At 65.1% G+C, this 41,824-nt stretch carries 40 protein-coding genes and 1 pseudogene; 22 read left to right on the forward strand and 19 right to left on the reverse strand.

What is annotated here, in order from left to right; translation table 11 throughout:
• Window positions 1–883: urocanate hydratase (hutU, locus tag M3I53_RS34515; RefSeq protein WP_254320266.1), on the forward strand; the 883-nt coding region annotated here is incomplete at its 5' end.
• Window positions 884–916: 33 nt separating this feature from the next.
• Here hutU and M3I53_RS38745 read toward each other — a convergent pair.
• Window positions 917–1,135, reverse strand: a complete 219-nt coding sequence (locus M3I53_RS38745; RefSeq protein ID WP_375542623.1) for a hypothetical protein — start codon at window positions 1,133–1,135, stop codon at window positions 917–919.
• A 165-nt stretch (window positions 1,136–1,300) separates the two neighbouring features.
• On the opposite strand from M3I53_RS38745, the gene M3I53_RS34525 reads away from it, so the two are divergent.
• Window positions 1,301–2,533: an FAD-binding oxidoreductase gene (locus M3I53_RS34525; protein ID WP_254320267.1), complete on the forward strand. Its 1,233-nt coding sequence runs from the start codon at window positions 1,301–1,303 to the stop codon at window positions 2,531–2,533.
• A 24-nt stretch (window positions 2,534–2,557) separates the two neighbouring features.
• On the opposite strand, the gene M3I53_RS34530 is transcribed toward M3I53_RS34525, so the two are convergent.
• The 5 genes from M3I53_RS34530 to M3I53_RS34550 form a co-directional block, all read right to left on the reverse strand.
• Window positions 2,558–3,331: a MipA/OmpV family protein gene (locus tag M3I53_RS34530; RefSeq protein WP_254320300.1), complete on the reverse strand. Its 774-nt coding sequence runs from the start codon at window positions 3,329–3,331 to the stop codon at window positions 2,558–2,560.
• A gap of 14 nt (window positions 3,332–3,345) precedes the next feature.
• Window positions 3,346–4,251, reverse strand: a complete 906-nt coding sequence (locus tag M3I53_RS34535; RefSeq protein ID WP_254320301.1) for a carboxylesterase — start codon at window positions 4,249–4,251, stop codon at window positions 3,346–3,348.
• A gap of 16 nt (window positions 4,252–4,267) precedes the next feature.
• Window positions 4,268–5,044, reverse strand: coding sequence for a DUF4118 domain-containing protein (locus tag M3I53_RS34540; protein WP_254320268.1), 777 nt, complete (start codon window positions 5,042–5,044; stop codon window positions 4,268–4,270).
• Window positions 5,045–5,283: 239 nt separating this feature from the next.
• On the reverse strand, window positions 5,284–6,588 hold the full coding sequence (locus M3I53_RS34545; protein ID WP_375542624.1) for an AAA-associated domain-containing protein: 1,305 nt from the start codon (window positions 6,586–6,588) through the stop codon (window positions 5,284–5,286).
• Window positions 6,589–6,788: 200 nt separating this feature from the next.
• A complete protein-coding gene (locus tag M3I53_RS34550; protein WP_254320270.1) occupies window positions 6,789–6,929 on the reverse strand; it encodes a hypothetical protein in 141 nt (46 codons plus the stop codon).
• Window positions 6,930–7,822: 893 nt separating this feature from the next.
• Between M3I53_RS34550 and M3I53_RS34555 the strand changes: the two genes are divergently transcribed.
• From M3I53_RS34555 to M3I53_RS34570, 4 genes are all read left to right on the forward strand, one after another.
• A complete protein-coding gene (locus M3I53_RS34555; protein WP_254320271.1) occupies window positions 7,823–8,185 on the forward strand; it encodes a hypothetical protein in 363 nt (120 codons plus the stop codon).
• 98 nt (window positions 8,186–8,283) lie between these two features.
• Window positions 8,284–9,765 (forward strand): carbohydrate porin, encoded by a 1,482-nt coding sequence (locus M3I53_RS34560; protein WP_254320272.1) that lies wholly within the window; start codon window positions 8,284–8,286, stop codon window positions 9,763–9,765.
• Window positions 9,766–9,967: 202 nt separating this feature from the next.
• A complete protein-coding gene (locus tag M3I53_RS34565; protein WP_254320273.1) occupies window positions 9,968–10,471 on the forward strand; it encodes a hypothetical protein in 504 nt (167 codons plus the stop codon).
• A gap of 161 nt (window positions 10,472–10,632) precedes the next feature.
• Complete coding sequence (locus tag M3I53_RS34570) at window positions 10,633–10,830, forward strand: hypothetical protein (RefSeq protein WP_254320274.1); 198 nt, start codon at window positions 10,633–10,635, stop codon at window positions 10,828–10,830.
• Between the two features lie 7 nt (window positions 10,831–10,837).
• Here M3I53_RS34570 and M3I53_RS34575 read toward each other — a convergent pair whose 3' ends face one another.
• Window positions 10,838–11,830: a hypothetical protein gene (locus M3I53_RS34575; RefSeq protein WP_254320275.1), complete on the reverse strand. Its 993-nt coding sequence runs from the start codon at window positions 11,828–11,830 to the stop codon at window positions 10,838–10,840.
• Window positions 11,831–12,019: 189 nt separating this feature from the next.
• On the opposite strand from M3I53_RS34575, the gene M3I53_RS38340 reads away from it, so the two are divergent.
• Window positions 12,020–12,391: a helix-turn-helix domain-containing protein gene (locus tag M3I53_RS38340; protein WP_309249568.1), complete on the forward strand. Its 372-nt coding sequence runs from the start codon at window positions 12,020–12,022 to the stop codon at window positions 12,389–12,391.
• A 51-nt stretch (window positions 12,392–12,442) separates the two neighbouring features.
• Here the strand turns inward: M3I53_RS38340 and M3I53_RS34590 are convergent, their stop codons facing one another.
• The 3 genes and pseudogenes from M3I53_RS34590 to M3I53_RS34600 form a co-directional block, all read right to left on the reverse strand.
• A complete protein-coding gene (locus M3I53_RS34590; RefSeq protein WP_254320276.1) occupies window positions 12,443–13,261 on the reverse strand; it encodes a sulfotransferase in 819 nt (272 codons plus the stop codon).
• Window positions 13,262–13,505: 244 nt separating this feature from the next.
• Window positions 13,506–13,667: pseudogene (locus M3I53_RS34595) on the reverse strand (dienelactone hydrolase); the annotation flags it as partial.
• Window positions 13,668–13,885: 218 nt separating this feature from the next.
• The gene (locus M3I53_RS34600; protein WP_254320277.1) at window positions 13,886–15,346 is read right to left on the reverse strand and encodes an efflux transporter outer membrane subunit; all 1,461 of its coding nucleotides are present in this window, start codon (window positions 15,344–15,346) and stop codon (window positions 13,886–13,888) included.
• 77 nt (window positions 15,347–15,423) lie between these two features.
• Between M3I53_RS34600 and M3I53_RS34605 the strand changes: the two genes are divergently transcribed.
• The 4 genes from M3I53_RS34605 (at window position 15,424) to M3I53_RS34620 (ending at window position 21,217) form a co-directional block, all read left to right on the forward strand.
• A complete protein-coding gene (locus M3I53_RS34605; RefSeq protein ID WP_254320278.1) occupies window positions 15,424–16,041 on the forward strand; it encodes a TetR/AcrR family transcriptional regulator in 618 nt (205 codons plus the stop codon).
• An 83-nt stretch (window positions 16,042–16,124) separates the two neighbouring features.
• Window positions 16,125–17,240 carry an efflux RND transporter periplasmic adaptor subunit gene (locus M3I53_RS34610; RefSeq protein ID WP_254320279.1) on the forward strand — a complete coding sequence of 372 codons (1,116 nt, stop codon included), beginning with the start codon at window positions 16,125–16,127 and terminating at the stop codon, window positions 17,238–17,240.
• Window positions 17,237–20,377 (forward strand): efflux RND transporter permease subunit, encoded by a 3,141-nt coding sequence (locus M3I53_RS34615; RefSeq protein ID WP_254320280.1) that lies wholly within the window; start codon window positions 17,237–17,239, stop codon window positions 20,375–20,377. Before M3I53_RS34610 ends, M3I53_RS34615 begins: the two co-directional genes overlap by 4 nt.
• 33 nt (window positions 20,378–20,410) lie before the next feature.
• Window positions 20,411–21,217 (forward strand): oxidoreductase, encoded by an 807-nt coding sequence (locus tag M3I53_RS34620; protein WP_254320281.1) that lies wholly within the window; start codon window positions 20,411–20,413, stop codon window positions 21,215–21,217.
• Window positions 21,218–21,458: 241 nt separating this feature from the next.
• Here M3I53_RS34620 and M3I53_RS34625 read toward each other — a convergent pair whose 3' ends face one another.
• Window positions 21,459–21,848, reverse strand: a complete 390-nt coding sequence (locus M3I53_RS34625; protein WP_254320303.1) for an ester cyclase — start codon at window positions 21,846–21,848, stop codon at window positions 21,459–21,461.
• Window positions 21,849–22,008: 160 nt separating this feature from the next.
• Here M3I53_RS34625 and M3I53_RS34630 point away from each other — a divergent pair, with 160 nt between their 5' ends.
• Both M3I53_RS34630 and M3I53_RS34635 read left to right on the forward strand, forming a co-directional pair.
• Window positions 22,009–24,363, forward strand: a complete 2,355-nt coding sequence (locus M3I53_RS34630) for an FdhF/YdeP family oxidoreductase (protein ID WP_254320282.1) — start codon at window positions 22,009–22,011, stop codon at window positions 24,361–24,363.
• 10 nt (window positions 24,364–24,373) lie between these two features.
• Window positions 24,374–25,588: an MFS transporter gene (locus M3I53_RS34635; protein WP_254320283.1), complete on the forward strand. Its 1,215-nt coding sequence runs from the start codon at window positions 24,374–24,376 to the stop codon at window positions 25,586–25,588.
• 94 nt (window positions 25,589–25,682) lie between these two features.
• Here the strand turns inward: M3I53_RS34635 and M3I53_RS34640 are convergent, their stop codons facing one another.
• Complete coding sequence (locus tag M3I53_RS34640; protein ID WP_254320284.1) at window positions 25,683–26,183, reverse strand: PRC-barrel domain-containing protein; 501 nt, start codon at window positions 26,181–26,183, stop codon at window positions 25,683–25,685.
• A 187-nt stretch (window positions 26,184–26,370) separates the two neighbouring features.
• Between M3I53_RS34640 and M3I53_RS34645 the strand changes: the two genes are divergently transcribed.
• Both M3I53_RS34645 and M3I53_RS34650 read left to right on the forward strand, forming a co-directional pair.
• The gene (locus M3I53_RS34645; protein WP_254320285.1) at window positions 26,371–26,856 is read left to right on the forward strand and encodes a GNAT family N-acetyltransferase; all 486 of its coding nucleotides are present in this window, start codon (window positions 26,371–26,373) and stop codon (window positions 26,854–26,856) included.
• Window positions 26,857–26,970: 114 nt separating this feature from the next.
• Window positions 26,971–28,320, forward strand: coding sequence for a cation:proton antiporter (locus M3I53_RS34650; protein ID WP_254320286.1), 1,350 nt, complete (start codon window positions 26,971–26,973; stop codon window positions 28,318–28,320).
• Between the two features lie 64 nt (window positions 28,321–28,384).
• Here M3I53_RS34650 and M3I53_RS34655 read toward each other — a convergent pair whose 3' ends face one another.
• The 3 genes from M3I53_RS34655 to M3I53_RS34665 are packed head-to-tail and all read right to left on the reverse strand — an operon-like array spanning window position 28,385 to window position 29,486.
• A complete protein-coding gene (locus M3I53_RS34655) occupies window positions 28,385–28,816 on the reverse strand; it encodes a CBS domain-containing protein (protein ID WP_254320287.1) in 432 nt (143 codons plus the stop codon).
• A gap of 33 nt (window positions 28,817–28,849) precedes the next feature.
• Window positions 28,850–29,032, reverse strand: coding sequence for a hypothetical protein (locus M3I53_RS34660; RefSeq protein ID WP_254320288.1), 183 nt, complete (start codon window positions 29,030–29,032; stop codon window positions 28,850–28,852).
• 52 nt (window positions 29,033–29,084) lie between these two features.
• Complete coding sequence (locus tag M3I53_RS34665; protein WP_254320289.1) at window positions 29,085–29,486, reverse strand: BON domain-containing protein; 402 nt, start codon at window positions 29,484–29,486, stop codon at window positions 29,085–29,087.
• A 152-nt stretch (window positions 29,487–29,638) separates the two neighbouring features.
• On the opposite strand from M3I53_RS34665, the gene M3I53_RS34670 reads away from it, so the two are divergent.
• From M3I53_RS34670 to M3I53_RS34680, 3 genes are all read left to right on the forward strand, one after another.
• A complete protein-coding gene (locus tag M3I53_RS34670) occupies window positions 29,639–29,800 on the forward strand; it encodes a DUF1328 domain-containing protein (protein ID WP_042267338.1) in 162 nt (53 codons plus the stop codon).
• Window positions 29,801–29,872: 72 nt separating this feature from the next.
• Complete coding sequence (locus M3I53_RS34675) at window positions 29,873–30,892, forward strand: chemotaxis protein CheB (protein ID WP_254320290.1); 1,020 nt, start codon at window positions 29,873–29,875, stop codon at window positions 30,890–30,892.
• Window positions 30,893–30,940: 48 nt separating this feature from the next.
• Window positions 30,941–31,228, forward strand: coding sequence for a DUF1488 domain-containing protein (locus tag M3I53_RS34680; protein ID WP_254320291.1), 288 nt, complete (start codon window positions 30,941–30,943; stop codon window positions 31,226–31,228).
• On the opposite strand, the gene tkt is transcribed toward M3I53_RS34680, so the two are convergent.
• Complete coding sequence (gene tkt, locus M3I53_RS34685; protein WP_254320292.1) at window positions 31,229–33,346, reverse strand: transketolase; 2,118 nt, start codon at window positions 33,344–33,346, stop codon at window positions 31,229–31,231.
• 162 nt (window positions 33,347–33,508) lie between these two features.
• Between tkt and M3I53_RS34690 the strand changes: the two genes are divergently transcribed.
• The 4 genes from M3I53_RS34690 (at window position 33,509) to M3I53_RS34705 (ending at window position 38,288) form a co-directional block, all read left to right on the forward strand.
• Window positions 33,509–34,537, forward strand: coding sequence for an SDR family oxidoreductase (locus tag M3I53_RS34690; RefSeq protein WP_254320293.1), 1,029 nt, complete (start codon window positions 33,509–33,511; stop codon window positions 34,535–34,537).
• A 222-nt stretch (window positions 34,538–34,759) separates the two neighbouring features.
• Window positions 34,760–35,062, forward strand: coding sequence for a chemotaxis protein (locus M3I53_RS34695; protein WP_254320294.1), 303 nt, complete (start codon window positions 34,760–34,762; stop codon window positions 35,060–35,062).
• Between the two features lie 309 nt (window positions 35,063–35,371).
• Complete coding sequence (gene treA, locus M3I53_RS34700; RefSeq protein ID WP_254320295.1) at window positions 35,372–37,066, forward strand: alpha,alpha-trehalase TreA; 1,695 nt, start codon at window positions 35,372–35,374, stop codon at window positions 37,064–37,066.
• A gap of 316 nt (window positions 37,067–37,382) precedes the next feature.
• Window positions 37,383–38,288: a TauD/TfdA family dioxygenase gene (locus M3I53_RS34705; protein WP_254320296.1), complete on the forward strand. Its 906-nt coding sequence runs from the start codon at window positions 37,383–37,385 to the stop codon at window positions 38,286–38,288.
• Between the two features lie 167 nt (window positions 38,289–38,455).
• Here M3I53_RS34705 and M3I53_RS34710 read toward each other — a convergent pair whose 3' ends face one another.
• From M3I53_RS34710 to M3I53_RS34720, 3 genes are all read right to left on the reverse strand, one after another.
• Window positions 38,456–40,588 (reverse strand): phosphocholine-specific phospholipase C, encoded by a 2,133-nt coding sequence (locus tag M3I53_RS34710; protein ID WP_254320297.1) that lies wholly within the window; start codon window positions 40,586–40,588, stop codon window positions 38,456–38,458.
• A gap of 149 nt (window positions 40,589–40,737) precedes the next feature.
• On the reverse strand, window positions 40,738–41,004 hold the full coding sequence (locus M3I53_RS34715) for a hypothetical protein (RefSeq protein WP_254320298.1): 267 nt from the start codon (window positions 41,002–41,004) through the stop codon (window positions 40,738–40,740).
• Window positions 41,005–41,015: 11 nt separating this feature from the next.
• A partial coding sequence (locus tag M3I53_RS34720; protein WP_254320299.1) for a LamG domain-containing protein occupies window positions 41,016–41,824 on the reverse strand: 809 nt, incomplete at its 5' end.

A 41,824-nucleotide genomic window follows, 5' to 3' on the forward strand; every position in this document is an offset into this window, starting at 1 on the left:
GACGAGCGCGCACGACCCGATCAACGGTTACCTGCCGCAGGGCTGGACCGTGGAGCAGTGGCGCGAGGCGCAGAAGGTCGCGCCGGAAAGCATCGTGAAGGTGGCGAAGGAATCGATGGCCCACCAGGTGCGCGCGATGCTCACGCTGCAGGAGCGCGGCGCGGCCACGCTCGACTACGGCAACAACATCCGCCAGATGGCGCTCGAAATGGGCGTGGAAAACGCCTTCGATTTTCCGGGCTTCGTGCCGGCGTATATCCGTCCGCTGTTCTGCGAGGGCAAGGGCCCGTTCCGCTGGGTGGCGCTCTCGGGCGACCCCGAGGACATCTACAAGACCGATGCCAAGGTCAAGGAACTGATCCCCGACGATCCGCACCTGCACAACTGGCTCGACATGGCGCGTGAGCGCATCGCGTTCCAGGGGTTGCCGGCGCGTATCTGCTGGGTGGGCGTGAAGGATCGCTATCGTCTCGGCCAGGCGTTCAACGAGATGGTCAAGAACGGCGAGCTGAAGGCGCCGGTCGTGATCGGCCGCGACCACCTCGACACCGGCTCTGTGGCGAGCCCGAACCGCGAAACGGAATCGATGAAGGACGGCTCGGACGCGGTAAGCGACTGGCCGCTGCTCAATGCGCTGCTGAACACGGCGGGCGGCGCGTCGTGGGTCTCGCTGCATCACGGCGGCGGCGTGGGCATGGGCTTCTCGCAGCACTCGGGCGTGGTGATCGTCGCGGACGGCACGCAGGCGGCGCATGAGCGTCTGGGCCGCGTGCTGCACAACGATCCGGCCACGGGCGTGATGCGTCACGCGGATGCCGGCTACGAACTCGCACAGCAAACCGCGCGCGAGGCGGGTCTCAAGCTGCCGATGCTCGGCCGATGAGCGATGTGACGCAGCCGTTCAAACGCGGCGGCGTCACGCTTGCGAGCGCTCGCTCAGTTCCGGCTCACCGCGCAGCAGGAACAGAAACTCCTCGCCGCTGTGGCGGATGTAATCGGGAAACGCGTCCATCGTGCGGGCATGGATGCGTCCGCGCATCGGCGCAAGCCGGTCAAACGCCGCATCTACCAGCGTTTTCAGAGCGCGTTCGCGCGTTACGACGTGATCGATCGTGAACCCGTTCCGCGGCGACATGAAGAGGCTCGCCGTCTCACAGGCGCTGGAAACGGCGTTTTTGGCGTATCCTCATAGGCGTCGCCCGCGACCCGATCTCGTGCCTTGCTGATGCGTCCGGGCCTCGACGTCGAAGTGGCCGTCACCGCGCTCGCCTGAGCGCCTTAGAGCCAGGAACATTGTGTGATGAAATTCGATTCGGTCGTGCTTGGCGGCGGTATCGTCGGCGTGTCGGTGGCCTTGCAGCTGCAGCGTCGCGGCCTCTCGGTCGCGCTGGTGGACCGCAGGGCGCCGGGCAATGAAACATCGCACGGCAACGGGGGATTGATCCAGCGCGAGGGCGTCTATCCGTATGCTTTTCCGCGCGAGCTTTCCACGCTGCTGCGCTACGCGCCCAACCGCTCGACGGACGTGCGCTATCACCCGGGGGCGATGCCCAAACTGCTGCCGTTTCTCTATCGTTACTGGCACCATTCGCGCGCTGACCGGCACGCCGAAATCGCGCGCGCGTATTCCACGCTCATCGAGCATTGCGTGAGCGAGCATCGCGCGCTGATCGAGGCGGCGGGCGCACAGGCGCTGTTACGCACCAACGGCTGGATGAAGGTGTTTCGCAGCGCCGCCGCCATGGACGCCACGCTGGCCGAGGCGCAACGCTGGCAGCGCGAGTACGGCGTGGGCCACGAGGCGCTCGATGCCGCGGCGCTGCGCGCCACCGAGCCTGCGCTCAGTTCCACGCTGGTGGGCGGCGTGCGCTACACCGATTCCGATTCGGTTAGCGATCCGAATGGATTGGTAACGGCCTACGCGAAGCTCTTCGAGCAGCTCGGCGGCCGCGTGCTGATTGGCGACGCCGCTACGCTCGAACCGTCGTGGCGCGTCATGACACAGGATGGTCCGGTGCTGGCGAAGTCGGCGGTCATCGCCATGGGGCCGTGGTCGGGCGACCTCACGGCGCGGCTGGGTTACGAATTGCCGCTCGCCGTGAAACGCGGCTATCACATGCATTACGCGCTTACGAATGGCGCGAAGCTGAACCAGCCGGTGCTCGACGCCGAAGCGGGCTTCCTGATTACGCCCATGGTGCGCGGCACGCGCCTCACGACCGGCGTCGAACTCGGCTTTCGTGATTCGCCCAAAACGCCCGTCCAGCTCGAAGCGGCGGAGCCACTTGCGCGCGATATCTTCCCGCTCGGCGCACGGCTCGATGCCGAGCCCTGGCTGGGCCGCCGGCCCTGCACGCCCGACATGATGCCGATCATCGGGCCCGCGCCGAAGCACGACGACCTCTGGTTCGCTTTCGGCCACGCGCACCACGGCCTCACGCTCGGCCCGGTCACGGGCCGCCTGATCGCGGAACTGATGACGGGCGCGCCTACCGTGGTGGACCCCAGGCCATTCCGCGCCGAGCGGTTCTGACGCGGCGCGCACCGGCGCGCATGTTTAGAACCGGTAGTTGAGCCCCGCGAAAGCCGTGATTTCGCGGCGGCTCTCGGTGATCGGGCTGTCGGCGGCGTAATGCTGAAGGCGTCCGAACGTCGCGTTCACCGAACCGACCCAGTGCTTCGAAAAGTCATGCGTCATGTAGAACGTCATGTGCAGATCGCGAATGCCCGCGCCCGGTGAATACGCCGGCAAACCGGATGCCGCACTCTCATCCGGCGTCACACCGAACAGCGTGCGCGTGTAGACGCCGTTGGCCCACGTGAGGCCCGGTCCGACCGAAAACAGCCAGCCCGTCAGCGGCAGCGACACATAGAGGTCCGCCGTTGCCGTCGTACCTTGCCCGTGGCCGCTGATGTCCTGATACATGGCAACGGCGCCGGTGAACGCCCACAGCGTGTAATCGGCGAAGAGGCGCAGCTTCGGACCGTCGTCGACATTGCTCAGGCCGTGCAGATGCGGGTCGTCCGACACGGTGCGCGACTGGAAGTCGAAGCTCAGCGAAGCGCCTACATGGTAGTTCTCCGCTGAAATCACGTTCACGCCCAGCACATCCGGGCCTTGCGAGAAGAAACGGTCGCGGTACGAGATATCGAGCGACGGGAACGGGTAGAACTTCATGTGGCGCGCGCCCGGATACTCGGGCGCGAAATAGGCGCCCGGTCCGATCGAGACCTTCCACGGCGAGTCGGTTGTTGCGGTACTGGACGTATCGGTATCGGCCCACGCGTGCGAGGCCAGGGTCAGCACGGCGACGCACGCCAGCCCTTTCATTGCTACGGATCGCTTCACGTATTTTTCCTTCCCACTGCCGCCAGTTGGCGCAGACGCCGGGCGAGCGCCTTGGAGACCACCGGCGCGTCTTTCGCGCCGCGCGCGACTTCGCTCTCGCGCAGGAACAGGGCCGTTTCGCGCGCAACGATCTCGCGTTCGTTGTCCGATGTGATCATGTGATACGAATCGTCGAGCCACAGCGTGCGCAGGAAGTTCGAGCCGATGCGGTCGATCACGTGGCGCGGATTGCGCGGGCTCGATGTTTCGTCGTCGATCGCGTGGATCACGAGCGTGTCGTTCTCGATCGCGGCGACGTCCTTACGGGCTGCGCGCGCGAGGCGCGCCGCCTGATGCAGCGCGGGCAGTGCAATCGTCGAAGGGCCGACCTCGCTGAAGTCGCTGCGCTGCATGGCGCGCGCGATCTTCTTGCGCAGCGCTTCGTTACGCACGCCGAACGGTTCGGCCTCGCGGTAGCGGTAGCGGTGGCGCAGCGGCGTGAAGTACGCCCAATCGAGCAGAAAGCGATACCACGGGATCGCCCAGCCGTCGTAGGCGAGCGTGAGCGAGAGCAGTACCAGCGACTGCGCGGCGGGGCGCTCGCGAACCAGGCGCAGCGCAAGCGCGCCGCCGATCGACAGCCCGCAGATCGAGACGCGCTCGTAGCGTGCCGCCAGGGCGTCGAACTCGCGCGCGGCGCTTTCGATCCATTGTTCCATCGGCAGCTGGCCCGTGCCGGCGCTATAACCGTCGATGACGGGCGCGCATACCGTGAACCCTTCGCCCTGCAGATAGCGCGCAAGATAGCGCAGCTCCATCGGCGAGCTGGAGAGTCCGTGAAGCATGAGCACGGCGTGGCCGTCGCCTTCGCAGAAAAAACGCGTGGATTGCACGGCTGGCGCTTCGGCAGCGGCCAGTTCCATCTCGAGCGTCGCCATGTCAGCTCTCCGTGCGCAGCACGAGAAAATCTCCCGCGTGAGTGGTAAAGCGTTCGCAGTTGCAATTGACGTGCCGGTACTCGCGCCTGGGCTGCTCGCTGCGCAGACGCACGCGATGATGGCCCGGCGACAGTGCGTGCGTGAGGCGCTGCACGTCGTCGGGATGCAGCGCGTCGAAGAGCGGGCCGGGCGCGACTTCGGCGGCAGCCGGCAGCGCCTGCGACATGCTCTGTCCCACGCTTGCGCGCTGGGCGGCATTGCGCTCGAGCCCCTTGATGAGGATAAAGCCTTCGTGATGCTGCGCGAGATGGCGCAGCAGGCGATGCGTTTCGTCGACGGCGCGGCGCGCCAGCGCGCGCTCGTTGTCGTGACGAAGCAGCATTTCGTAGCGGGACTGCGCGACCGAGGTGATCAACTGCGCGCGAAACTGCTCGCGCCGCAGACGCTCGATCAGCGTGATCACGATCACCGTGACGAGCGGATACGACACCATCAGGATCACATCGTGGGTGTCGAGGAACGTAATGTAATTGTAGGGAGGCACGAACATATAGTCCGCAATGCCGAGACCTAGCGCCATCACGGTCAGCGCAGGCGCGAGGCCGAGGAAGTATTCGACCAGCGAAGCGGCAATACAGAACGTCGTGCCCGGCATCATCGGGCCGAGCAGGGGATGCAGTGCGAGGCGGATGGCGCTCGCGAGCACGAGCGCTCCAGCGGCAATGCACCACCGGCGCGGGCCTCTTGGCGCCCAGAGGCGGGCGTTACGGACTTTCATGGTTTCCCGGGTCGCCCGCCGCGTGACGGGCCGTCGCGCGCGTATTGCGCATGGGCAATCGCTGACGCTTTAGTTGTAAGCAGTGCAAGGAATTCGACAGGAACGGCAAAACTGAGCAGCGGTGACCAGCCGGTCACCGTCAGCCCTGACGATTTTTGCGTGTCCCGAATATTACCACCGTTTACAAACGTCGGATTGGCGATACCAGGCCCCCAGGAGACCTTAGCGGGATTCAGCCGTCAGGATTCGACATCGGCCAGGCTGAAGATTCCGGTCTTGTCGTTATACGAAAAGATCTCGGCGTAGCGGCCCCAGGCAATCACGGTGTCGAGCGTTTCCTCTGCGGCGTCGTCGGCAAGCAGGTCCTCCAGTTCCTGCTCGAAGCGCACCCGCGGGGCGCGATGTCCGGGGCGCTCGTTGAGCACCGTTTTGATCCGCGCGGCCAGCGGCACGTTGCGCAGCAAATGTTCGGCGAACATCAGCTTGCGCTCCTGCGTACTGAATTCGTTGAAGGTCTTGCCCGCGTGCGTGAGAACCACGTCGCCTTCGCTGACCTCCGCAAAGCCGAGATACTGCAGCATTTCCGCGACCGGGAAGAGCTCGTCGACCTCCAGTTGGAGCGCTCGCGCGATTTCCGGCATGTCGGCGCGGCCGTTGTAGGGCGCGGCGGCCAGCGTTTCGATCAGGCCCGCCATCAGGTTGACGGACATGCCCGGCAGCCAACTGCCCGGTTCGAGTTCGGGTTTCGCCGGGCCGCCCGGCTGCCGCGCGGTCATCTTCGCGTAGATGTCGTCTACGAGCGTGCGGAACGCCGGGTCGAGACGATTGCGCGGGTGCTTGAACGGCACCGGAATCTCGGCCACCACGCGGCCCGGGTTCGACGACAACACGAGAATGCGGTCGCACATGAATACCGCTTCCTCGATGTTGTGCGTGACGATCAGCACCGATTTGATCGGCAGGCGGCCTTGTGTCCACAGATCGAGCAGGTCGGTACGCAGCGTTTCGGCCGTGAGCACGTCGAGCGCGGAGAAGGGCTCGTCCATCAGCATCAGCGTGGGATCGACCACGAGCGCGCGCGCAAAGCCCACACGCTGGCGCATGCCGCCCGAAAGCTCGCGCGGATAGGCGTTTTCGAAGCCGTCCAGACCGATCAGGTCGATGGCGGCGAGCGCGCGCTTGCGCCGCTCGTGCGGGCCAACGCCGATCGCCTCCAGGCCGGCCTCGACGTTTTCCAGCACCGTGAGCCACGGGAACAGCGCGAAGGTCTGGAACACCATCGCGACGCCTTCGGCCGGACCGCGCAGCGGCTTGCCGAGGTAGTTCACGTCGCCGCTGGTGGGGGGAATCAGGCCGGCGATGATGCGCAGCAGAGTGGACTTGCCGGAGCCCGAGCGGCCCAGCAAGCCGACGATCTCGCCTTCGCGCAGCGTGACGTCCACGTCATCGAGCACCAGTTGCTCGCTCGGGTTCTTGCCGAAGCCGCGGCAGACGTGCTGGACGCACATCACTTCCTGGCCGGTGCGGGACCGCGTCTGTGCCATTTCGGGAGTGATCGTTTTGAGGTTTTGCATGGGATCGATACTCAATCAAGGCGAAGACGGGACTCGGCATACGCGTACAACAGCCGATTCATGGGGAAACGAAAAGGGCGTGAAAGGAAATGTTCAACTCACGGCCACGATCAGGGAGCGCCTCGTTTGTTCAACGATGGCGAATCTTCGTGACCGGAGTTTGGCAGAACTTAGGAAACCCGGGACTTGATGCGGCGCCACAGGTCTTTCCATGGGTGGCGGCGAACCGGTTCGAGCGACAGCAGCGCTTCGTAGTGCGAGCGCCCCTCGTTGACATGAGGCAGATGCGACAAAAGCAGACCGAAAATCATGATGTTTCTCCGGACGTCTGGCGTGATGGACGAGTGCAAAGCCCGCAGACGTTCGGTCGCCGCGCAGTCGGCGCGGTCCGCAGGGGTCTACGTGCTTTTCTCGGACGAGTTCGAAGGCAAGCGGTACGGGCAACTGTCACTGTCAGGCATTTCGGCTCCTGTTCATGCGGGGCGCAGGCAAACGGCGGGCGCGGGCGCAAGCGCTCGCGAGGTCGCGCCAATGCGTATGCGAGCGAAGCCCGCGCCGGCATGGCGCTATGGTTTGGGGTGCACGAGGGAAGACTGCTACGGCGCGCACCGTCTGCCTACTGGCAGGACGGCGGCTCGGGAAGGGCAGCGGATGTCCTGCCGGTCAGGCAGCGAAACTATTGGAAGATCGACTACTGCTACTGTCCAAGGCATCGGCCCCATTGAGAAGACGGGCGAATTCTAGTCTCGGTAAAAACACCAAGTCAACCAAAATTGCTAAGCAGAGCAGATATTCAATTCTGAAGGTTTGAAGCAACGCGATTGAAAGAAACGGGGGTCTGCGGGGATGTTGCTGGCTGACCTCGCATTTATGCTTTTTTTACTTGCCTTTTTGTCTGCGTGCCCAATACAATCCGCCCCGTCATAGCAAAGGAGTCCTCCGTGGACGCATGTTCTAGTAGTGGAAGTCCGATGCCGGCCAGCGCCGGCAGCACCACCGCGAGATAGCCGCCGCAGGTCCATTCCTTCGCCGCTAACTCGCTTACGCCGGGTTAGCGCGCTTCGTGACTGACTGGTCTCAGTCGCCTTTGCGACCAGTCTCCCAACAGCACGCTCCCTCTTGTCGATCGCCATTTGCAAGCTTGCTTGCCGAGATGGCTACGCATTCGCATTTGGTCCGCTTCTGAAGCGGACAACGCGGAGGGATGATGTTCGTCTTTCTCTTTCCTGTCTTTCTGCCGCGCGTGTTGCGGGCTGTCTGCCGTCGCGCCCGGATGCGCGTGGCCGCAGCGGTGCTCGCCTGCCTGCACGGCTTCGCTTTCGCAGCAGCGGTTCGCGCCACGCCCGCCGGCGTGCGGCGCCGTTCACTGCACCTCGCACGCCGCGCCGCGCACATGGCGGCGCGCGGCGCGCTGCGCACCGTCCACGCGGGACATCCGCTCACGCCCACGGGTTACGTGCTGCTCGGCGCGACCTTGGCGGCGGCAACTCTGGTTTCGCTGCTGTGCGCGTGCGCCTGCGCCTGCGAGCCGGAGCGTCCTTTATGGCCGCGTTCGCGCTTCGCGTAGAAAACCTGCGCTCCGGACACAGTTTCATCAAGCTTCGCAGGCACGCTCTGCGTTGAATAGCGGCCTCGTCCGCACCTTACCAAAGCCCCACAAATACTATGAAAAACATCCTCAAGAGCAGGCTGCTCGGTTCTGGCGCACCTATTACCCTCAGCGCGGTCCTCTCGCTGGGCGTCGTGCCCGCCGCCTTCGCGCAGAGCAGCGGCGATAGTGCGCCCGCTCAACCGGCTTCGCCTGCTGCTCCTGCTTCGCCATCCGGCGCGGCGGATCAGCAGCAGGCGCCCGCTGCCGATCAGAACGCTGCCGCGCCCACGGGCCTTTGGGAACGCTCGAACCTCTTCGGCGATATGGGCGGCTTGCGGCCCTGGCTCGCCCAGTACGGCTTGTCGTTCGGCCTGCAGGAGACCAGCGAGTACATGGGCAACGTGAGCGGCGGAACGAGTCGCGGCGGCGCCTATCAAGGTGTGACCGAGTTCAGCCTCGGCATGGACACGCAAAAAGCGTTCGGCTTGCCTGGCGGCATCTTCAATGTGTCCGGCTTCCAGATTCACGGCACTAGCTTGACTGCGCGCAACCTGCAAACGCTGCAGAACGCGAGCGGCATCGAGGCCGATGCCTCGACCCGCCTGTGGGAGTTGTGGTACCAGCAGACACTCCCCGGCGGCAAGGTCGACGTGAAGCTCGGTCAGCAAAGCCTCGACCAGGAGTTCATGGTCAGTCAGTATGCGAATACGTTCATGAACGCGACGTTCGGCTGGTCGGTGCTGCCGTCCGTCGATCTGCCTGCGGGCGGCCCTGCGTATCCGCTTTCGTCGCTCGGCGTGCGCGTGCGCGCCACGCCTACGGACGCGATCACCGTGCTCGGCGGCATATTCGACGGCAACCCGGCGCCGGGCGATGGCGACCCGCAAAAGCTCAACGCGAGCGGCACGAATTTCAATCTGGGCAATGGCGCGCTGGTAATCGGCGAAATTCAATACGCAATCAATCAGCCGCCGGCTAATGGTTCGGATGCCAAACCAAGTGGCATGCCCGGCACCTACAAGCTTGGCTTCTGGTACAACAGCAACCGTTTCACCGATCCGGCGACGGGCGCGACGGGCGTGGGCGGTCCGGTTAGCCATCGGGGCAATTACAGCATCTATGCCGTGGCGGACCAGATGGTCTGGCGTCCGAGCGCCGACAGTCCGCAGTCGGTGGGCGTGTTCGCGCGCGTAATGGGCGCGCCCGGCGACCGCAACCTGGTCGACCTCGGAGTCAATGCGGGCGTGACGCTCAAGGCGCCGTTCAAGGGGCGCGACAACGACGTGGCCGGCCTGGCCGTCGGCTACGCACACATCGGCTCGCATGCGCAGGACTACGCGAGCGCGCAGGCGGTCTCAACGCCCGGCTACCCGTCGCGCAGCGCTGAGACGGTTCTGGAAGCGACGTACCAGTATCAGATCGCGCCATGGTGGCAATTGCAGGCGGACTTTCAGTACTTCTTCCGGCCGGCCGGCGGCATTCCGGACCCGCAGAACGCGTCGCGGCGTATTGGCGACGAGGCGGTGTTCGGCGTGCGCACGACGGTCGCATTCTGACTGGAGAATGCCGCTTCCGCCGCCGGATTGGCGGCGGCAGGAGCGTGCAGGATGACGAAGCGTTGCGTGGTCTGCGTGAAGATGCGAGCGAAATACGAGGGAAGACCCCGATTGGTCGGACTTCTTATTGATCTAGACTCCAGTGGCAAGTGCTGCGCAGCTATTCGATGCGGCACCAGTTTTCAGACGCAGATTTCGTTCCATGAAGCATCCGACCCAGGGATGGCTTTTGGGTGTCTCTCTGCTGGCGCTTGCCAGCGTCTCGGCGGCCGAACCCGCCAAGGCGACGCACACCCAGAAGCCTGTCCAGAAGCACGTCCAGAAGGACGCGAGGGGCCACGCCCCGAAACACGCCGTTGCGACCGCGCCTGTGCCGCCGGCGCCATCCATCTCTTTGCCCGCAATCGCGAAGCGCTTCGAATACCAGTCGCCGTTTGAACGGCAGTACGACGCGCATCTGGCGAAAACCACCGCCGCGACGCCTGGCATTCCGGACGATAGCGACGCCACGCTCGATCCGGGCACCAACGGGCCGCGCACGCCGGGCGCCCAGGTCGACAGCAATGGGATCCCCAACCAGGCACTCCACCCGCAAACGCCGCCGCTTGTCACGGTCGGCGACTGGGATCTTTCTGCCGATGCGCATCTTCCGCTGTCGCGCTCGCATGACACGGGTGCGGCGATTAGCGCGCGGCATGGGTTCTAACGGGCCAGGCGAAAATCCCCCGCCTTCCACTTCCTTACCGCCGCGAGGTAATTGGTAAGGCATTACCGTTGTGACACGTTGCTCCCGGGAATGCGAATGAGGCGAGTCAGTAAGCTGACAAGCTCAACTACCGCAAAAAATCCTCCCCGGACCCTCGCCCCATGTCACAACGACGCCCAACCTGTTCGCGCATCCTGGGGCAGCTCCTGCTCCCCGTGCTGCTCAGCTCCACGCTGGTGCTGCAGGGCTGCGCGACGACCGCAGAAAATATTGCCTTGGGTTTTGGTATCGGCTCGGTCGGTACGATCTCCGCCTTGGGTTGCCTGCTCACCTGCCAGATGAACGACGCGCGCTGGTAACCGGCGCTCAGTAATACATCCACCGCCCGTATTGCGGCGACCAGTAGACCCAGCGCGCTGGCGGTTGCTGGTACTGCGCGCCCCACGGTGCGGGCGGCGGATAGTAAGCGGGCCGGGGCTGCGCGTACATGGGCTGCTGCTGCGGATATTGCTGCTGGGCGTATTGCTGCGCATACACCGGTTGCTGCTGCGCATTGGCGGGCGGCTGCGCGTAGGCCGGCCGCTGCTGTGCATACGCCGGCTGCTGCGCATAGCCATACGGCTGGGGCGGCGGCGCGTATTGCTGGGCCTGCGGCGGGACCTGTTGCTGGGTCCGTGGCTGCGCCGCTTGGTAGTAGGGCTGGGCGTAACCTTGGCCCTGCGTCGAATAGATCTGCGCGGAGCGCGGCGGCTCCGGTTCATCGACGGCTTCGTCGTTCGCCAGCGACTCCGGCGGCGCGAGGTCGTCCTGCGCGGGCGGCGTTGCCGCAACGGCGCGATGGTTCGCACTCGCCTGCGCGTAGACGTGCGGCTGCGATTGCGGCTGCCGGGCGGCCGCAGCCGGCGCTGCGTTGGCGGCTTTCGCAACGGTGGGGCGTGCGTTCGTCTGCTCGGGAGCCGGCGCTGCCGCTGCGGTGGAATCCTGGACGTCTTGCGCCTCTTGCGTCTCCTGCGCGCCTTGTTCGCTTTGCGCGCCTTGCCCATCCCCGAGCGGCTTGACCACGACCGGCACGGTCATGACCGTCGAGACTTCGCCTGCGTCGCTATACGTGTGCTTGATGTCGAGAATGGGCTTCTGCGCCGCCGCGCCGGCGGCCTTCTTCGCGGGCGTAGCGGCCGGAGCCGCCGCCTGCGCCATCTCCTCCCTGGCTGCCTTGTAACCCCGGTCATAGGCCGCCTGGACTTCGCGGTCCTGCGCCGAGGCGTCTTCCTCCTTGCTGTAGGCGTGTGACGCTGCCGAGATTGCGCAGCCCGTTGCAAGCAATGCGATGGCCGTCGCGTGCCGTGCGGTCGTGTCCATGGAGGGACCTCTAATTCTCTTTTTCGATGACTTCATCGTACTACGCGGCTGATGACATTCAAGCGGTGGGAAACCCCCTGGGTATGCCGCCGAACGCAAGCGCTCACCCCGGCGACGCTTGCGCCATCAACCACTGCCGGAATGCAGCCAGGCGGCTCTGCCTGATGTCGGTCGGTGCAGGCCGACTCGATGACGTCGAACACGCGGCTCAGGCTGTCGAGCGGGCGCAGCGCCTCGGGGGTCAGATCAATGCGGCGATTGCGCCGGATGATTGCGGTGATGGTGCGCGGCGAGTATGTACACGCCACCGACCTCGCATTTCTCGAAGGCGAGCGCTCGGGCATCGACCCTGTGATCGACTGGCCCGACGAAGACCTGCCTTCCGCGCTTGCGCGCCTGGAGGAAATGCCGGTACGGCGCGCGCTTGCGCACAGCAACGACAACCGGACCGACGCGGCGCGCCGGCTGAACGTGAATCGCCAGTTGCTCTATGCGAAGCTCAAGCGCTATGGCATCGAGGTGGCCGATGAAAAGAACATCGAGGGCGGCGAAGGCGAGTAGGGGATACCAGGCGAAACCGCGCAGACGTGGCGCGGCTCTGCTCTGCTCAGATCATCTGGATTCCGAAGAAATTTCCGATGCCGAATAGCCGAGTTGCGTCGCCGCCTTTTCGGCGAGCGCGAGGAGCGCGTTGTCCGTCGTCGGCGTAGGCGGCACGACATAGAGATCGGCAATGTCGGTCACCGGATCGCTGAACGGCGTTGGCGCGCTGCGCTGGGCGTGCAGAAAATCGCGGATCGGCGAAGGGTCCGCGAGGCCCAGAAAGCGGCTGATGCTTGCGATCGTCGTGTCCGCATCCTCGATGAGATTGCGATAGCCGATCGTCAGCGTCTGCTCCTGGGGGATTTCAGCGAAGAAGTCGATGATCTCGGTCACATACTGGCCCCATACGCGCACGCCGTCGTTGACGGACCCGATCCAGTGCTTGCGCACCAGCGAATTGGCGACCCAGCCAGGATCGCGATGAAGATGGATGAAGCGCGCGTTGGGCAGCAGTTCGTGGATGAGCCTCAGGCACGACCCGGAGCGTGGCAAGCGCTCGATTGCGCCGATACGCCCGGAAAGAATCGTCGGGTCGGCGTAAGGGGGATGCTTGTCGCCCCAGATCCGCGCCGACATGTCGAGGTCTTCGCGATAGAAGCGCTCGACCCAGGCGCCAAGCGTGCGGCGGCTATAAGCGTTGAAGCGATCACGGCAAGCCGCGCCGAGCAAATCGGGGCGCTGGCTGTCCACATCCAGCATTTCCTTGACCAGCGCGAAAATTCGGCATTCATTGGTTAGCTGGATGTGCGGGTGCGCATTGAGAACGGAGCAGAGAAACGTCGTTCCCGAGCGGGGTGCGCCGACAATGAATAGCGGAAAAGAATGCATTCTGCCCTCTCCCCTGTTGCGTCCTGCGCCATTGCTTCGTTTGCACCGATCTTACCTGCCGATGCTGGCGCGAAACTGACGCCGCGATGGCCAGGGCGACAAAGCGGTTGCGGCGGCCGAGCTGCCGGGCAGCGTGAGAGCTAGCGCAGATTCGCCTGGAAGAACGCGAGCACGCTTGCATCGAACTGCTTGTGAAAGACGACCCGGTCGAAACCTTGCTCATCCACGCAAATCTCGGGCACTGTCTCGAAAAGCCAAAGAAACCGACGCGCTGCGGGTCGATTTTCGCGGCGTCGGGCGCGGCGCCCAGCATGTAGTCGATCAGGCGTTTGATATCGGTCGGCCGCTCGACGAACACGGACAGATCGCCCGAGCGGCTCGGATCGGCGAACGAATCGCCGGGATGCACCGCGAGCGACCGCTCGCCGGAGGAGGGTGGGCTTTCGATAGTCCAGCTAACTGGCGTCTCGGACGGGCGCGTGATGGCCGTCCGGCGCCTCGATCGGAACGTCTGCAGCAGGCCCCCAGCCGCCGCTCCCCGTGCTGAAGGGAAAACAGCAGTTTGCGCCTGTCCAGGCACTGTCCGCGCATGCAGTGGTGGCGGACGAATCAACGCGTGAATGTCTACCGGCTTGCCACGGCCTCGGGATCGCCGGGCTGCCAACCACCGCCAAGTGCCCTGAAGGCAGCGACGGCTGCACGCGCCGATTCCGTTTGCGCCTGCACCCGCTCGTCGGATGCGCGCAGCAAATTTTCGTCGGCCTGCAGGACTTCAATCAGGCTGACGACACCTTTTTGATATGCCGAAAACGAAGCGGCTCGAGCCCGACCAAGTGAGTTCACTCCTTGGGTAAGCACCGCGGTCTCTTCTTCCCGCTTGACGAGTGCTGAAAAGGCATTTTCCACATCTTCCGTTGCATGCAGTGCGGCAAGCCTATACGCGGCCAACATTTCGGCGTCCTCCCCCCTGGCCTGCGCGATTTGAGCGTTGATGCGGCCGAAATCGAACAGACGCCAGCGCAGCCCCAGCACCCCGGCCGCCTGACTGGCGCCGCTGGTGAACAGATTGCCCGCGGCCATTGACGTTGCGCTCCCGATCAGTCCACTCAGCGAGAATTTCGGGTAATACTCGGCGATGGCCACGCCGATACGCGCGTTCGACGCAGCCAGGCGACGCTCGGCCACGATCAGATCGGGTCGGCGCCTGAGCAACTCTCCCGGCGTGCCCGCGCCCGCGATCCGCGGGGCGGCCGGGATGTCGCCAGCATCGACCAGCTCGGCCTGATGCGTGCCGGGCTGTGAGCCCAGCATCACATCCAGTGCGTTCATGGCCGCATCCAGTGTCGTCTCCAGGACAGGGACGGATGCCTGCACCTGGGCCAGCGCACCCTCGGCCTGGCGCACCTGAAGATCGGCCGCCAGTCCTTTTCCGTACAGAAGCTTGATGGTCGAGAGCAGGTCCTGTTGCGTTTGCACCTGCCGCCGGGCAACGTTCAGACGAGCCTGCAATCCGCGAATCGTGATGTAAATATCGGCAGTCTGCGCTGCCACAGCCAGGCGCGTGGCCACCGCGCCGGCTTCCGAAGCCTGATACTCGGCAAGTGCCGCTTCCCGCCCGCGACGCAGGCCCCCGAACACATCGAGTTCCCAGCTCGCGCTGAAATTGGCCTCGTAGTCGTTGCCGTAGCGGTCGAATCCGGGCGTCGTATTCAGGACCCGACCCAAGGGCGTTTCGACAGATTGGTAGACTCGCGCCGCCTGGCCGCTGACATTGCCTGAAGGCAGCAGTGCGGCATTCGCTGCCCCGAGTCCTGCGCGCGCTTGCGAGACGCGCGCGGCGGCCTGCGCGAGGTCCAGGTTCTGTTCCAGCGCGAGCGCGACGAATCGTGTGAGTTGCGGATCGCCGAAACCTGTCCACCACGTGACGAGGTCAGAACTGGCCACCGTGTGCCGTTGATCCACTGCGTCCTGGCCCTGGAACAGCCCGGGCATGGCTACATTGGGCCGGACGTAATTAGGGCCCACGGCGCAGGCTGTCGAGAGGCCGGCAACGATGATCGCGGCAAGCATGTGATTGGGTAGCATGAGCGTCTTCGCAGGGTTATTGTGGTGACCATAATACCAAACGGTCACTGGTTGTCTATTGTTGTATGCTTATCCCCATGAAAAACGCCACCACTCCTCCCATCACGACCCGCGGCCCCGCTGACCACGAGGTACGAGATCAGATCGTTGCCGCCGCCACCGAGCACTTCAGCCGGTATGGCTACGAGAAAACGACGGTCTCCGATCTCGCCAGGGCAATCGGGTTTTCCAAGGCGTATATCTACAAGTTCTTCGAGTCCAAGCAGGCCATTGGCGAGATGATTTGCGCGAACTGCCTGCACGAGATCGAAACCGAGGTCAGGGCGGCCGTCGCCCAGACCGATCTGCCGCCGGAGAAGTTGCGGCGAATGTTCAGCGTCTTCACCGAGGCGAGCCTTCGTCTGTTTTTCCAGGACCGCAAGCTCTACGAGATTGCAGCATCAGCGGCCACGGAGAACTGGCAGGCCGTGGTTTCGTATGAGGCGCGCGTCCAGAAGCTGCTTCAGGACATCCTGCAGGAGGGTCGGCAGAGCGGGGACTTCGAGCGCAAAACACCGCTCGATGAGACCGCGATGGCGATCTATCTGGTCATGCGCCCCTACCTGAACCCCATGCTCCTGCAGTACAGCTTCGATTACACGAAGGTCGCGCCTGCGCAACTGTCCAGCCTCGTACTGCGCAGTCTGTCGCCTTGATGGAAATTTCTTGTGTGACCATTGACTAAATTGGTCACAAGAACCACAATGAAAGCCCCGATTCCTCCATCACTGGGACTTTCATGCTCCGGCGTCGCCTCGCTACCTCTGCAGTCGTCTATGCACTGCCACTTGCGCTAGCCGCCTGCGGCGACAAAGCGCCTTCCGATCCGCGCACCGAGTCGCCCCTGGTGCGCACCGCCATCGCCGAGGCCGCGATCCCCGCGTCCCGTTCGTTTACCGGAACCGTCGCCGCACGCGTGCAAAGCGACCTGGGATTTCGCGTCTCCGGCAAGGTGCTGGAGCGGCTGGTGGATGCCGGGCAAACCGTCAAACGCGGCCAGCTGCTGATGCGCGTCGACCCCATCGATCTCAAGCTTGCCGCCCAAGCCCGGCAGGAGGCGGTCACGGCTGCTCGGGCGCGAGCGCAGCAGACCGCGCAGGATGAGGAGCGCTATCGCGACCTGCGGGGTACGGGTGCGATATCGGCTTCGGCCTACGACCAGGCCAAGGCGGCCGCCGATGCGGCCAGAGCGCAGCTCAGCGCGGCCGAGGCAGACGCCGACGTGGCGCGCAACGCGACGGGCTATGCCGAGCTGGTGGCGGACGGGGATGGCGTCGTGATGGAAACGCTGGCCGAGCCGGGCCAGGTCGTCAGCGCCGGACAAGCCGTGGTGCGCCTGGCCCACGCCGGGCGGCGCGAGGCTGTCATCCAGTTACCGGAAACCCTGCGCCCCGCCATCGGTTCGGTTGCCCAGGCCACCCTGTTCGGCAACAGCGGCGTGAGCGTGCCAGCCACGCTGCGCCAGCTCTCGGATACCGCGGATCCACGCACGCGCACCTTCGAAGCCCGTTATGTCCTGCAGGGTGCGCTGGCCGACGCGCCGCTGGGAGCAACCGTCACGATCGAGATACCGGACGCTCGCGTGGCGCTCCAGGGCGGCTTGCAGGTGCCGATCGGCGCGGTGCTCGATGCGGGCAAAGGGCCCGGCGTGTGGGTCGTCAACGGCGAGCCGGCCAGGGTTGCATGGCGGCCGGTCACGGTCCTTCACCTGGACGACGACAGCGCTCGCGTCTCCGGTACGTTGAAACAGGGCGAGCGCGTCGTCGCGCTAGGTGCCCAGTTGCTGCGCGAAGGCGAACCGGTCCGGATGTCCGGCCAGGCCGTCGTAGTGGCGAACGAAGGAGCACGTCCGTGAGCGAAGGCCGATTCAACCTGTCGGCGCTCGCCGTGCGCGAGCGCTCCATCACCCTGTTCCTGATCTGCCTGATTTCGCTGGCCGGACTCCTGTCGTTCTTCAAGCTGGGTCGCGCGGAAGACCCGGCGTTCACCATCAAGGTGATGACCATCATCACCGCGTGGCCTGGCGCCACCGCGCAGGAGATGCACGATCAGGTGGCGGAGAAAATCGAAAAGCGCATGCAGGAGCTGCGCTGGTACGACCGGACCGAGACCTACACGCGGCCCGGCCTCGCCTTCACAACGCTGACATTGCTCGACAGCACTCCACCGTCGGAGGTGCAGGAGGAGTTCTACCAGGCCCGGAAAAAAATCGGCGACGAAGCCGCCAACCTCCCGGCTGGCGTGATCGGGCCGATGGTCAACGACGAATACGCGGACGTCACCTTCGCACTCTTTGCGCTCAAAGCCAGGGGCGAACCGCAACGCCGGCTCGTGCGCGATGCGGAGTCGCTGCGCCAGCGGTTGCTGCACGTGCCGGGCGTGAAGAAGGTCGACATCATCGGCGAGCAGGCCGAGCGCATCTACGTCCAGTTCTCGCATGACCGGCTGGCAACGCTCGGTGTCAGCCCGCAGGACGTGTTCGCCGCGCTCAATGGCCAGAACGCCCTGACGCCAGCCGGCTCCGTGGAGACCAAAGGACCGGAAGTGTTGATCCGCCTGGACGGCGCCTTTGACAAGCTGCAGAAGATCCGCGATACGCCCGTGGTCGTGCAAGGTCGCACGCTGAAGCTGTCGGACATTGCCACTGTCGAGCGCGGTTATGAAGATCCGGCGACATTCATGATCCGCAACAACGGCGAACCGGCCTTGCTGCTCGGCATCGTGATGCGCGACGGCTGGAACGGGCTCGATCTCGGCAAGGCACTGGACAGCGAGGTCGGCGCAATCAACGCCGGGCTGCCGCTGGGAATGAGCCTGACCAAGGTCACCGATCAGGCCGTCAACATTCATTCTGCGGTCGACGAGTTCATGCTCAAGTTTTTTGCCGCGCTGCTGGTGGTCATGCTCGTAAGCTTCGTGAGCATGGGCTGGCGCGCGGGCCTGGTGGTGGCCGCCGCCGTGCCGTTGACGCTGGCCATCGTGTTCGTGGTCATGGCCGCGACTGGCAAGAACTTCGACCGCATCACCCTGGGATCGTTGATCCTGGCGCTGGGCCTGCTCGTCGACGACGCGATCATCGCCATCGAAATGATGGTGGTGAAGATGGAAGAAGGCTACAGCCGCGTGGCCGCCTCCGCCTATGCCTGGAGCCACACCGCCGCGCCGATGCTCTCGGGCACGCTGGTTACGGCGGTCGGCTTTATGCCCAACGGCTTTGCACGGTCCACCGCCGGCGAATACACGAGCAACATGTTCTGGATCGTCGGCATCGCGCTGATCGCATCGTGGGTCGTCGCCGTGGTTTTCACGCCCTACCTGGGCGTGAAGATGCTGCCCGATTTCAAGAAGGTCGAAGGCGGCCACGACGCGATCTACGACACGCCCCGCTACAACCGCTTCCGTCAGCTGCTCACGCGTGTCATCGCGCGCAAATGGCTGGTCGCCGGTTCGGTCGTCGGCCTCTTCGCCTTGGCCATCCTCGGGATGGGCGTGGTCAAGAAGCAGTTCTTCCCGATCTCCGATCGTCCTGAAGTGCTGGTCGAGGTGCAGATGCCCTATGGCACCTCCATTTCCCAAACCAGCGCCGCGACCGAAAAGGTGGAGGCGTGGCTGGCAAAACAGAAGGAAGCCAAAATCGTCACAGCTTACGTCGGGCAAGGTGCGCCGCGCTTTTACCTGGCCATGGGGCCGGAATTGCCCGATCCGTCGTTCGCCAAGATCGTGGTCCGCACGGACAGCCAGGACGAGCGCGACGCGTTGAAGCAGCGACTGCGTCAGGCCATCGCCGACGGTCTCGCCCCGGAAGCGCGCGTGCGGGTCACGCAACTCGTGTTTGGGCCGTATTCGCCGTTCCCCGTCGCCTATCGCGTCACCGGCCCGGACCCGGACAAGCTGCGCGCAATCGCGGCTGAAGTTCAGCAGGTGATGGAGGCGAGTCCGATGATGCGCACGGTCAACCCCGACTGGGGCACGCGCTCGCCCACGCTGCACTTCACGTTGCAGCAGGACCGTCTGCAGGCGGTGGGGCTCACCTCCAGCGCCGTCGCGCAACAACTGCAGTTCCTGCTCACCGGCGTGCCCGTCACCGCCGTGCGTGAGGATATTCGAACCGTGCAGGTCATCGCGCGTTCGGCCGGCGATGTGCGTCTCGACCCGGCCCGGCTCGGCGACTTCACGCTGGCCGGGGCCAACGGGCAGCGCATTCCGCTGTCGCAGGTGGGCAACGTCGACGTGCGCATGGAGGAGCCGGTCATGCGCTGGCGCGACCGCGTGCCGACGATCACGGTACGCGGCGACATTGCCGACAACCTGCAGCCACCGGACGTATCGACGGCCATCACCGGGCAGCTTCAGCCGGTCATCGCTAAGCTGCCCAGCGGCTATCGCATCGAGCAGGCGGGCTCCATCGAGGAATCGGCCAAGGCGACGACCGCCATGTTGCCGCTGTTCCCGATCATGCTGGCGATCACGCTGGTCATCATCATCCTCCAGGTTCGCTCGATTTCCGCGATGGTGATGGTGTTCCTGACGAGTCCGCTCGGCCTGATCGGCGTAGTGCCGACGTTGATCCTGTTCCGGCAGCCGTTCGGCATCAACGCGCTGGTCGGCCTCATCGCGCTGTCGGGCATCCTGATGCGCAACACGCTGATCCTGATCGGGCAGATCCATCAGAACGAACATGCCGGGCTGGATCCGTTCCATGCGGTCGTCGAAGCCACCGTGCAGCGCGCCCGCCCGGTGATCCTGACGGCCATGGCGGCGGTCCTCGCCTTCATCCCGCTGACCCACTCGGTGTTCTGGGGAACGCTCGCCTACACGCTGATCGGCGGTACGTTCGCCGGGACGATTCTCACGCTGGTGTTCCTGCCGGCGATGTATTCCATCTGGTTCAAGATCAGGCCCGGCCACCCCGCGGATTCGCACAGGAGCCGGGATCCCCAGTCATCGCATTCAGAACCGATGACGCAGGACGCGCTCAACGCGCGCACTTAAAACATCATCAATTTCACTTGAAGGGAGCTGTTCATGTCGAAATCCGCCGTTGTCGTTGTGACCGGGGTGTCATCGGGTATCGGACGCGCCACCGCCGAGAAGTTTGCCGGCCGGGGTTGCCGCGTATTGGGTACCGTGCGCAGCATCGCAACAGCGGTGCCTATCTCCGGCGTCGAGCTCGTCGAGATGGACGTTCGCGACGATGCATCGGTCCGGGCCGCAATCCAGTCCGTCATCGAACTCGCCGGGCGAATCGATGTGCTCGTCAATAATGCGGGAATGAGCCTGATCGGTGCCGTGGAGGAAACTTCGGCTGGCGAGGCCGTGTCGCTATTCGATACCAATGTATTCAGCATCCTGCGCACGACGCAGGCGGTACTCCCTCATATGCGGGAACAGCGTGGCGGAAGGATCGTCAATGTCAGTTCGGTGCTTGGCTTCCTTCCCGCCCCCTACATGGGTCTCTATTCGGCGTCCAAGCATGCCGTCGAAGGGCTGACCGAGACCCTGGACCATGAGGTGCGCCAGTTCGGCATACGCGCAACGCTGGTCGAACCGTCCTTTACCAGGACCAACCTGGACACCAACGCCCCTCTGGCAAGCTTGAAAATCGCCGCCTATGATCGCGAGCGTAGCCTTGCATCGAGCGCAGTCGTCAACAGTGTCAAAGGCGCGCCCGCGCCCGACGGCGTAGCGAACACGATTGTCGAAGCGGCGCTTGGGAGCTGGCGCATGCGTCGCACCCCGGCGGGTGAGGCCTCTCTGTTGAGCAAATTGCGGCGCTTCATGCCCTCCGGGCCCGTCGATTCAAGCTTGAGGAAAACATTCGGACTCGCGTGAAATATTCCCGCGCGCCGATCATCGTGACACGATATACATCGGCTGCTTCGCTTAGTTTGCAGTGCAAAGGACCGGGCGCGAGAACATGCGCCCGTGTTCATTGGCAATGGTGCGAGTTCGTTTCAATATCGCGCCGCCCATAACACCGTCCCTCAGCTCGACCGAATCACCCTGTACCCGTGCAGACGCGTGTTCGCCCTGCAGCACGGCGCCAGCGCAATCTCGCGTGGGGAAGGGTTTCTCATGACAGTTGCGCCTCGATCGCGGCCTTGTCGATGACCGACCAGACCTGCGCGATCTTCCCGTCGCGCCAGGCGTAAAAGACATTTTCCGAAAACGCGATGCGCCGGCCGTCGACCGGCAAGCCGAGAAAGACTTGTCGGGGCGTGCAATCAAAACGTAAGCGGCTGGCGATGAGCGGCGGCTCGGCGGCCAGCAGTTCGATTTCGAAGCGCAAGTCGGGAATGTCGTCCACGTCCTGCTCCAGCATGGCGCGATATCCCGCGAGGCCAAGCGGGCGGCCGTTGTGGATCGCGTCCAGAGCGACGAATTCCCCGAGGGAAGCCCAATCGCGCCGGTTCAGGCAGTCGATGTAGCGCCGGTAGAGGGTACGCAGATCCTGTGCGTCCAATACGGTCTCCTGATCGGATGACGAAGCATACGCAATGGTAGAAGAAAGCGGCTTGTGGGGCCTCGAACGCGCCGTATGGGCATGCGAAGTGCGCGGAGGTACTCCCATTCCGCAGGCGAAAGCTTGCGGCGACCCGAAAGACTTCGAGCCGAGGCGCGACATGGACAAATCCCCACGTACCAAGAATCCCCCCAGCAGCGAGAACCAGCAAGGCGGACCCAAGGGGCAAGCATATCCTTATGCCTCGGGCGGCTGGGGATCGCTGAAGGCGGTCACGCGCATTCTCCTTCAGGAAAAGACCGTCGTGCGCGACGCAACGATTCTGCCGCATCAAAACAAGCCCGATGGTTTCATGTGCGTAAGCTGTTCGTGGGCGAAGCCTGCGCATCCGCACCCCTTCGAGTTTTGCGAAAGCGGCGCGAAAGCGACTGCGTGGGACACGACGCCCAAGCGCGCCGATCGCGCGTTTTTCGAGCGGCACACCGTGAGCGAACTGCTCGAATGGCACGATCACGATCTCGAAGACGCGGGCCGCTTGACTGAGCCGATGCGCTACGACGCGCAGAGCGACCGTTACGTGCCCGTTGCCTGGGAGGAGGCGTTCGCGGCAATTGGCGCGCAGCTGCGCGGCTTCGATCCGGCCAGCGTCGTGTTCTACACCTCGGGACGGGCGTCTCTGGAAACGTCCTACATGTTGCAGCTGTTCGCGCGAATGTACGGCACCAACAATATGCCCGATAGCTCGAACATGTGCCACGAGAGCACGAGCGTAGGCTTGAAGCAGGCCATCGGCGTGGGCGTGGGCACGATCGGCCTCGACGACTTCGAACAGGCCGACCTCATGTTCTTCTTCGGCCAGAATGTCGGCACCAACAGTCCGCGCATGCTTCATCAGCTACAGGATGCGCGCAGACGCGGCGTGCCCATCATCACGTTCAATCCGCTGCGCGAACCGGGTCTCGTCTCGTTTGCCAATCCGCAGTCGCCGCGCGACATGCTGTTGCCTGGCGACACGAAGATCAGCACGCAATACCACCAGCTGCGGCCGGGCGGCGACAGCGCCGCGCTCGCAGGCATGTGCAAGACCGTGATCGCGGCGGACGACGAAGCCAGGACGCGCGGCGCGCCGCCGATGCTCGACCTGGATTTCATTCGCGAGCACACGGTGGGATTCGAGGACTTCGCCGCCTATGTGCGATCGGTCCAATGGGAAGAGATCGAGCGAGAGAGCGGCCTGCCGCGCGCAGCGATCGAAGCGGCCGCGCGCGAGTATATGCAGGCCAACGCCGTAATCGCGCACTACGGCATGGGTCTCACGCAACATCGGCTGGGGGTGCAGAACGTCCGCATGATCTGCAACCTGCTGTTTCTGCGCGGCAATGTCGGCAAGCCGGGTGCGGGCCCTTCGCCTATCCGCGGGCATTCGAACGTGCAGGGTCAGCGCACGGTAGGCATTACCGAAAAACCGGAGCTTGCGCCGCTCGATCAACTCGCGCGCCAGTTCGCCTTCGAGCCGCCGCGCGGGAAGGGTTTCAATATCGTCGAAGCGTTCGAGGCGATGCTCGAGGGCAAGGTGAACGCCGTCATCAACCTGGGCGGCAATCTCGTTCGCTCGGTGCCCGACCGCCTGCGCACCGAGCCCGCCTGGCGCGGCCTGCCGCTCACCGTCAACATCGCTACGAAGCTCAACCGCAGCCACCTCGTGCACGGCGCGAACGCCTACGTGTTGCCGTGCCTGAGCCGCATCGAGATCGACCGCACGGGCGGGCGCGAACAGGTCGTCTCGATGGAAGACAGTACGGCGCGCTTTCACGGCTCGCGTGGCGTGGCGGAGCCGGCTTCGCCCGATATCCGCTCGGAGCCTGCGATTATCGCGGGCCTCGCGCACGCCACGCTAGGCGCACGCTCGACCGTGGACTGGCGCGCCTGGAGCGAGGACTATGCGCGCGTGCGGGTGGAAATGGCGAAGACGTGGCCGGAGATGTTCCATGACATCGAAACGCGCATGTGGACGCCCGGGGGCTTCGTGCGGCCGCTGCCCGCGCGTTCGCGCGAATGGAAAACGAAGAGCGGCAAGGCCGAGTTCTACGTGCCCGAGAGTCTGTGCGAAGACGCGGATATGCCCGAGACCGAACCCGACGCGCTGCGCCTCATGACGCTGCGCGCGGATGGCCAGTTCAATACGACGCTCTACAACCACGACGACCGCTTCCGTGGCGTGCGCGGCTCGCGCATGGTGCTGCTGATGAACGGCGACGACATGGCGGCGCGCGGCATCGACGAAGGCGACCGCCTGACCTTGCGCACGGTCGCCAATGACGGCGTGGTGCGCGAAGTGTCCGGCCTCGCCGCGAAGCCCTATGACATGCCGCGCGGCTGCCTCGCGGGCTACTACCCGGAGTGCAATCCGCTGCTGCCGCTCTGGCACTACGCGAAGGAAAGCATGGTGCCGGGGGCAAAATCGATACCGGTTCGCGTGGTGGCTATCGACAAGTCCGCTCGCACGGGCGGGTGAGGGAGCCGGGATGAGCGTGCACGCACTTTCCCTGCAAGGCCGGTTGGACCGCCGCACGTCGCTCGTGGCTGCCGCCGTGCTGCTCGGCGTGATCTACGCGGGCAGCACGATGGTCACGCCGCTCTATCCGCTCTATGAGCAGCGCTTCGGCCTTTCCGAACTGACTGTCACGCTTGTCTACGCCACCTACGTGGTCGGCAATCTCACCGCGCTCTTTGCCTTCGGGCGAGTTTCCGATCAAGCCGGGCGGCGGCCCGTGAGCCTCGTCGTGCTCGCCGTCGCGACCGCGAGTGCACTGATCTTTCTCTTTGCCGTCCATCCCGCGATGCTATTTCTCGCGCGCGCGGCGAGCGGTCTCGCGATCGGCGTAGGCGCGGCCAGCGCGACGGCGTGGATCGCAGAGTTGCAGGCCGGCGCGGACAAGGCGCGTGCGAGCCGGCTCGCTGCGGCTGTCAATCTCGGCGGCCTCGCCGCGGGCGTGGTCATTTCGGGACTGCTCGCGCAGTTCGCACCATGGCCGTTGCGCTTGCCATTCGGCGCTTACCTGGTCGTGCTGGTTATCACGGCGCCGTTGACGGCGCTTGCCTGCGAAACCGTTGCATCGCCCGCGCGTACTCCCGCGCAGCTTTCGCTCGAACCCCGCATCGGGGTGCCGCGCGAGCTGCGCCTCGCGTTCGCGGCGCCTGCGGTGACCGCATTCGCGACCTTCGCGCTGCTGGGCTTCTACGCCGCGCTGCTGCCCAATCTGCTCGCCAGCAGCATGCAGATCCATAGTCCCGCGCTCGGCGGTGCCATCGTTGCCGAGCTGTATCTGGCGGGTGCCCTCACGATCGTCGCTACGCCCGCGCTCGCCGCGCGCGCAGCCATGACCGCGGGCTTGTGGCTGCTGCCGGCCGGCCTTGCGCTGCTGCTATGGGCGCAGGTTGCGGGCTCGCTCGTCTGGCTGCTGGCGGCGACGGCGCTTTCCGGCGTGGCCTGCGCGTGGGGTTTTCGCGGCAGCCTTCAGGAGGTCAACCGCATCGCGCCGTCGCAACGGCGCGCGGAGCTGCTATCGGCGTATTTGCTGTGCTGCTACGCGGGCAATTCGGTGCCGGCAGTCGGCATTGCGGTGCTGGCGCGCGCAGTCGGGCATCTCTGGGCCGACGTCGCATTTGCGGGGCTCTGCGCGTTGCTGGCGGTCGCGGCGTTGGCTGTGGGCGCCCGTGAGGCGCGCAAGGCGAACTAGCCGAATCCCGGTACGTCGTCGATCGGAAGGCGCCGTGCCTCGTTGCGGGCCCGCGAATCAACGAGAGCCCGCACTGCCCGTGCGCTTGCAAGCGTCAAAGCTTCGGACCGCCCATTCCGGGCGGCTCGATGCCGCTGCCGGGCTCGATGCCGCTCCCCGGCGCGAGCGGATCGTCCTGCCAATGCGCGCGTGTGCCGTAATACTCGTGCACGGTGGTCGCCCAGCCGATGTCGGCCATGGCAGGCCAGTGGTCCTTGTCGAAGCCCGGCGCATCCTTCACGCGCTCGCCGGTCACGTTCAGCACGAAGCATTTGCGCGTGGTGTCGAGCGTGAGCGCGGCCCAAGGCAGCGCGAGCAGCTTGTCGCCAATGCCGAGGAAGCCGCCGCTCGACATGACCGCGTAGGCAATCCGTCCGCGTTCGACATCGAGCATGATGTGCTTGATCTTGCCGAGTTCTTCGTTATCCGAACTGTACACGCGATCGCCTTCGAGCGTGCTCGCGGCCATGATGGATGGGCCTGGGCCCGCAGCGGTCTCACTGCCTTTACCGACGATACGCGCGCCGGTCTGGGGGGAATCGGGGTTCATCGCCATGATGGGCTCCTGAAATGATCGAGGGTTGCGCGATGCGCTCATATCGGCGCTCACATCGCCCGCGCGGCTACCGGTTCGTCCTTTCTGTGTCCGGCGACGATGCCTTCATCGTCCAGCAACGCGCGCGCCCGCGACCTGGCACCCTCCTTGCGCATAGGAATGCGACGAGATCGGGAGGGCATGCGCAATGAAAGACTTATCCACACTCGCGGTGGTGCGAAGAGAGAACGCGTGCACGCTCGATGCCCGCATTCTGCTCGACGAGATGACCGCGACACTGGCGCTCTACCGGGGGGCCACCGTGCAATCGCAGTTCTACCTCGGCGACCTGGGTTCGGCGCGCAGCGCCTTTGTGATGGCGCGCACCATGGATGGCCTCCCGATCGGCTGCGGCGCGCTGTGCCGCTTCTCGTTCGAGGTGGCCGAATTCCAGTGCCTTTACCGGCGGCCCGAATGGCCGGGAACCGGCACGGCGATTCTTCGTTTTCTCGAGACAGTGGCGGCCGGGGCGGGATATCGGCGCGTCATTCTTCAGGCGCGCGAAGCCAACCGCCGCGCGATCACGTTCTATCAACGGCACGGCTATGAGCGCGCTGAGCCGTTCGCGGACTGTGCCGGTTTGAGCGACGTGCGGTGCTTCGCGAAGGCGCTGCCGCTTGTCGCGGACGAATGACGCTGTCGCGCCGCCCGCGCGCCGGGAGGCACAGAGGTTCCGCTAATGATGGGGTGATGCGGGGCACAGGTCCACGCACCGCCGCAATGATCGACGAGGAGGGAAATCTTTCCGATGCCCCACGAAGCACTGTGGTTTTTACTGATCGGCGTGCTGCTGATGTTCGTGGCACTCGCGCGGGGCCCAATCGCGCGCCTGCCGCTTACGGGCGCGATGATTTATCTCACCGTGGGCGTGATCGTCGGGCCGGGTGTGCTCGGACTCGTGCACACCGACCTTGCGCAGAACGTGCGCACGCTTACCGTGGTGGCGGAGGCGGGGCTCGTGATCTCGCTGTTTTCCGTGGGCATGCACTTGCGCGTGCGCTTGCGCGATCGGCTCTGGCGCTTGCCGCTGCGCCTGGGCGTGCTGGCCATGGCTCTCAGCGTCGCGCTCATGTACGCGTTCGGCGTGGCGCTGGGCGCCGCCGCTGGCGTTGCGTTGTTTCTTGCCGCGGCGCTCGCGCCAACCGACCCGGTGCTCGCCAACGAGCTGCGCGTTCATGAAGCCGGCGACGCCGAGCCGGTGCGATTTGCGCTCTCGGGCGAAGGCGGACTCAACGACGGCGCGGCGATGCCGTTCGCGTTGCTCGGCCTCGCGCTGTGCGGAGTGCACGGCGCCGCCACGCAGAACGCGGCGGCATTCGCAGCGTGGGTGGCATGGGGAATCGTCGGTGCGCTCCTCGTGGGCGCCGTGCTCGCCACGCTGTGCGTGCGGATCGTGTTCCATCTGCGTACGCGGTACGGCGAGGCGGTGGGGCTCGACGGCTTCATCGCGATTGGGCTGATGTCCGTGACCTACGGCGTGGCGCTGCTGCTGCACGCGTACGCGTTCGTGGCCGTGTTCGCCGCGGGCGTGGCGCTGCGCCATGAGGAACTGCGCGCGACGGGCGAGCGCCGCCCGGCCGAAGCGCTCGAAAGCGTGCAGCTTGGCGAGCGCACCGAAGTCGCGAAAGACCCTCAGCGCGCGCATGCATGGCTCGCTGAAGGCATGGCAGGCTTCACGCTGGAAATCGAGCGGCTGGCCGAGTTCTCGGTACTGCTGATCATCGGCTGTGTGATTTCCGCGCATTGGCGCGAGATGCTCGATCTGCGCCCCATGCTGTGCGCGCTCGTGCTGGTGTTCGTTGCGCGTCCCTTGGCCGTACTGGCGGCAATGGCGGGCTCGCAGGCGGACGCGCCACAGCGCCTGCTGATGGCATGGATGGGGATTCGCGGCGTGGGTGCGTTCTATTACGCGGTGTGGGGGATCGACGAGGCCGGCGACGCGCTGCGGCCCGTGCTGCCCGCGGCACTCGACGCGATCGTGCTGTCCGTCGTGCTGCACGGCGCGACGGCGGGCTACGTGCTCGAACGCTATTACCGGCGCCAGGAAGCGCTCGCGGCGGCGGAGCGCCGTGTACACGCGAGGGAAGCATTCGACTAGCCGGCGCGTGGAGGGGCAGGAGTCGACGACGTAAGCCTTGGCCGTGCCGCATCCACTCCGATCGTCAGGGCACGCGCCGCTGCGAAATGTCCTCCAGCGTATTGGCGATGCGCTCGCGTTGCGCGCCGTCGCAGCGCGTGGCGATGTCGCCGAGCGAGAGCGTGCCTACCAGCTCGCGTTCGTGGTTCACCACGGGCAGCCGGCGCACCTGCGCCTCCGCCATGCGGCGCTGGACGACGTTCACGTCTTCGTCCTCGTAGCACCACTGCACGCCCGAGGTCGCCACGTGCGAGACCGTTTCCTCGCCCGTGCAGCCCTGAGCGAGCCCGCGCATGGCGAGGTCGCGGTCGGTCACCATGCCGACGATCTGCTCGCCGTTGCATACCGGTAGCGCCCCGATGTCATGGTCGCGCATGAGTTCGGCGGCGTGCCGGATCGTCGTTTCAGGCGCGATGTGCACGACCTCGCGTGACATCACTTCGCGAACCTGGGTCATTGTGCTCTCCTTTCGTGGTTGTCCTGTCTCTTCTCATGCAAAACGTGCCGCGCGCTCGAGGCGCTCCGGCGGCATGTGCGGCGGGGGATCGCCTTCGGGCAGCGTGGGCGGCGGGCGGTCGTCCGGTTGCGGCGGCAGCGGCGGGCGTTGCGGGTCGTCCAGCGGATCGGGCGGCGGTAAATGAAACGACGTCGTGAAGGCGTGCAGCATCGGCATGAAGAACTCCTGCGAAGAGGCCATGGCGGTCAGAGGCGAGATTTTTGCGGTGTTACTGCGGTTTGGACACTTTCAGGTCGTTCGTCACGTAGACCACGCCGTCCAGAGCGTGGACCACGCTTTCGGCCTTGTCGCGCTGCGCTTCGTCGGGTACGGTGCCCGTGAGCGTGACAGCGCCGCGTTGGGTGACGACATGCACGTCGCTGGAGTTCACGCCGTCTGCGGCCATCAGCGCGGCCTTTGCGTGGGCGGTGATCAACGTGTCGCTCGCCTCGCCGCCGTAACCCGGATTGCCCCCCGCGAGATTGTGCGGCGGCAACTGGTTAGAACGCGCGTTGGGCTGCGATTCGCCGCTGGCGGCCCGCGGGCTGCTCTGGGAAAGCGCTAACTGCGTGCCGAGCACGACACAAAGGCCGGCGAGGCCCGCGCGTAAGGCGCATTGCAACGGGTACATGACAGTCTCCTTCGCGGTGAAAACGCCGCCTGCTTCTCGCGCAACAGGCGTGCCGCAACTCCGTGCTTTCCGGGACTCGGGGCCATGCGGCAAAAACGGCTCGGGCACAGGCGGTGCGCATACACCGGGAGATCTTTTCAAAGGAGCCGACAATGCTTTACTACGCGATCGTTTTCTTCGTGATAGCCATCATCGCGGCTGTCTTCGGGTTTGGCGGGATTGCGGCGGGCGCCGCGAGCATCGCCAAGATTCTTTTCGTCATCTTCGTGATTCTCTTTCTGGCGAGTTTGCTCTTTGGCATCACGAGGCGGTAACCCGTCCACGGCGTCGGTCACGGCGCCACTTCGCCTGGGCATACACGATGCACGCGCCGGGGAGAGAGCGGCATGGAACCGTTGAAAATCGTGGTGATCGCCGCTTCGCGCGACGGTTTTTCCGCTCTGCGCACGCTCGCGGGCGGGTTGCCGGGCGATTTGGCGGCCGCCCTGTGCGTGGTTTTGCATATCGGCCGCCATAAAAGTACGCTGCCCGAACTGATGTCGCGCGGCGGCCCGCTGCCAGCCGCCTACGCCACCGACGGCGAAGCACTGCAAGCGGGCCGGATTTACGTGGCCCCGCCCGACCGGCATTTAATCGTGGAGAAAGGGCGCATTCGGCTCTCCGACGGCGCACCCGAGAACTTCTCGCGGCCCGCCGCCGATCCCTTGTTTCGCAGCGCCGCCACGGCGTATGGCAGCAATGCGGTCGGCGTGGTGCTGAGCGGCGATCTCGACGACGGTTCAGCGGACCTCGCAGCGATCCGCGCGTGCGGCGGTGCCTGTCTCGTGCAGGATCCGCAGGAATGCGAAGCGTCGTCCATGCCCGCTGCGGCCCTGCGCGCAGTAGACGGTGCGGCGACGGTGGCTGGCATTCAGGCCATGGCTGCCGCGATCGTCGACGCCTTGCGTGCGCGGCCATTGGCTCCACTGGTTAAGGAGGGTGCCATGAAAGCGGGCTCGCAAACCGAGGAAGAGGCGCGGCTGGCTGCGCGAGGGTTCGTTTCGCCCGCAGAACTCGACAACGTCGGCGAACGCACGGCCATCACTTGCCCCGAGTGCGGCGGTACACTGTGGCAGATCAAGAACGCGCGTCCGCTTCGTTACCGTTGCCATACGGGTCACGCGTTTTCGGAAATGTCGCTGGAAGAAGGCATCGTGAGTCAGGTGGAACGTGCGCTGTGGATCGCCGCACGGACCGTCAGGGAGCATCTGGTGTACGCCCGTGAGCGCAAGGAGTGGGCTCAGCGTTCCGGCGACAGCGACGGCCTCGTGATCGAAAGCGCGCGCGTTGCGAGGGCGCAGGAGCTCGAAGCCATCATGCTCGAAGCGGTCCGCGCAGTGGCGCGCACCTCCGGCGCGAGCGCCTGAGACGCGAGGGGCAGGTGGGTCGGCACGCAATTCAGGAGTCCAGCAAACATGAATATCACCTTTCCCGAAGGCCCGGTCGAGTACGACACGGAGGAGTTCGCGCTAACCTTTGTTGCGGTGGCGGATTCCGTCCCGGTGGACTGTGCCATTACGGCTGAAGCGCTGGAAGATCGCTTCGGCGCGAGATCGCTGCGCGAGCCCGATCTGCGCCAGGCGTTCCAACGCAACCGCGATGCGATCCAAGCGGCGGCCGCCCGCCTCATCGAAGAGACGGACGGCAAGCCTGTGATACTTCACAGCGGCTATTTGCGCATGTACGGCACCGGCACGCACTGACTACTCACCCGCGCCTGCCTTGCAGCGCGCAATCTGCTTCTTCGCTTCTTCGACCACGCGCTCCGGCGTGAAGCCGAACTTGGTCTTCAGCGCCTTGAGCGGCGCCGAGGCGCCGAACGTGTGCATCACTATCTGCGAGCCGAAGCGGCCGACGTAGCGGTCCCAGCCGAGCGTCGCGGCCTGCTCCACGGCCACGCGTGCATGGATGTGCGGCGGCAGCACCGACTCCCGGTACGCCTCGTCCTCCAGTTCGAACACGTCCCATGAAGGCATCGAGACCACGCGTGCCGCGATCCCCTCCTGTTTCAGCGTCTCGTAGGCGGAAAGGCAAAGCGATACCTCGCTGCCCGTAGCGAGCAGCAGGACTTCTGGCTGCTTGCCATCGGGCGCGTCGGCGAGCACGTATGCGCCGCGGCTCACGCCTTGCGCGCTCGCGTATTTGGTGCGGTCGATCGTGGGCAGCGGCTGGCGCGTCACCACCATGCAGGCGGGTTTGTGCGGCCGGGTGAGCGCCGTGCGCCACGCTTGTGCGACTTCGTTGGCGTCGGCCGGGCGCAACGTGAGCAGCCCCGGCACGCTGCGCAGCGCGGCGAGCTGTTCGATCGGCTGGTGCGTGGGACCATCCTCGCCCACGCCGATCGAATCGTGCGTGAACACGTAGACCACGGGCAGCTCCATGATCGCGGCGAGCCGGATCGGCGGCTTCATGTAGTCGCTGAAAATGAGGAATGTCGATGCGAACGGCCGCAGCCCCGAAAGCGCGAGGCCGTTGGTGACCGCGCCCATGCCGTGCTCGCGAATGCCGAAGTGCAGGTTGCGCCCGTCGTAGTGGTCGCGCTCGAAACTTCCCGCGCCTTCGAACTTGAGACTGGTTTTGGTGGAGGGCGAGAGGTCGGCGGCGCCGCCGATCATCCACGGCACGCGTTGCGCAATGGCGTTGATCACCTTGCCCGACGACTCGCGCGTGGCAATGCCTTTTTCGTCGGCCTCGAAGGTGGGAATATCGGCGTCCCAGCCCTCGGGCAGCTTGCCGTCGAGCATCAGCCCCAGTTCCTTCGCTAGCTCGGGATAGCGCTTCCCGTAGTCGTCGTAGCGTTGCTTCCATGCCTCGTGCGCCGCCTTGCCGCGCGCGCCCATGCCTTGCGCGAAACGTTCGTACACGCCATCGGGTACGAGAAACTGCGCGTCTTCCGGCCAGCCGTATGCGCGCTTGGCGAGCCGCACTTCTTCCTCGCCCAGCGCCTCGCCGTGCGCCGCCGCCGTGTCCTGCCGGTTCGGCGCGCCCCAGCCGATGATGCTGTTCACCACGATGAGCGTCGGCTTGTCGGTAACGGCCTGCGCTTTTTCGATGGCGGCTTCGATGGCTTTCATGTCGTTGGCGTCATCCACGTGCAGGGTGTTCCAGTGGTAGCCGCGAAAGCGCGATTCGACGTCGTCGCTGTAAGCGAGGTCGGTGTGGCCCTCGATCGTGATGCGGTTGCTGTCGTAGAACCAGATCAGATTCGACAGCCCAAGATGGCCCGCGAGCGAAGCCGCTTCGTGCGAGACGCCTTCCATCATGTCGCCGTCGCCGCACACCGTATAGACGCGGTAGGCGAAGATTCTGGCGTCAGGGCGATTGAAGTGCTGCTCCAACCAGCGCCCGGCCATGGCCATGCCCACGCTGTTGCCGAGACCCTGGCCGAGCGGTCCCGTGGTCGTTTCGACGCCCGTCGTCATGCGAAATTCGGGGTGCCCCGGTGTGACGCTGTCGATCTGGCGAAAGTGTTTGATATCGTCGAGCGAGACCGCGGGCTTGCCCGTGAGCTCGCCCTTCTCGTCTATGGCTTGCACGCCCGTGAGGTGCAACAGCGAGTAGAGCAGCATTGAAGCGTGGCCGTTCGAGAGCACGAAGCGGTCGCGATTGGGCCATAGCGGCGCGGCAGGGTCGTACCGCAGGTGATGCTGCCAGATCTGGTACGCGAGCGGCGCGAGCGCCATGGGCGTGCCGGGGTGGCCGGAATTGGCCTTTTGCACGGCGTCCATCGACAAGGTGCGGATCGTGTCGATGGCGAGACGGTCGAGATCGGACGGGTCGGCCTGGGTAGGCCGGGCGTTCGGCGTGGCATTCGATGGCATGAGCTGGGACTCCTCGGCAGGGGCGCGCTGCAAGCGGCGGCAGTTCGCAAACAGGTCGATGCGCAAATGCGGTGCCGGCCCCCGCACCGCATTTCGATGCCAGACAGGCATAGGCATTGCGGTTCGACACTATCACGTCTGTCCTTTTCGGATACCGAGCCGATGCATCGAAAATCCGACCACAAGATCGTTGTCGTGACCGGCGCGGGCGCCGGCGTGGGCCGCGCCGTTGCCGAAACCTTCGCGCGCGCGGGCTACGACGTCGCGCTGCTTTCGCGCGAACCCGAACGGCTCGTGCGCGCCGCCGCGCAATTACAGGCCGCTTACCGTGGCGTGCGCGCGCTCGCGGTGCCCACCGACGTGGCCGACGCACAGGCCGTCGAAGCGGCGGCAGCGCGGGTGGAGCGCGAACTGGGCGAAATCGACGTGTGGGTGAACGTCGCCATGGCGACCATCTTCGCGCCTCTCTCGTCGATCTCGCCGCGCGACTTCGAGCGTGCGACCCAGGTCACGTATCTCGGCCAGGTGCACGGCACGATGGCGGCGCTCGCGCGCATGCGCACGCGCAATCGCGGCGTGATCGTCAACGTGGGGTCGGCGCTCGCCTCGCGCGCGATACCGCTGCAATCCGCGTATTGCGGCGCGAAATTCGCGGTGCGCGGCTTTACCGACGCCGTGCGATCAGAGCTGATTCACGACGGCCTCGACGTGCACATCTCGCTGGTCGATCTTCCCGCCATCAACACCCCGCAGTTCGACTGGGCGGCCAATCGTACCGGGCAGGACGCGCGGCCCGTTGCGCCTGTGTACGAGCCCGAAGTCGCCGCGCGCGCCATTCTGTTTGCCGCGCAACATCGGCGGCGCACGCTCTGGCTCGGCTGGTCCACGGCGCGCGCGATCATCGCCGACCTGATCGCGCCGGGACTGCTCGACCGCTATCTCGCGCGTGCGGGGTATCGCGGGCAACTGACGGGCAAGCCGCGCGCGCCCGACGCGCCCGAGAACCTGCATGCGCCGGTGCCGGGCGAGATCGGCGCACATGGCCGCTTCGGCAGTGAAGCGCGCCACGGCGGCGCGCCGCTCTTCACGGAGCGCCATGTGCATGCGTTGATGGGCGGTGTGGCGATTGGCGTCCTTGGCGTGGCGATGGCGTTTGCGCATTTGCGCAGGCGCGCGCGCTCACGCCCATGATCGTTCTTTTTTGCCGCTGCTGGGGGTGCTTGCCGACTTCTTTCGGCACGCACGATGCGCATGAAGTCATGTGCGTACCGTCGATTGAACGAACGCAGCGAACAGGCCCGAGGAGCGGGTTGAGCGCTTCGAATGGCCCGGCGCGGCAGGCGTGACGGCGCCGGTAGCGAGGCACGTGTCCTGCGCGCTTCGCAGACGCATCGACCTTATAAGGAGCTTGCCATGAACAGCACGCTGGACCCCGACAACGATCTTCCCGAATCCCTGCCGCCGGGGCACGACACCGGCTCGCTGGGTCCGGGCGATTCATCCGATTCCGGCAGCGACACGCAGGGCGCGAAGCGCCACGAATTCGACCGCGACACCGAACTCGACAATCACGCGCTCGAAGCGGGCGAGGAGGAAGCGCAGAGCGACACCGATCGCGCAGGCACGGGCGAACGCGCCTCGGCAGACGGCGACGAATCGCTGGAGCCCGACGGCGACGTGCGTCCGGATCGCATCGACGATCTGGGCGATGTTTGAACGAGCGGGCGCCCGAGATATGACTATCGCGCATGGCGCCCGCCTGTCTGCCGCACGTGCTGCCCCGGCAAGGCCACTGTTACCGATGCGCCGTGTCTTCTTCCGGAGGTCGGCGGCATAAATTTCCGCAGGTTCATCCGTTGTCGCGCCGCAGTTGATTCGGTGTGCGAAGTCATGCGATGCTCTCGTTGCCCGGGACCCGGCGATGCCATCGCGCGTTCAGCCGGACCCGCCCGCCGCCGCAAACAAACGGCGTGAATGGGCCGGTGCGAGGAGACCAGCGAAGTGCCCCAACACCAAGGAGGCAACATGAGCACGCAGCTGCAGTCTCGCACCCGCGCCGCATCGCCAACCGATGCGCATTGCATTCAAGCAGGCTTACAGTCACTCCCGGCCCGAACATCGCCGCAGCGTTCGCGCACCGCCATCAGCGCCGCCAGTGTCGCCACGCTTTTGCTCGCCTGCGCAAACTGTTTTGCCGACACTCAGGTAGGCGCGCCGCTGCCGCCTGCGCCCGATATTCTGTATGGCGATCTATTCGTGGCGGTGCAGACCGCGCAGATCTTCTCCGACCAGAAGACCTTCGTCGATTCGACGCCGAACACGGACCCCGCAACCATCGTGCAGCTCTACGAAACGCGGAAAAACCAAGCCGGCTTCTCCTTGCTGAATTTCGTAAATCAGTACTTCACGCCGCCGCCGGACCAGAGCATCACGCCGCCGGCGGGGCAGACCCTGCGCCAGCATATCGACTGGCTCTGGACCGGGCTCACGCGCACGACCACGTCGGCGCCCGACAACAGTTCGCTCGTGCCGCTGCCGAAGCCCTATGTGGTGCCGGGCGGGCGCTTCCGTGAGGGCTATTACTGGGACACGTACTTCACGATGCTCGGGCTCCAGGAGTCGGGCCATGAAGATCTCGTCGACGACATGCTCGACAACTTCGCGTACATGATCAACACCTTCGGCCATATACCGAACGGCAATCGCACTTATTACTTGAGCCGCTCGCAACCGCCGTTCTATTCGTACATGGTGGAACTCGCGGCGCAAAAGGAAGGCAACAGCGTGTACCAGAAGTACCTGCCCGCGCTACGCAAGGAGTACGCGTACTGGATGCAGGGAGCGAGCAGCACGCCGCGCGGCCAAGCCACGCGCAACGTGGTCGTGCTGCGCGACGGCACCGTGCTCAACCGCTACTGGGACGAACTCGACACGCCGCGCGATGAGTCATATATCGAAGACGTCCAGACCGCGCAGCAGGCCACGGGGCGCCCCGCCAACGAGGTCTACCGCGACCTGCGCGCCACGGCCGAAAGCGGCTGGGACTTCAGCTCGCGCTGGTTCGGCGACAACCAGAACCTCTGGACTGTGCGCACCACGTCCATCATTCCGGTCGATCTGAACAGCCTCCTGTTCCATCTGGAGACGACGATCGTGCGCGCCTGCACGGTCGCGCGCGATTTCGGCTGCGTGGGACAGTTCGTCGGCTACGCCGCGCGCCGCGCCGAAGGCATCAACCGTTACCTCTGGAACAACAAGGGCTACTACGGCGACTACGACTGGCAACTCGGCAAGTCGCGCGACAATCAGACGCCCGCGATGATGTATCCGCTAATGGCTGGCGTGGCCTGGCCCGAGCGTGCGAAGAAGACGGCGCAGACGATGCAGAGCGTGCTGCTCCAGCAGGGCGGCCTTGCCACGTCGACCTACAACACGGGCCAGCAATGGGATGCCCCGAACGGCTGGGCGCCGCTGCACTGGATCGCCATCCAGGGCCTCAAGCAATACGGGCGCAGCGATCTCGCGCAGCCGGTCGGGACGCGTTTTCTCGCCGACGTCGAGAACGTCTATAACACGCAGCAAAAGCTCGTCGAGAAATATATCGTCGAGGGCGCGGGCGAAGGCGGCGGCGGGGGCGGCGAATACCCGTTGCAGGACGGCTTTGGCTGGACCAACGGCGTGACGCTGATGCTGCTCGATATGTACGGCGGCGGGCAGTAGGGGTGAGAGCGGACCGCTTCCGGGGCGGCGCGGCTAGAGGCTGGTCTAGCGCCGCAAAGCGGTCCGTTCGAGCTTTATTCCAAAGGGCCGGCCTGTTCGAGTTCGAGTAGCGCCGCCTTGCGATGCACGCCGCCTGCGTAACCGGTCAGCGCGCCGTAGTATCCGGGCCCGGCGCGCCGGCCTGCGACCGATGCCGCCGTATGCCTTAACAGCGCCTTTATGACTCGAACGGATAAACGTATCGGATTTGCTTCGTTGTCAGCGGGCGGGCGGATCACGTAGATTGAAGCTACTGCTTACCTGAAAGGCTTGTTGCGTGACTACCACCGCCACACTCATCGCTTCCGCTGCATCGAGCGCGCATGCGTCCCAACGCTTCGACATTCTTCCCCTGGATGCGCCGCTCGGCGCGGAAGTGATCGGCCTCGATCTCGCGCAGCCGGTGTCGAGCGAAGACTTCGCGCGCATTCATCGCGCTCACCTCGATCACCATGTGCTGGTGTTTCGCGACCAGCGCATCACGGCGGAGCAGCAGGTCGAATTCAGCCGCCGCTTCGGCCCACTGCAGATCCACGTGCTGCATCAGTTTGCGCTGGCGGGCCACCCGGAGGTCCTGATCGTTTCGAACATCGTAGAGAACGGCAAGCCCATCGGTCTTGGCGACGCGGGGCACTTCTGGCATTCCGATCTCTCATACAAGGAGAAGCCGAGCCTCGGCTCGCTGCTGCACGCGCAGGAGTTGCCGGCAGAGGGCGGGGACACGCTGTTCGCCAACATGCATCTCGCATGGGACACGCTGCCTGCTCATTTGCGCAGAGCCGTGGAAGGGCGGCGCGCCGAGCACACCTATCTCGCGCGCTATGCGGAGCTCCAGGCGCGCAGCCCGTGGCGGCCGAACCTGACGGCGGAGCAGATCGCACAGGTGAAGCCCGTTACGCATCCTGTCGTGCGCACGCACCCGGAAACGGGCCGCAAGGCGCTGTTCGTGAGCGAGCACTTCACGACACGCATCGTCGATCTACCCGAGGACGAAAGCCGTGCGCTGCTCGACGCGTTGTTCGCGCACAGCGTGCGCGCGGAGCATTGCCACCGGCACGAATGGCGCGAGCACGATCTCGTGTTCTGGGACAACCGCTCGCTCATGCACCTCGCGGCGGGCACTCCAGATCATCTGCGCCGTAGGCTCTATCGCACCACCATCGAAGGCGACACGCCATTTTGATACGCGCCGCGAGGCGTTTTTTCTCGCGGTCTCGCGACGGGAGGTTCGATGCTCCGTATCCACGTATGCGGACCTCGGCGGGCCGGGAGATGGTAGTGGGTGCCGGGCTCGCTCGAACGGCCGCGCTGTGAGCAGCGGCCCGCCTCTGCACGAACCGCGCGGCACATTTAGCTCCCCATTGCGGGATCGCTGATACTGTCCGCCCCCGTTTCGACCCGCCCTGCGAATCGGCGGGTTACGCCGTTCTCGGCGGCGAGCGTAAAGTCATACCAGCCGTTCGATGACGTCACCGACCAGTACGGCTCGACCTGCATGCCGGGCGGAACCGCGTAGGTCCAGGGACCATCGCTCCGATACGCGTTCGATGTGACAGTCGTATTGGTGGCGACGCTGCCTGTGTTCATGATGGTCAGATAAACGGCGTTGTTGCCAGTGTCATAGCATACGCGAACCTCAGGATTGGGCCCGCTTGTCGCTTTGGTAATGTTGCCGGTGAACTGGCGGTGCAGGCCGTTCGGGCCGAGCACCCAAAGATCATAGGCGCCCGCATCCGCAGCGGCTGGCGTCCAGACATCCGAAAGCTCCTTGCCGGCTTCCACCGTGTAGCGGTGAGGTGGTTTGTCGAGATGCAGCTTGTCGTAGACGTGAAAGACAGCGCCCGCGCTGCCAGTGTTGCTGAAGATGAGCCACACGTTGCCGTTCTTCGTGTCGACATTGGCGCTGGTGTGCAACTGATACGGCAGGGCACGCGACGGACGCGCCATTAGCGACTGCTTTGGCATCGTCTGGCTCGCGACCGAAGGCACCGGTACCGCGCCGAGCGCGCTTTGCTGCGCACTCTGGGCATCGGCGGCGGATTTGGTCGGTGCGGGGAGTGGCCCGACGGCCGTATCGTTTGGATTACTGAAGTTGAAGCAAGAGGTCAGGTCGCCGAATACTGCGCGACGCCACGGGCTGATGTTCGTTTCGCGCACGCCGAATCGCTGCTCGAGGAAGCGCAGCACCGAGGTATGGTCGAAGACCTGAGAGTTGACGAAGCCGCCCGTGCTCCACGGCGACACGACGAACATCGGCACCCGCGGGCCGGGTCCGTATGGCTGGCCGTCCGGTGCGAGCGGTGAAGAGTCGCCCGGCGGATTGGGAAGGGTGAAATATTCGTATTGCGTCGTGACCGTCGACTTGCCGGCATAAGTGCCGTTGCCATTCGGGGAAGGCGGGTTGGGCGCAGGCATATGGTCGAAGAAGCAGTCGTTCTCGTCGTAGTTCACGAAGAGCACGGTCTTGCTCCAGACATCGGGGTTAGCCGTGAGCGTGTCGAGCAGTAACTGGAGGTAGTAAGCGCCCTGGCCTGGGGTAGACGATCCAGGGTGCTCGCTATACGCCCCCGGCGAAACGATCCAACTCACCTGCGGCATTTGTCCCGCAGCGATGTCGTTGGCGAGGGCCTGCAGGAATCCGCCATCGGGCATCGTGTTGCCGATGCCTTTATAGAGCGGCGAAAGCGCCTCCATTGCCGGTGTATAGGGTGCGTTCGGCGAACCGGAAATGGTTTCGTTGACTTTGCGAAACACTGCGAAGCCAGCGAGCGGGTTGTCACCATAGTTATCGGGCTGGTTCTCGTAGACCTTCCAGCTCACCCCCGCGGCTTGCAGACGCTCCGCGTAGGTGGTCCAGGTCAGGCCCGTCGCCGACGGGCCGAGGCTGTCCCATCCATTGTTGTTGACGACCGCATAGTTAGAGCCGGTGGGGCCGTTCGTGCCGGTCCACATGAAGATGCGGTTCGAGTTGGTGCCGCCGTGCAGCGAGCAGTGGTACGCGTCGCAGATAGTGAACGCGTTCGCGAGGGCGAAGTGAAAGGGTAGGTCGGCGGACTGCAGATAGCCCATCGATACGTCGCCCTTCGATTTCGGCCATTGCGTCATGCGGCCGTTATCCCAGGCGCTGTGCGTGTCGGTCCACGAATGCGCGCCACCCGCAAGCAGCGCATTGCCTTTGGTGCTGTCCAGATAGAACGGTAGCACGGTGCGGCTGCCGTCGCTCTGCTGCCAGACAGTGGAGCCGCCCGGCTGTGGGATCGTGAAGCGGTCGGCGAAGCCGCGCACGCCAGGTAGCGTGCCGAAATAATGATCGAAAGAGCGGTTCTCCTGCATGAAGATCACGACGTGCTGCACGTCGTTGATCGTGCCGGTCGTGTTATTCGCGGGAATTGCGAGCGCGCGCCGGATGGCGGCCGGGAACACGCTGAACGTCGCGCCGGCCGCCGCGGCGCGCAGGAATTGACGGCGATCCAATGAAGTCATGATGTGGTGGGTTTTCTTCTACGTTGTCTTCGCGCGTAGCCGCGCGATACGGGGGCCGAACCGACGGGCACGAACAGGCGCTTTGCGTGGAGCGCGAACCGTGCGTCGGGCCTGCGCTGGGCACGCCTTGCGCGCGGTTCGCGTGACGTTCATGGCGCGCAGTTCAACTGCGTGTTGAGCAGCGGCTGCGAGGCGGCCACGCCAAGGGCTGCGTAGCTGCCCGAGGCGGGCGCCGCCACGATCGCGACCGGCGCGCTTGCGCCACCCGCACCCGCAGCCGCTCGCGCGGAAGACCCGCCGTTCGAACCGGGGCCGCAGGCCGCGAGCAGCGCGCACAGCAGCCAGGTGAGCACAGCACCTGCGCTGCGGCGCAGGTGCTGTGCGCCGTGCATTGCTAGAAAGCTATTCGCATTCATCGAGGAGTCTCTTACGGGAGAAGGGTGGAGAGCGGCTTGCCCGAAGCGAAGACCGTCGTCAGCTCAGCCTCAGTAACGGTGCGGTTCCAGAGCGCGAGGTCGCTGAACGACTGCACATCCGTGGGCGTAGCCGCGCACTTGCCAGGCGTGTAGGGCGGGGTGTCCTTGCACGCGTTCATGTAGTACTGGCCTGTGCCGTCCTCGTTGAGGCCGAAAGCGCCGAGGCCCGGCAGCTTCGACGCGGTCACCGTGACCGAGGCCGTGTACTTCTCTTCGCCGAGCACGGGATCAAACACGTAGCCCGTCATGGTCTTGCCGACCGTGTCGATTGTGAATGCTACGTAGGCCCACTTGTTCGCGGTGATGGTCGCAGAGCTCATGTCGTTGCGCGTAGTCCCGTCGCCGATATTGAAGCGCACGTTACAACTCGTGCCAGAACCCGGGAACAGCGCGATCGAGATACCGGGGTTGCCCCCCGAGTAGTAGTTTTTGTTCGAGAAGATTGGCGTGCCGTTGCCCGTGAGATTCAGGCAAGACGTCATGACCCAAAAGCCCATAGTGAACTGCGGCTGTTTCGTCACGTCGTTGTTCTGCACGAGCTTGTAGCCGTCGTACCCATTCGTGTCGACAATGTTCGTATCCACCTTGAGACCCTGGCCGCCAAACGGATCTGGCGTAAGCGAGCCGCCGTTCGCATCCGCCGCCCACGGGCCGAGCGTGCTGGCCGCCATCTTGTCGGCGGCTGGCAGCGCGCCGAATGGATAGTATGTCGAGAGGCCGTTGGTCAGCGTCGTCGCGAGAGCGGGCGGCGGATGCGAAC

Source organism: Paraburkholderia sp. CNPSo 3272, assembly GCF_024206495.1.
Lineage (GTDB): Bacteria > Pseudomonadota > Gammaproteobacteria > Burkholderiales > Burkholderiaceae > Paraburkholderia.

Coding starts and splice junctions, on each gene's coding strand:
- M3I53_RS34575 (WP_254320275.1), bottom strand. CDS start 11,830: ATGGACACGACCGCACGGCACGCGACGGCCATCGCATTGCTTGCAACG.
- M3I53_RS34635 (WP_254320283.1), top strand. CDS start 24,374: ATGAGCGTGCACGCACTTTCCCTGCAAGGCCGGTTGGACCGCCGCACG.
- M3I53_RS34695 (WP_254320294.1), top strand. CDS start 34,760: ATGAACAGCACGCTGGACCCCGACAACGATCTTCCCGAATCCCTGCCG.
- M3I53_RS34665 (WP_254320289.1), bottom strand. CDS start 29,486: ATGTACCCGTTGCAATGCGCCTTACGCGCGGGCCTCGCCGGCCTTTGT.
- M3I53_RS34620 (WP_254320281.1), top strand. CDS start 20,411: ATGTCGAAATCCGCCGTTGTCGTTGTGACCGGGGTGTCATCGGGTATC.
- M3I53_RS34655 (WP_254320287.1), bottom strand. CDS start 28,816: ATGACCCAGGTTCGCGAAGTGATGTCACGCGAGGTCGTGCACATCGCG.
- M3I53_RS34610 (WP_254320279.1), top strand. CDS start 16,125: ATGCTCCGGCGTCGCCTCGCTACCTCTGCAGTCGTCTATGCACTGCCA.
- M3I53_RS34710 (WP_254320297.1), bottom strand. CDS start 40,588: ATGACTTCATTGGATCGCCGTCAATTCCTGCGCGCCGCGGCGGCCGGC.
- M3I53_RS34600 (WP_254320277.1), bottom strand. CDS start 15,346: ATGCTACCCAATCACATGCTTGCCGCGATCATCGTTGCCGGCCTCTCG.
- M3I53_RS34565 (WP_254320273.1), top strand. CDS start 9,968: ATGAAGCATCCGACCCAGGGATGGCTTTTGGGTGTCTCTCTGCTGGCG.
- M3I53_RS34680 (WP_254320291.1), top strand. CDS start 30,941: ATGAATATCACCTTTCCCGAAGGCCCGGTCGAGTACGACACGGAGGAG.
- M3I53_RS34660 (WP_254320288.1), bottom strand. CDS start 29,032: ATGCCGATGCTGCACGCCTTCACGACGTCGTTTCATTTACCGCCGCCC.
- M3I53_RS38745 (WP_375542623.1), bottom strand. CDS start 1,135: ATGTCGCCGCGGAACGGGTTCACGATCGATCACGTCGTAACGCGCGAA.
- M3I53_RS34570 (WP_254320274.1), top strand. CDS start 10,633: ATGTCACAACGACGCCCAACCTGTTCGCGCATCCTGGGGCAGCTCCTG.
- M3I53_RS38340 (WP_309249568.1), top strand. CDS start 12,020: ATGACGTCGAACACGCGGCTCAGGCTGTCGAGCGGGCGCAGCGCCTCG.
- M3I53_RS34530 (WP_254320300.1), bottom strand. CDS start 3,331: ATGAAAGGGCTGGCGTGCGTCGCCGTGCTGACCCTGGCCTCGCACGCG.
- M3I53_RS34675 (WP_254320290.1), top strand. CDS start 29,873: ATGGAACCGTTGAAAATCGTGGTGATCGCCGCTTCGCGCGACGGTTTT.
- M3I53_RS34555 (WP_254320271.1), top strand. CDS start 7,823: ATGATGTTCGTCTTTCTCTTTCCTGTCTTTCTGCCGCGCGTGTTGCGG.
- M3I53_RS34715 (WP_254320298.1), bottom strand. CDS start 41,004: ATGAATGCGAATAGCTTTCTAGCAATGCACGGCGCACAGCACCTGCGC.
- M3I53_RS34590 (WP_254320276.1), bottom strand. CDS start 13,261: ATGCATTCTTTTCCGCTATTCATTGTCGGCGCACCCCGCTCGGGAACG.
- M3I53_RS34605 (WP_254320278.1), top strand. CDS start 15,424: ATGAAAAACGCCACCACTCCTCCCATCACGACCCGCGGCCCCGCTGAC.
- tkt (WP_254320292.1), bottom strand. CDS start 33,346: ATGCCATCGAATGCCACGCCGAACGCCCGGCCTACCCAGGCCGACCCG.
- M3I53_RS34645 (WP_254320285.1), top strand. CDS start 26,371: ATGAAAGACTTATCCACACTCGCGGTGGTGCGAAGAGAGAACGCGTGC.
- M3I53_RS34550 (WP_254320270.1), bottom strand. CDS start 6,929: ATGATTTTCGGTCTGCTTTTGTCGCATCTGCCTCATGTCAACGAGGGG.
- M3I53_RS34540 (WP_254320268.1), bottom strand. CDS start 5,044: ATGAAAGTCCGTAACGCCCGCCTCTGGGCGCCAAGAGGCCCGCGCCGG.
- M3I53_RS34545 (WP_375542624.1), bottom strand. CDS start 6,588: ATGGCACAGACGCGGTCCCGCACCGGCCAGGAAGTGATGTGCGTCCAG.
- M3I53_RS34650 (WP_254320286.1), top strand. CDS start 26,971: ATGCCCCACGAAGCACTGTGGTTTTTACTGATCGGCGTGCTGCTGATG.
- M3I53_RS34640 (WP_254320284.1), bottom strand. CDS start 26,183: ATGGCGATGAACCCCGATTCCCCCCAGACCGGCGCGCGTATCGTCGGT.
- M3I53_RS34560 (WP_254320272.1), top strand. CDS start 8,284: ATGAAAAACATCCTCAAGAGCAGGCTGCTCGGTTCTGGCGCACCTATT.
- M3I53_RS34630 (WP_254320282.1), top strand. CDS start 22,009: ATGGACAAATCCCCACGTACCAAGAATCCCCCCAGCAGCGAGAACCAG.
- M3I53_RS34690 (WP_254320293.1), top strand. CDS start 33,509: ATGCATCGAAAATCCGACCACAAGATCGTTGTCGTGACCGGCGCGGGC.
- M3I53_RS34525 (WP_254320267.1), top strand. CDS start 1,301: ATGAAATTCGATTCGGTCGTGCTTGGCGGCGGTATCGTCGGCGTGTCG.
- M3I53_RS34535 (WP_254320301.1), bottom strand. CDS start 4,251: ATGGAACTGGCCGCTGCCGAAGCGCCAGCCGTGCAATCCACGCGTTTT.
- M3I53_RS34670 (WP_042267338.1), top strand. CDS start 29,639: ATGCTTTACTACGCGATCGTTTTCTTCGTGATAGCCATCATCGCGGCT.
- treA (WP_254320295.1), top strand. CDS start 35,372: ATGAGCACGCAGCTGCAGTCTCGCACCCGCGCCGCATCGCCAACCGAT.